Annotated in this window: 45 protein-coding genes and 1 other RNA gene (2 of these 46 cut by a window edge); 34 read left to right on the plus strand and 12 right to left on the minus strand. The window is 38.8% G+C overall.

The features are described from left to right. The 11 genes from frr to PUND_RS06900 all read left to right on the plus strand — a co-directional run. On the plus strand, nt 1-374 hold the 3' portion of the coding sequence (frr, locus tag PUND_RS06850; protein ID WP_218651693.1) for a ribosome recycling factor. The gene continues 148 nt to the left of window position 1, outside the view; only the last 374 of its 522 coding nucleotides appear in the window; the start codon falls outside the window, past its left edge; it ends in the stop codon at nt 372-374. Nucleotides 375-630: 256 nt separating this feature from the next. Further along, nucleotides 631-1410, plus strand: a complete 780-nt coding sequence (locus PUND_RS06855) for an isoprenyl transferase (protein ID WP_010388117.1) — start codon at nt 631-633, stop codon at nt 1408-1410. Nucleotides 1411-1431: 21 nt separating this feature from the next. Further along, nucleotides 1432-2298, plus strand: coding sequence for a phosphatidate cytidylyltransferase (locus PUND_RS06860; RefSeq protein ID WP_010388121.1), 867 nt, complete (start codon nt 1432-1434; stop codon nt 2296-2298). Further along, nucleotides 2295-3497: a 1-deoxy-D-xylulose-5-phosphate reductoisomerase gene (ispC, locus tag PUND_RS06865; protein ID WP_041709713.1), complete on the plus strand. Its 1203-nt coding sequence runs from the start codon at nt 2295-2297 to the stop codon at nt 3495-3497. The genes PUND_RS06860 and ispC overlap by 4 nt, the downstream gene beginning before the upstream one ends. Nucleotide 3498: 1 nt before the next feature. Further along, the gene (gene rseP / locus PUND_RS06870; protein WP_010388125.1) at nt 3499-4851 is read left to right on the plus strand and encodes a sigma E protease regulator RseP; all 1353 of its coding nucleotides are present in this window, start codon (nt 3499-3501) and stop codon (nt 4849-4851) included. A gap of 105 nt (nt 4852-4956) precedes the next feature. Then, entirely contained in the window at nt 4957-7428 is a 2472-nt protein-coding gene (bamA, locus tag PUND_RS06875; protein WP_010388127.1) for an outer membrane protein assembly factor BamA, read from the plus strand. A gap of 11 nt (nt 7429-7439) precedes the next feature. Beyond that, on the plus strand, nt 7440-7958 hold the full coding sequence (locus PUND_RS06880; RefSeq protein WP_010388129.1) for an OmpH/Skp family outer membrane protein: 519 nt from the start codon (nt 7440-7442) through the stop codon (nt 7956-7958). A gap of 7 nt (nt 7959-7965) precedes the next feature. Continuing rightward, complete coding sequence (gene lpxD / locus PUND_RS06885; protein ID WP_010388130.1) at nt 7966-8988, plus strand: UDP-3-O-(3-hydroxymyristoyl)glucosamine N-acyltransferase; 1023 nt, start codon at nt 7966-7968, stop codon at nt 8986-8988. A 27-nt stretch (nt 8989-9015) separates the two neighbouring features. Further along, on the plus strand, nt 9016-9468 hold the full coding sequence (gene fabZ, locus PUND_RS06890; RefSeq protein WP_008110974.1) for a 3-hydroxyacyl-ACP dehydratase FabZ: 453 nt from the start codon (nt 9016-9018) through the stop codon (nt 9466-9468). A 2-nt stretch (nt 9469-9470) separates the two neighbouring features. After that, on the plus strand, nt 9471-10241 hold the full coding sequence (gene lpxA / locus PUND_RS06895) for an acyl-ACP--UDP-N-acetylglucosamine O-acyltransferase (protein ID WP_008110972.1): 771 nt from the start codon (nt 9471-9473) through the stop codon (nt 10239-10241). A gap of 136 nt (nt 10242-10377) precedes the next feature. Continuing rightward, nucleotides 10378-10770: a septal ring lytic transglycosylase RlpA family protein gene (locus PUND_RS06900; RefSeq protein ID WP_010388134.1), complete on the plus strand. Its 393-nt coding sequence runs from the start codon at nt 10378-10380 to the stop codon at nt 10768-10770. Between the two features lie 12 nt (nt 10771-10782). Here the strand turns inward: PUND_RS06900 and cydC are convergent, their stop codons facing one another. Genes cydC through PUND_RS06925 form a run of 5 tightly spaced genes read right to left on the minus strand, consistent with a single transcriptional unit; the run spans nt 10783 to nt 17173 of the window. After that, nucleotides 10783-12519: a thiol reductant ABC exporter subunit CydC gene (cydC, locus tag PUND_RS06905; RefSeq protein WP_010388135.1), complete on the minus strand. Its 1737-nt coding sequence runs from the start codon at nt 12517-12519 to the stop codon at nt 10783-10785. After that, on the minus strand, nt 12512-14287 hold the full coding sequence (gene cydD / locus PUND_RS06910; RefSeq protein WP_010388137.1) for a thiol reductant ABC exporter subunit CydD: 1776 nt from the start codon (nt 14285-14287) through the stop codon (nt 12512-12514). The genes cydC and cydD overlap by 8 nt, the downstream gene beginning before the upstream one ends. Beyond that, entirely contained in the window at nt 14277-14441 is a 165-nt protein-coding gene (gene cydX / locus PUND_RS06915) for a cytochrome bd-I oxidase subunit CydX (protein WP_008110965.1), read from the minus strand. The genes cydD and cydX overlap by 11 nt, the downstream gene beginning before the upstream one ends. A 12-nt stretch (nt 14442-14453) precedes the next feature. After that, complete coding sequence (cydB, locus tag PUND_RS06920; RefSeq protein WP_010388140.1) at nt 14454-15593, minus strand: cytochrome d ubiquinol oxidase subunit II; 1140 nt, start codon at nt 15591-15593, stop codon at nt 14454-14456. After that, nucleotides 15590-17173 (minus strand): cytochrome ubiquinol oxidase subunit I, encoded by a 1584-nt coding sequence (locus PUND_RS06925; RefSeq protein ID WP_010388142.1) that lies wholly within the window; start codon nt 17171-17173, stop codon nt 15590-15592. The genes cydB and PUND_RS06925 overlap by 4 nt, the downstream gene beginning before the upstream one ends. 293 nt (nt 17174-17466) lie before the next feature. Between PUND_RS06925 and lpxB the strand changes: the two genes are divergently transcribed. From lpxB to PUND_RS06955, 6 genes are all read left to right on the plus strand, one after another. Beyond that, the gene (gene lpxB, locus PUND_RS06930) at nt 17467-18624 is read left to right on the plus strand and encodes a lipid-A-disaccharide synthase (RefSeq protein WP_010388145.1); all 1158 of its coding nucleotides are present in this window, start codon (nt 17467-17469) and stop codon (nt 18622-18624) included. Beyond that, a complete protein-coding gene (rnhB, locus tag PUND_RS06935; RefSeq protein WP_010388148.1) occupies nt 18614-19213 on the plus strand; it encodes a ribonuclease HII in 600 nt (199 codons plus the stop codon). Before lpxB ends, rnhB begins: the two co-directional genes overlap by 11 nt. 2 nt (nt 19214-19215) lie before the next feature. Then, the gene (gene dnaE, locus PUND_RS06940; protein WP_010388150.1) at nt 19216-22707 is read left to right on the plus strand and encodes a DNA polymerase III subunit alpha; all 3492 of its coding nucleotides are present in this window, start codon (nt 19216-19218) and stop codon (nt 22705-22707) included. A 16-nt stretch (nt 22708-22723) separates the two neighbouring features. After that, a complete protein-coding gene (accA, locus tag PUND_RS06945) occupies nt 22724-23680 on the plus strand; it encodes an acetyl-CoA carboxylase carboxyl transferase subunit alpha (RefSeq protein ID WP_008110950.1) in 957 nt (318 codons plus the stop codon). 311 nt (nt 23681-23991) lie between these two features. Next, complete coding sequence (gene tilS / locus PUND_RS06950; RefSeq protein ID WP_010388153.1) at nt 23992-25302, plus strand: tRNA lysidine(34) synthetase TilS; 1311 nt, start codon at nt 23992-23994, stop codon at nt 25300-25302. Next, the gene (locus tag PUND_RS06955) at nt 25299-25640 is read left to right on the plus strand and encodes a hypothetical protein (RefSeq protein WP_010388155.1); all 342 of its coding nucleotides are present in this window, start codon (nt 25299-25301) and stop codon (nt 25638-25640) included. The genes tilS and PUND_RS06955 overlap by 4 nt, the downstream gene beginning before the upstream one ends. 57 nt (nt 25641-25697) lie before the next feature. Here PUND_RS06955 and PUND_RS06960 read toward each other — a convergent pair whose 3' ends face one another. After that, nucleotides 25698-26594, minus strand: a complete 897-nt coding sequence (locus tag PUND_RS06960; RefSeq protein ID WP_010388157.1) for a GGDEF domain-containing protein — start codon at nt 26592-26594, stop codon at nt 25698-25700. A gap of 126 nt (nt 26595-26720) precedes the next feature. On the opposite strand from PUND_RS06960, the gene PUND_RS06965 reads away from it, so the two are divergent. Then, entirely contained in the window at nt 26721-28694 is a 1974-nt protein-coding gene (locus tag PUND_RS06965) for a monovalent cation:proton antiporter family protein (protein ID WP_010388159.1), read from the plus strand. 10 nt (nt 28695-28704) lie between these two features. Here the strand turns inward: PUND_RS06965 and PUND_RS06970 are convergent, their stop codons facing one another. Then, nucleotides 28705-29850 carry a patatin-like phospholipase family protein gene (locus PUND_RS06970; protein ID WP_010388160.1) on the minus strand — a complete coding sequence of 382 codons (1146 nt, stop codon included), beginning with the start codon at nt 29848-29850 and terminating at the stop codon, nt 28705-28707. Between the two features lie 172 nt (nt 29851-30022). Between PUND_RS06970 and PUND_RS06975 the strand changes: the two genes are divergently transcribed. The 5 genes from PUND_RS06975 (at nt 30023) to PUND_RS06995 (ending at nt 34717) form a co-directional block, all read left to right on the plus strand. Continuing rightward, nucleotides 30023-30901: a DUF3014 domain-containing protein gene (locus PUND_RS06975; protein WP_010388163.1), complete on the plus strand. Its 879-nt coding sequence runs from the start codon at nt 30023-30025 to the stop codon at nt 30899-30901. Nucleotides 30902-31040: 139 nt separating this feature from the next. Next, nucleotides 31041-31137, plus strand: an RNA gene (ffs, locus tag PUND_RS06980) — signal recognition particle sRNA small type. Between the two features lie 133 nt (nt 31138-31270). Then, nucleotides 31271-31900 carry a TnsA endonuclease N-terminal domain-containing protein gene (locus PUND_RS06985; protein ID WP_010388166.1) on the plus strand — a complete coding sequence of 210 codons (630 nt, stop codon included), beginning with the start codon at nt 31271-31273 and terminating at the stop codon, nt 31898-31900. Beyond that, nucleotides 31893-33713: a Mu transposase C-terminal domain-containing protein gene (locus tag PUND_RS06990; RefSeq protein ID WP_010388169.1), complete on the plus strand. Its 1821-nt coding sequence runs from the start codon at nt 31893-31895 to the stop codon at nt 33711-33713. Before PUND_RS06985 ends, PUND_RS06990 begins: the two co-directional genes overlap by 8 nt. A 2-nt stretch (nt 33714-33715) precedes the next feature. After that, nucleotides 33716-34717: a TniB family NTP-binding protein gene (locus PUND_RS06995; RefSeq protein WP_010388173.1), complete on the plus strand. Its 1002-nt coding sequence runs from the start codon at nt 33716-33718 to the stop codon at nt 34715-34717. A gap of 35 nt (nt 34718-34752) precedes the next feature. Here PUND_RS06995 and PUND_RS07000 read toward each other — a convergent pair whose 3' ends face one another. From PUND_RS07000 to PUND_RS07010, 3 genes are all read right to left on the minus strand, one after another. Beyond that, nucleotides 34753-35784, minus strand: a complete 1032-nt coding sequence (locus PUND_RS07000; protein WP_010388176.1) for a DEAD/DEAH box helicase family protein — start codon at nt 35782-35784, stop codon at nt 34753-34755. Next, the gene (locus PUND_RS07005; protein WP_010388178.1) at nt 35769-37334 is read right to left on the minus strand and encodes an ATP-dependent nuclease; all 1566 of its coding nucleotides are present in this window, start codon (nt 37332-37334) and stop codon (nt 35769-35771) included. Before PUND_RS07005 ends, PUND_RS07000 begins: the two co-directional genes overlap by 16 nt. A 123-nt stretch (nt 37335-37457) precedes the next feature. Then, nucleotides 37458-39047, minus strand: coding sequence for a hypothetical protein (locus tag PUND_RS07010; protein WP_010388180.1), 1590 nt, complete (start codon nt 39045-39047; stop codon nt 37458-37460). Between the two features lie 141 nt (nt 39048-39188). Between PUND_RS07010 and PUND_RS07015 the strand changes: the two genes are divergently transcribed. The 6 genes from PUND_RS07015 (at nt 39189) to cas6f (ending at nt 48521) form a co-directional block, all read left to right on the plus strand. Continuing rightward, nucleotides 39189-39515, plus strand: a complete 327-nt coding sequence (locus PUND_RS07015) for a helix-turn-helix domain-containing protein (RefSeq protein ID WP_010388182.1) — start codon at nt 39189-39191, stop codon at nt 39513-39515. Between the two features lie 36 nt (nt 39516-39551). Next, on the plus strand, nt 39552-43586 hold the full coding sequence (locus PUND_RS07020) for an NACHT domain-containing protein (protein WP_010388184.1): 4035 nt from the start codon (nt 39552-39554) through the stop codon (nt 43584-43586). A 74-nt stretch (nt 43587-43660) separates the two neighbouring features. Further along, entirely contained in the window at nt 43661-44836 is a 1176-nt protein-coding gene (locus tag PUND_RS07025; RefSeq protein WP_010388187.1) for a TniQ family protein, read from the plus strand. A 3-nt stretch (nt 44837-44839) separates the two neighbouring features. Then, on the plus strand, nt 44840-46891 hold the full coding sequence (locus PUND_RS07030; protein WP_010388189.1) for a type I-F CRISPR-associated protein Csy2: 2052 nt from the start codon (nt 44840-44842) through the stop codon (nt 46889-46891). Next, nucleotides 46891-47919 carry a type I-F CRISPR-associated protein Csy3 gene (csy3, locus tag PUND_RS07035; protein WP_010388192.1) on the plus strand — a complete coding sequence of 343 codons (1029 nt, stop codon included), beginning with the start codon at nt 46891-46893 and terminating at the stop codon, nt 47917-47919. The genes PUND_RS07030 and csy3 overlap by 1 nt, the downstream gene beginning before the upstream one ends. After that, entirely contained in the window at nt 47916-48521 is a 606-nt protein-coding gene (gene cas6f / locus PUND_RS07040) for a type I-F CRISPR-associated endoribonuclease Cas6/Csy4 (protein ID WP_010388196.1), read from the plus strand. Before csy3 ends, cas6f begins: the two co-directional genes overlap by 4 nt. Nucleotides 48522-48842: 321 nt before the next feature. Here the strand turns inward: cas6f and PUND_RS18430 are convergent, their stop codons facing one another. Then, nucleotides 48843-48974, minus strand: coding sequence for a hypothetical protein (locus PUND_RS18430; protein WP_010388197.1), 132 nt, complete (start codon nt 48972-48974; stop codon nt 48843-48845). Between the two features lie 382 nt (nt 48975-49356). Here PUND_RS18430 and PUND_RS07045 point away from each other — a divergent pair, with 382 nt between their 5' ends. The 5 genes from PUND_RS07045 (at nt 49357) to PUND_RS07065 (ending at nt 56538) form a co-directional block, all read left to right on the plus strand. Further along, complete coding sequence (locus PUND_RS07045) at nt 49357-50517, plus strand: CBASS cGAMP synthase (RefSeq protein WP_010388199.1); 1161 nt, start codon at nt 49357-49359, stop codon at nt 50515-50517. Continuing rightward, nucleotides 50514-52229, plus strand: a complete 1716-nt coding sequence (locus PUND_RS07050) for a ThiF family adenylyltransferase (protein ID WP_010388202.1) — start codon at nt 50514-50516, stop codon at nt 52227-52229. Before PUND_RS07045 ends, PUND_RS07050 begins: the two co-directional genes overlap by 4 nt. Beyond that, nucleotides 52222-52659 (plus strand): Mov34/MPN/PAD-1 family protein, encoded by a 438-nt coding sequence (locus tag PUND_RS07055; RefSeq protein WP_010388203.1) that lies wholly within the window; start codon nt 52222-52224, stop codon nt 52657-52659. The genes PUND_RS07050 and PUND_RS07055 overlap by 8 nt, the downstream gene beginning before the upstream one ends. Then, nucleotides 52637-53248, plus strand: a complete 612-nt coding sequence (locus PUND_RS07060; RefSeq protein WP_133120265.1) for a hypothetical protein — start codon at nt 52637-52639, stop codon at nt 53246-53248. The genes PUND_RS07055 and PUND_RS07060 overlap by 23 nt, the downstream gene beginning before the upstream one ends. A 533-nt stretch (nt 53249-53781) precedes the next feature. After that, the gene (locus tag PUND_RS07065; protein WP_010388208.1) at nt 53782-56538 is read left to right on the plus strand and encodes a response regulator; all 2757 of its coding nucleotides are present in this window, start codon (nt 53782-53784) and stop codon (nt 56536-56538) included. Nucleotides 56539-56698: 160 nt separating this feature from the next. Here PUND_RS07065 and PUND_RS07070 read toward each other — a convergent pair whose 3' ends face one another. Then, nucleotides 56699-57671 carry the 3' portion of a sugar porter family MFS transporter gene (locus tag PUND_RS07070; RefSeq protein ID WP_010388211.1) on the minus strand. 452 nt of this gene lie beyond the right edge of the window, so only the last 973 of its 1425 coding nucleotides appear in the window; its start codon lies off the right edge, out of view; its stop codon occupies nt 56699-56701.

The raw sequence follows: 57671 nt of genomic DNA on the forward strand, positions 1-57671 counted from the left end.
CACGCACACTAGCTATTGGTGTATTTGATAAGTCTTTAGCGCAAGCTGTTGAAAAAGCTATTATGGCTTCTGACCTTGGTTTAAACCCAATGTCTGCAGGCACAGTTATTCGTGTACCTCTTCCTCCATTGACTGAAGAACGTCGTAAAGATTTAATTAAAATCGTACGTGGCGAAGTAGAAGGCGGACGTGTTGCTATTCGTAATATTCGTCGTGATGCAAATGGCGATATTAAAAACTTATTAAAAGATAAAGACATCTCTGAAGACGAAGCACGTCAAGGTGAAGATGCAATTCAAAAAATCACTGATAAGTTTATTAAAGAAATGGATACACAATTAACAGCGAAAGAAGCTGAGTTGATGGAGATCTAATAACTGTTCTAGACCTAGGCAAACAGCTTTAGCTAAATAATTAAGCCGCTTTTCACAAGTATTCGCACTTTACTTTAATTGTGTGATTTTAAAGAGTAACAGAATGTATTTTCTCTTTACTAGTGGCTCGATTATCAGTAAATACAAGGTTGTTAGCTGTATAATTATTTGCTTAAAGTAGATTTATTATCACGGGTACAGGTTAAATTTATTAGTTTTGAAACGCCGTCTGGGGTATACTAGGCGGCGTTTTTTTATGGAATACACAAAATTTATGGTTCTAGACGCTGATACAATTTCACAGCAATGTTTGCCTAAACATGTTGCCATCATCATGGATGGGAACGGGCGTTGGGCACAAGCCAGAAATAGGCCTCGTGTATATGGGCATAAAAAAGGCGTGGATGCAGTTCGTCAATCTGTGCAGTTTTGTACTAAATTAGGGATACAATCGTTAACCTTATTTGCTTTTAGTAGTGAAAACTGGCGCCGCCCTGAAGACGAAGTAAATACATTAATGGAGCTTTTTTTATTTGTACTAAGTAAAGAAGTTAAAAAGCTGCATAAAAATAACGTAAAACTAACCATCATTGGAGATTTATCTCGATTCTCTGAAAGCTTGCGTGCGAAAGTACATACTGCGCAAGAACTAACAGCGAATAACACCGGTCTGCACTTAAATGTAGCGGCAAATTACGGTGGTCGCTGGGATATGACTCATGCTGCTAAGCAAGTTGCTTTACAAGTAGCAAATGGGGAACTTGATCCCGCAGACATTACAGAAGAACATATTGCACAGCATATGAGTATGGCAGATCAGGCACAGCCAGATTTATTGATCCGTACTGGTGGCGATGTCAGAATTAGTAATTTTTTACTTTGGCAGGCAGCCTACGCTGAACTTTATTTTACCAATACACTTTGGCCTGACTTTAACGAAGCTGCTTTTGCAGAGGCCATCGCATGTTACGTTGCCAGAGAGCGACGTTTTGGTTGCACGGGCGAACAAATAAAACAATTACTCGCTCAAACCTAAAATAGATTAAGGGTCATCATTTTGTTAAAACAACGTATTTTAACCTCACTAGTGCTAGCACCATTAGCACTGGCTTTGGTTTTTTACACCCCACTAACGTTATTTAGTTATTTTGCGGGTGCTATTGTATTAATGGGCGCATGGGAATGGTCTGCTTTTATGGGGCTATGCGATAAACTAAAACGCGGTGCGTTTGTATTGTTAGTTGCAGTATTACTTGGTTTACTTAATTTACATTGGCCGATAGAAACTCTATGGCAGAACGGCAAGCTTGTAGGTGATGCCAATTACTTATTTACCTTATCGTTTTCATGGTGGTTAGTTGCAAGTTATTTAGTGTGGCGTTATCCCGCTATGGCTAAAGGCTGGAATGAAGGGCTCATGATGCGCGGTATTGCAGGTTTACTGACATTGGTACCACTGTGGCTTGCGCTTAACACCCTTCGAAGTGCGCAATATACAGAATCAACACACTATGGTTCTATGCTGATTTTAGTGGTTCTAGGTATTGTATGGAGTGCCGATATTGGCGCTTACTTTACCGGTAAAAGTTTCGGTAAACATAAGTTAATGCCTAAAGTTAGTCCAAATAAAACCATAGAAGGCCTCGCCGGTGGCGTGGTTGCTGCGGTGTTATTTGTATTGGCTTTTTGTTATTACACTAACGTTGATACTTCTGTGTGGCCAATTTATGCAGTAATGACAGCATTTATTGCTTTGTTCTCTGCGGTAGGTGATTTACTCGAGAGTATGTTTAAACGTGAAGCGGGTCTTAAAGATAGCGGCAGTTGCCTACCTGGGCACGGCGGTATTTTAGACCGTATTGATAGCTTAACTGCAGCAGCGCCGATGTTTGTTATTTGCTTTGCCTGGACACTGAGTTTATGAGTGTAGTGCAACAACTGGTTATTTTGGGTGCAACGGGGTCTATAGGTCTTAGCACGTTAGATGTTGTTGCAAGAAATCAACAGCAGTTCAAGGTGTTCGCATTGGCCGCAGGGCAAAATGCAAAGAAAATGGCTGAGTTGTGTCTTGCTCATCAACCTCGGTATGCTGTTATGGCTTCAGAGCAAGCCGCTAAGCAGCTTAGTGAACTTTTAAAAGGCATGTGTAAAACACAAGTAATGCATGGCGAGAAAGCCATGAGTGAGCTTTGTGCGCATGTTGATGTTGATACTGTGATGTCAGCTATTGTTGGTGCAGCTGGGTTACTGCCTACCTTGAGCGCAGTTGAAGCAGGAAAAAAAGTACTGCTGGCAAACAAAGAGTCATTGGTGATGTCGGGTCAGTTGTTTATTGATAAAGTGAAACAACATCAAGCAACTTTATTACCCATCGACAGCGAACATAATGCTATTTTTCAGTGTTTACCTAGTACGTTGCAAAACACCCAAGGACAAGCACGGCTTGAGCAGCATGGCGTTAGCAAAATTTTATTAACTGGCTCTGGTGGCCCATTTTTAAACCGTGATATTAATACGCTTGATAGCGTTAGTGTCAGTGAAGCGGTTGCTCACCCTAATTGGTCTATGGGACAAAAAATATCAGTAGACTCAGCCACGATGATGAACAAGGGCTTAGAGTTTATTGAGGCTAAATGGTTATTTAACTGTGATGCCAGCGACATTGATGTGGTGATTCACCCACAAAGTATTATCCACTCTATGGTGCAATACCAAGATGGTTCTATTTTAGCGCAAATGGGAAACCCCGATATGCGCACCCCTATAGCACATGCGCTTGCCTTTCCACAGCGAATTGATGCGGGTGTTAAACCGTTAAATTTTTCTGATATTTGTGATTTTTCGTTCACCAAACCTGACTTTTCTCGTTATCCTAATTTAAAATTAGCAATTGCTGCGTGTGATGCGGGACAGGGTGCAACTACTACGGTGAATGCGGCTAATGAAATGGCTGTAAATGCATTTTTGCAGGGACAAATTAGTTTTACCGATATTTATAAAGTGAATGCGAAAACGTTAGAGGCTGCAAAGTTCACCAATGTGCAAACGCTTGATGAAATTTTAGAGTGTGATCGTTTAGCACGTTTGAGTGCAGCGCAGTTTATAACCAAAGTGGTGCATTAAAATGTTCGATTTTTTTTGGAATTTAGGCTCATTTATACTCGCACTCGGAATTTTAGTGACCGTTCACGAATATGGTCATTTTTGGGTGGCTCGTAAGGCGGGCGTTAAGGTACTGCGCTTTTCAATTGGTTTTGGTAAACCTTTATTAAAATGGCACGATAAATACAATACTGAATACGTGATCGCGGCAATCCCACTCGGTGGTTACGTAAAAATGTTAGACGAGCGTGTTGATGAAGTACCCGCAAATCAACGTCATTTATCGTTTAATGCTAAATCTGTTCAAGCGCGAATAGCTATTGTGGCTGCTGGGCCTATGGCGAACTTTTTATTTGCTATTTTTGCTTTGGCGGCCATGTATATGGTGGGTGTGCAAACCATAAAACCGGTTGTAGGTAATGTTGTTGAAGGCAGTAGAGCAGAACAAGCAGGCATTACGTCTACTCAGCAAATAATTAAAATTGGTGATGACGATATTACTAATTGGCAAGATGCGACTTTTTCTTTGATGTCGCACTTGGGTGATAAAAGTGTTGCCGTTACTTTACGTAATGAAAATTATCAACAAACAACGCAAATTCTCAACCTCGATGGTTGGAAGCTTGATCAGCAAGATGTACCGCCATTGAGCTCGTTGGGGATTGTGCCGTTTCGCCCTCAAGCAACACTCACTATTGCGGCGATTACTAAAGACTCTGCTGCTGAACAGGCAAATTTACAGATTGACGACATTATTTTGGCTGTAAACGGCGAAACAATGAGCAGTTGGCAGCAATTAGTTAATCTTATTACTCAATCGGCTAACAAATCCTTACAATTTAGTGTAAAAAGACAAGATAGTATAAAAACAATAATAGTGACCCCAAATAGCCGAGTTGTCAGTAATGGTGTTGAACAAGGTTTTTTAGGTGTTGCTCCGGTTGTAGAGCAGTGGCCTGATGATTTTGTTGAGACTAGACATTATGGGCCACTAGATAGTATTGTGCTGGGCACAAAAGAAACATGGCGTTTAATTACGCTGAGTTTTGACATGATAGGTAACTTAATTACTGGTCAAGTATCAGTAAAAAATTTGAGTGGGCCCGTCGGCATTGCAGTCGGTGCCGGCACAAGTGTTAGTTACGGATTAGTCGCATTTTTAAGCTTTTTAGCTTTGATCAGCGTTAATTTGGGAGTATTTAATTTACTTCCTCTGCCAGTGCTTGATGGTGGGCACTTAATGTATTACATAATTGAACTTTTTCGTAAAAAACCAGTCTCTGAAAAGACACAAGAGTTTGGTTTTAAAGTGGGAGCCTTGCTACTCATTTTTCTAACATGTTTCGCTTTGTTCAATGATGTATCGCGCTTGTAGTATTTAAGCGTGGTGACGACAAATTAGAACACGATTGTAAAGCTCGTAACTATTTAGTTTTCGATGCTAAGCGGTAATACAGTTGTAAAGGATAAAGATAATAAAATGGCTATAAAAAAACATTTGGTAGTTTCAAGTTTATTGGGTGCAAGTTTTGCAGCCCTAGGCCAAAACTCCTTTATTGTTGAAGATTTAAAAGTTGAAGGATTGCAACGTGTCGCACTTGGTGCTGCATTAACGCATATTCCTATCAACGTGGGCGACAATGTTGATGAATATACAATTTCAAAAACAATTAAGTCACTTTATCGCTCAGGTCACTTTGACAATATAAAAGCGTTGCGTGATGGCAATAACGTTATTTTTAAAGTAACTGAACGCCCAACAATTAGCTTTATTGAATTTGAAGGCAATAAAGACATTAAAGATGAGCAGTTAAACCAGTCGCTTGATCAACAAGATATTCGTCAAGGCGAGCCGCTGGATAAAACGGTTATCGATAATATTGAAAAAGGCTTAGTTGAGTTCTTCCACAGCATTGGTAAATACAATGCAAAGGTGGATATTAGCATCACTAAGCTGCCACGTAACCGGGTTAAATTGAGACTCGAGTTTGATGAGGGCGATGCAGCCTCTATTCGTCAAATCAACTTAGTTGGTAATGAACTTTTTTCAAACGAAGAGCTACTTCAGCTTGCAGAGTCGCAACAAGATTTACCTTGGTGGCAGTTTATGGGTAGCGATCGCTATCAAAAACAAACCATTGAAGGCGATTTAGAAAAAATTCGTAGCTTTTATTTAGACCGTGGTTATTTGCGTTTTAATATTGATTCGACTCAAGTATCAGTTAGTCCTGAGCGTGAATCGGTTTATGTAACGGCAAATATCACCGAAGGTGTAAAATACAAAGTGAAAGGCTTTGATTTTATCGGTGATTTACTCGGCCGAGAAGAATTAATAAAAAGTGTTATCCCGCTTCGTACCGGAGAGCTGTATAACGGCTCAGTGGTGACTTCTTCAGAAGAGTTTATAAAAAGTTACTTAGCTCGTTTTGGATATGCTAACGCTGAAGTACGCACCATTCCAGAGATTGATGACGAAAACCAAGAAGTACAACTAACTTTGTCGGTTGACCCTGGAAAACGTGTTTATGTTCGTCGAATTATTGTAGGTGGTAACCAAAATACAGCTGATGAAGTACTACGTCGTGAAATGACACAGCTTGAAGGTGCATGGCTATCTAACCAAAATCTTGAGCGTTCTAAATTACAAATTCAACGTTTACCTTATATGGAAACTGTTGACTTTAATGTGGTGCCTGTTCCCGGTGTGGATGACCAAGTAGATGTTGATTTTACTGTTAAAGAGCAATCTGCGGGTAGCTTTAATGCCGGCCTTGCTTATGGTTCGTACTTAGGTCTGCAATTTAATATTGGTGTAACTGAATCTAACTTTTTAGGCACAGGTAACCAAATTGGCTTTAACATTAATACCTCACGTGGCTCTGAGCGTGTCAGTGTGTCGTACACAGACCCTTACTTTACGCCAGATGGCGTATCGCAAGGCAGCAGCATTTTTTACAGTAATTACGATGCTAGCCAGTTTAGCTTAATTGACTATAAGTCAAAAAGTTATGGCCTTGGGACTAACATTGGTTTTCCAATTGATGCTATAAATCGTATTAACTTTGGGGCTCGTTGGATAGAAGAAGAACTATCAGATATCGCTGAATATGAGCAAACACGTGTATTACGTGAAACCTTTCTCGATCCAGAGAACCCTGATGCGGGCTTTGAGTTTACCAAGTATGAGTTAAGTGTAGGTTGGTCGCGTGTAACGGTGAACCGTGGTTTGTTCCCAACAGCTGGCTCAAGACAAACATTGAACTTAACAGCTACAACGCCAAATTCAGATTTAAAATACTTTAAATTAAATTACGATTCACGTTTTTACTGGCCGATTTCAAACGACCATCGTTGGGTGTTCTCAACGCGTGCGGCATTAGGTTACGGTAATGGTTATGGCTCTACTAATGGGTATGAGCAGACGCTTCCATTCCAAGAGTATTTCCGTATTACAGAAATGGAACTACGTGGCTTTGATAGAAATACTATCTTACCGCGTGCAGTATCACGAGTACCACAATCTATACCAGGCACGCCATCAGGTGATGGTACAACCACAGGTAATATTGGTGGAGCATCTGAGTTTGATGTATTGCAACCTCAAGGCCGTATAGGTGGTAACGCGAAAGCCGTTGCAGGTATGGAGCTTATTGTTCCTACACCGTTCTTAGATGAAGAAAATACCAGTTCGGTACGTACTAGTTTCTTTGTTGATGCTGCCAACGTTTGGGATACCGAGTTTAACGTTGATCGTTATCAAAACTTAGGTATTGATGAGCGTGCAAAATTAGATGACTACTCAGACCCAATGCGCTTTAGGGTTGCAACCGGTTTATCATTACAATGGATCTCACCTATGGGTCCTATGCTGATCAGCTTTGCGTATCCGTTGCAAAAAGAAGAAGATGACGATACCAAGACCATCAGTTTTAATATTAGTAACACTTTCTAAAGGAGTTTTTTGTGAAAAAATTATTCAAATCAACAGCAGTTGCCGTTTTAGCTACACTTATGATGGGTACATCAGTTAATGCTTTTGCTCATAAAGTGGGTATTGTAGATATGCAAGAAATCTACAAGCAGCTTCCACAAATGGCTAAAATCGAACAGTCTTTACAAACTGAATTTGCTGAGCGTCGTCAAGAGCTTGAAAAGTTACAGGGCGATATTCGCTTTGAAGCTGAAAAGTTTAAGCGTGAAAGCACCACAATGAGTCAAGACCAAAAAGACGCATTACGTGATAAAATCCAGGGTATGCAAAAAAACCTTGCTGAAAAGGGTCGTCCGTTAGAGCAAGAAATTAAAGCACGTCAAAATCAGGAATTGGCTAAAGTTCAGACTTTAATCATTGAAACTATCCAAGAGATTGCTAAAAAAGGTGACTTCGACGAAGTTAAAGTAAAAGACACAACTATTTACTTTAATCCTAAAGAAGTAACTGATCTTTCTGAAAAAGTAGTAACAGCTGTAAGTAAGAAATAATTAATCTATGCAAAATTATACGCTTTCGCAAATTGCGGAACTTCTAGGCGCCGAGCTTCAAGGTGATGGCGCTTTAGAAATTAAAAAAATAGCGACACTTGCAAATGCCCATACTGGGCATATTGCATTTTTAGCGAACAAGAAATATCGATCTCAGCTTGAGACAACAAAGGCCAGTGCGGTGATACTCAGCCCTGACGATGCGGCTTACTTTTCAGGCAATAAAATCATCGTTGCCAATCCTTATGTTTGTTATGCCAAACTCGCTCAGTTTATGGATACTACACCACGTAGTGCAAATAGTGGTATACACCCGAGTGCGGTAATACATGCCAGTGCACAAGTGAGCAAAAGTGCAGCCATTGGTGCTAATGTTGTAATTGAAGCTGATGCTGTAATTGGTGATAACGCACAAATTGGTCCGAACAGTTTTATTGGTGAACGTGCTAAAATAGGCTCAGGCACCAAACTTTGGCCAAGTGTGAGCATTTATCATGATGTTGAGATTGGCGCAGATTGTTTATTGCAAGCTAACACTGTCATTGGTAGTGATGGCTTTGGCTATGCAAATGAACGTGGTCAGTGGCTTAAAATTCCACAATTAGGCTCTGTGATCATTGGCGATAAAGTAGAAATTGGCGCAAGTACCACGATAGATCGTGGTGCGCTTGATGATACTATTATCCACAGTAACGTTATTATTGATAACCAGTGTCAAATAGCACACAACGTTGAAGTTAACTCAGGCACCGCTATTGCCGGTTGTACTGTACTTGCAGGCAGTGTCACCATAGGTAAAAATTGCCAGATTGGCGGCATGAGCGCAATTAACGGTCACATGTCTGTGTGTGATGGTGTTATAATTACCGGCATGAGTATGGTGACCAAATCAATCACCGAACCAGGTATTTACTCATCTGGTATGCCTCATACGACTAACAAAGAATGGCGAAAATCAATTGCTCATTTGCGCAACCTTTCAGACATGAAATCACGTCTAAAAGCGCTTGAAGCATTGAACAAGTCATGATCGTTGAACACTAAAAAGGATGCTATTTTGGCAAACGAATTAAATAGCCTTGATATTCAAGAAATTTTAAGTTTATTACCGCACCGTTACCCGATGCTACTAATTGATCGTGTAATCGATTTCACCCCAGGTGAATCATTGCATGCAATTAAAAATGTATCGATTAATGAACCTATTTTCACTGGCCACTTCCCAAATCAGCCGATTTTTCCTGGTGTGCTAATATTAGAGTCAATGGCGCAAGCAACGGGTCTATTAGGGTTTAAAACGGTTGAAAATCGTAGCGAAAATGAACTTTACCTATTTGCAGCTGTAGACAACGCGCGTTTTAAGCAGCCAGTTGTGCCAGGTGATACCATGCATCTTCATGTTAAGTTTTTAAAAGAGCGTCGTAACATATGGAAATTTGCGGCTGAAGCTAAAGTTGACGGCAAAACAGTGTGTAGCGCCGAAATCATGTGTGCTAGAAGAGAGTTTTAATTGTGATCCATGCTACGGCAATAATCGAACCGGGTGCAAAACTTGGTAACAATGTGTCAGTTGGACCATATAGTTACATCGGTAATGATGTTGTTATTGGTGATGACTGCATTATTGAGTCTCACGTTGTTGTTAAAGGGCCTGCTACTATTGGCTCTGGTAACCATATTTTTCAGTTTGCCTCTGTGGGCGAAGCCTGCCAAGACAAAAAATATAACAACGAACCAACCAGTTTAATTATTGGCGACAATAATGTGATTCGTGAATGTGCGACTATCCACCGCGGTACAATTCAAGATGAAGGTGTTACCAAAATAGGCAGCAATAACTTATTTATGGCTTACACCCACGTTGCACACGATGCGGTAATTGGCGATAACGTTATTTTTGCAAATAATGCCAGTGTAGCGGGTCACGTTCATGTTGGTGATTGGGTTATTTTAGCGGGTAACTCAGGTGTTCATCAATTTTGTAAAATTGGTGCGCATGCATTTGTTGGTATGTATTCGGGGGTAAACAAAGACGTACCTCCATTTGTTACCACCATTGGTATGCCAGCAGGCCCTGCAGCAATCAATACTGAAGGCATGAAACGCCGTGGTTTTGAAAGTGATGAAATCATGGCAGTACGCCGCGCTTATAAAGCGTTTTACCGCAAGAGCTTAGGTGTTGATGAAGCGATTGAATTACTTGCTGAAGATGCTGCAAAGTTTCCAGCAGTGCAATTGATGATTGATTTCGTTAAAAGCTCAGAACGCGGTATTGTGCGTTAAAAAATAGCATTTTTAACAAATTTAAAAACCACCTTTGAGTAATCAAGGTGGTTTTTTATTAGCTGATTAATAATTCAGTCTCTACTCAGTATCGTCCTATTACACTCCCTCTACATTTTTCAATAAAGTATAAATAATGAAACTGATAAAATTCGTATTTATTTCAGTATTATTAGTGATTTTGACCGCCTGTAGTACTGCGCCAGGTAATATAAATAATCAACAACGTGATGTTGCAGAGCAAGGTAAAGCATCATTTTATGCTGATAAGTACCACGGCCGACTTACTGCCAGTGGCGAGCGATTTAGTCAACAAGCGGCAACAGCTGCTCACTTAAAGCTCCCGTTTGGTACACGAGTAAACGTTACTAATATTGCTAATAATAAGTCAGTGGTGGTCAGAATTAATGACAGGGGTCCTTATATTCGGGGGCGAGTTATAGATTTATCTAAGGCGATGTTTAAAAAAATAGCCGACCCTAAAGTCGGCGTTATTGATGTATCGGTCACCGTTATTGATAATAAGTAATACTGCTAAGGACTAAAAGCGGGTCGTTAACGCCACATAGTCAGGGTGTTCATTGAGCAATTGTTGATGTGAACCTTGAGCGATGATTTGTCCGCTATCTAACCAGATGACACTATCCATTTGCGATAACAACGCTGGATCATGAGTAATTGTTAATATACTGGCGTGCTCTTTCAGTTGTAAAACACTGTTCATAACAGCTTGTTTAGAGATATTATCGAGCCCTTCAGTCGGTTCATCGAGTACTAAAATGGCGGGTTTTTGCAGCAGGGCCTGTGCCAAGGCTATACGTCTTGATTGACCTTGAGACACATTTCGCCCGCCGGTACCTAAACGGGTTTTCAGCCCTTGTTTGAGCTCAGAGAACCAACCACCAAGTTCTGCCTGTGTTAATGCTGCTATCATTTGTTGCGAGGTTGCATCGGGAGCTGCATAAGCAAGGTTTTCGCTTAATGTGCCATCAAAAATATGATGCTGCTGAGCTAAAATATTTAATGTCTTTGCTCGACTCTCATTATTTAAATCATGCAGGCTTATGATTTCTTTGTCGCTTTGTAAGTTTATTGTTCCTTGCTGCAGTGGCCATAAACTACTGAGCAAATTCACTAAGGTAGTTTTACCACTGCCGCTTCTACCAACAATAGCCACTTTTTGCTTCGCGGGGAGCTCAAAACTCACATTATTTAATGCCTGCTTTTGGCCATAGTGATAGCTGACATTATTTAACGACAAAGCCCAGTGCTTATTTAATAGCTCAATATCTGTGGTTGATACATTGTTTGTGCTAAGCGTTTTGTCTTCAAGAATAAAGAGTCGCTCAGCTGCTTTTAGTACATTAGGAAGCTCAATAAAGGCATTAGGCAGTAACAACACGCTTTCAAAACTGGCAAGCACAAACAGGCTCAACATCGCCAGCTCTACATTGACCATAGCACCGCTAAACACCAGTGGCACAATAGTTACAATACTGGCAAGCATAGCCAATTGCACTATGAGTAAGCTTAAGCCATCAGCGTTGCCAAGAGCCTTATGACGAATAAATAATTGCTGATTATATTGTTCACTTAACTGATCACACTTAGTAAGTTGTTGGTGTCGAGCTTGATAAATATTTAGTTCTCTAAGGCCCGTAAGAGTGTCTGATAGCTCTGCTCTAAGTTGTGCACTAAGTAAGGTTTCTTGGTGACTATTTTTATCTAATTGCTTACTTAATATTGCCGGTATAATCACCCCAATAATAATAATCCCAACAAAACAAATAAGGGCGACATTTACATTGTAGGCTGACATAAACAGCATAATAATAGGCACAGTCAGTAAAGCTACTAACATCGGCAGCAACACATTTAAATAAAACTTATCTAATGCGTCTACATCGTTTTGCAAGCGATTAACTAAATCGGCACTGCGGCTCATAGCTAAATCAAGGTTATTGAGCTTGCTGAGTGTGGCGAACATGTTTACTCGTATTTCACTTAACAATAAAAATGTGGCGTTGTGAGTAACTAAGCGTTCAGCGTAACGTGAGGCGGTGCGCACAATCGCTAAAAAGCGAATGGTGCCAGCTGGGGTAAAGTAGTTCATATGGACGCCGGCAATTCCTGCGGCTGCCATAGAAGCTAAAAACCAGCCTGAAATAGCGAGTAAGCCTACATTAGCTAGCACCGTGAGTGACGCTAGAAACGTCCCTAAAAGCATCGCTTTATAATGAGGGCGGCACAATTTGAGTAAACGAATAAAATTAGCCATTAGTTACCCCTTGTTCTGCTGTTTTCAGTAGCTTTGCAAATTCGCCAGATTGCTGGCTGAGCGCTTTAAAACCGCCTTGTTGAACGATGCAGCCGTTTTCCATAACGATAAGTTGCTTAGCATTTTTTACTGTATTTAAGCGATGTGCGATGGTGATCACCAAGTGGTTTTTTGCATACTCAGCAATAGCGTTTTGAATGAGTTGCTCGGTTTGACTATCTAAATGAGCGGTTGGCTCATCGAGCATTAGAATAGGGGCGTGTCTTAAAAATGCACGAGCTAATGCTATACGCTGTTTTTGCCCGCCAGATAGCCCTTCACCTTGCTCACCTATTAAGGTGTTAAAGCCATCGGGTAGCTCGTTAATAAATTCTAGCGCACCTGCTTGCTCTGCAGCATGTACAAGTGCTTCATATGAAGCGTCTGGGTTACCTAATTTTATGTTGGCGGCTAGGGTGTCGTAAAATAAGGTTGGCTTTTGTGGGATCCATGCAATGTTTTGTTGTAATTGGCTTATATCCGCTGTCGTCAATGGTTGTTGGTCAATGGATATGTGTTGTATTACTTCTGGGTGAAAACCAAGCATGCAATCAAGTAGGGTGCTCTTACCTGAGCCGCTAGCTCCGACAATGGCTACTAGTCCTGTGCTTGGCAGGGTTAAATTAATATTATTTATTCCCTCATTGCTATTAGGGTAACTAAAGTTAAGATCATGGATGCTGATAGTATTGTTAGCATCAATATTGATCTTTGCTTTGTTGTTATTATCATTTGATGGCAGTGGTGCGTTTAAAATGATCAGCATATCTGCGGCGGCACTAATTCCCTGCAGGCGCGCATGGTAATGGCTGCCTAATTGGCGAAGGGGTAAATAAAATTCAGGTGCTAGTAACAGCACTACAAAGCCAGTAGCAAAATCCAGAGTGCCAAAAAACAATCTAAAACCAATAATTACCGCTACCAGTGCCACACTAATTGTGGCTAAAAACTCCAGCGCAAAAGAGGATAAAAAAGCAATTTTTAACACGCTTAGCGTTGCGTGCCTAAAATCATCTGAAATACGCGCAATTTGTTTGAGCTCTTTGCGCGTGGCATTAAATAGTTTTAGTTGAGTAAGCCCTTGTACACGGTCAAAAAAATAGTTACCTAATACTGCCAGTTGTTGCCAACGTTTTTGATTAAGTGCCTCGGCTTTGTGGCCAACTAAAATCATAAAAAATGGAATAAGTGGTGCAGTTAATAAAAATATCAGTCCTGCTTTATAATCGGTCGGAAATATAACCACTAATATTGCAATAGGAATAAGGGCACTGTAGGCGACCCCAGGTAAGTACTTTGCATAGTAGTCATGGAGTGCCTCAACACCATTATGCAGCGTGTTAAGTGTTGCACCTTGGCCATGTTGCTCTATATAACTTGGGCCGAGTTGTGTGAGTCTATCGAGTAAGGTTTGGCGAATAGCCGATTTAATTTTAAGCGTAGCAAATGCGCTTAATCGCTCGCTGAGTGCTAAGAAAATGGCGCGCAGTAAAATAATACCCGCTAAAGGCCATAAATAGTGGGTTACTTGGGCTAAACTATGCCCTTCAAACATCACCTCATGAATGGTTTGCGCGAGTAAGTAAGCTCCTGCAATCATTAAAATTGCATTAACTGTTCCAAGTGCAATGCTTAGCTTTAACCACATTGCCGCCGGTTTACTCTGCTGCTTTAAAAAAGCGCGCAGGGGTTGTTGCTGCGCGCGATTTGGTCGGGGATTAGTCGTCATTGTGATTTGTATTATGCTCGTTTAATAAATCATGGGTGGCTTGTTCATCATCAGCAATGCTGTTTTTATTTTGATGAAATTCATACCACATCACGTTTATAACGCCTAAGGTACAAGCAAGCAGTACACCTAAAATCCACGCGAAATACCACATAATTTAGTCTCCTTAATAACTGCCGTGAGGGTTATTTTCAATTTCATCAACGGTCACTCTGCGCCACATTTTCACATAACACCAGGTGGTGTAGGCTAAAATGAGTGGCACAAATATAACCACAGCAATGAACATAACATTGAGTGTTCTGTGGCTCGATACCGCATCCCAAATTGTTAAGCTAATATCAGGGTTATTGCTTGAAGGCATAATAAACGGAAATAATGAAACGCCCGCAGTCATAATCACCCCAATTAACATCACACTGGTTGCTAATAATCCCAACGCGGGCTTATTCAATTTAGAAAACAGCAGTGCACACAGTGCCATCGCAAATGCCAAAATAGGGAAGGTCATTGTCCATGGACGTTCACTGTAGTTATTAAGCCATGCGCCTTGAGCCGTGGTAACTACTTTTGCCAATGGATCTGCATGACCTTGGGTGTCGCCCATGGAGGCAATTTGATAACCTGATAGGTTGGCAACCCACACACCGGCCGCTGCAAATAATACTATAAAGGCAAGTAATGAGTAGCGACCATATTGTCCTGAGCGCTCAGCAACTTGATCAGCGGTTCGCAGTTGTAGCCACATTCCCGCGTGTGCAATTAACATGGTAATACTAACTAAGCCGGCAATGAGCGCAAACGGATTAAGTAAGGCAAAAAACGACCCTTGATAACTAACTCTCAATAAATTATCGATATGAAACGGTACACCCAAAAACAAGTTACCAAACGCTACACCAAATACCAGCGCAGGTATGGCACTGCCGGCAAACAAGCCCCAGTCCCAGTTATTACGCCAGCGTTTAGAGTCAACCTTAGAGCGATAATCAAAGCCTAAAGGTCTAAAAAATAATGCAAATAACACCAGCATCATGGCAAAGTAAAAACCAGAAAATGCTGCCGCATACACCATAGGCCATGCTGCAAATAAAGCGCCACCTGCGGTTATAAACCATACTTGGTTACCATCCCAATGGGCGCCAATAGTGTTAATAACGGTACGGCGTTCAGAATCTGTTTTGCCGACTAAGCGTAGCAACATGGCAACGCCCATATCCATACCATCGGTAATGGCGAAACCAATTAACAGCACACCAATAATTAACCACCAGAGCATTTTTAATGTTTCATAATCAAAAATCATGATAGTTCTCCTTTAGCAGCCGAGCTGTGATCAGGTAATTCAAAATGGTACTTACCGGTATGAAGGGAGCTTGGTCCTTGCTTAATAAATTTAATCATTAACCATGCTTCAACAATCGCCAATCCAGTATAGAAAACAATAAAACCAGTTAAGCTAATTAAAATATCATTTACCGTCAGTGATGACGTTGCTAAAAAGGTCGGTAACACTTCAGAAATTGCCCATGGCTGGCGGCCATATTCAGCCACAATCCAACCAAACTCAATGGCAATCCAAGGCAGAGGAATGCTCAATACCGCCGCCCACAACAACCAACGTTTTTGTTCAATAATACGATGGGCGTTGTAATAAAAAGCAAGGATAAATACGCCAAGCATGATCACGCCACAGCCAACCATAATCCTAAATGACCAAAACATAGGACCCACTTTAGGGAAGGAGTCTTTAACGGCTTGTTGTATTTGTGCCTCACTGGCATCTGCTACATTAGGGGTATAACGTTTAAGTAATAAGCCATAGCCTAAATCATCTTTCACGTTATCAAACTTTTCGATATTTTCAGGGGTATCGTCACCTGCGCGAAGTTTTTCTAGGTATTCATAAGCAATCATGCCATTGCGAATACGCTTCTCGTGTTTTTTCTCAAGATCTGAAATACCAATTACTTGTTCATCAAGTGAGCGCGTTGCAATAATACCTAATGCGTAAGGAATTTTAACCGCAGCATGAGTTACTTGCTCTTCAGAGTCAGGAATACCTAGCATGGTAAAAGCGGCGGGAGCTTCTTCGGTATGCCATTCAGCTTCAATGGTCGCGAGTTTTACTTTTTGTACTTCACCGACTTCGTAGCCAGATTCATCACCGAGTAAAATAACACATAAAATAGAGGCTAAACCAAAGCCTGATGCCACCGAGAACGACCGTTTAGCAAATGCCAAATCACGTCCTTTTAATATGTACCAGCTACTAATCCCAAGCACAAACATAGACGCCGCAACATAACCTGCAGACACTGTATGAATAAACTTAACTTGCGCTACAGGGTTAAATACTAGCTCTGCAAAACTAGTCATTTCCATACGCATGGTTTGATAGTTAAACTCTGCCCCGACTGGGTTTTGCATCCACGCATTAGCAACTAAAATCCATAGCGCAGACATATTTGTACCCAGCGCCATTAAAAATGTTACCCCTAAATGCTGGCGTTTAGAAAGCCTGTCCCAACCTAAAAAGAACATCCCTACAAAGGTTGATTCTAAAAAGAAGGCCATTAAGCCTTCAATAGCTAGTGGTGCACCAAATACATCACCCACATAATGAGAGTAATACGACCAGTTAGTACCAAACTCAAATTCCATGGTGAGGCCGGTAGCCACACCAATAGCAAAGTTAATACCAAATAACTTGCCCCAAAACTTAGTCATATCACGATAAATCTCGCGACCGGTCATAACATAAACCGATTCCATAATAACTAAAATCCAGGTCATACCGATTGTTAACGGCACAAATAAAAAATGAAATAGAGCGGTGACAGCAAACTGTAATCGCGATAGATCCACAAAGGTTTCATCTATCATTTTTGGCTCCTTTGGTTGTGATGCAGTGACAGCACAAAGCAATTGTTAATGTTTTTAATAAACTTTCAGTAATTTCTGAAAGTTTGCATCATTATTGGCGTTTGTACAAATTTTGTCAATATGTATATTAGAAAACTTTAATATACTATGACATTACATCAGTCTATAAAATACGCAATCATCAATTAAGAGTAAGCTAGAAAAAAGTGGTGCGTTTTAAGCGTTTAACCTAGCCTTAAAACACGGTAAACTAATCGGTATGAACGCCGGGTTTACTTGTGAAAAAATAGCAAATGAAAAAAGATAAAAAACAACTACGAATTGGTATTGTGGCAGGTGAACTGTCGGGCGATATTTTAGGTGAAGGGCTGATAAAAGCGCTTAAAGCGCATTTTCCTGATGCAATCTTTGAAGGTATTGCAGGTCCTAAAATGCAAGCTCAAGGCTGCAAAACGCTGTTTGATATGGATGAACTGTCGGTTATGGGGTTGGTTGAAGTCCTTGGCCGTTTACCGCGCTTGCTAAAAATTCGCAAGCAGTTAGTACAGCACTTTATTGATAATCCTCCTGATGTGTTTATAGGCATTGACGCGCCCGATTTTAATTTACGTGTAGAAAAACCGTTAAAAGATGCGGGTATTAAAACTGTGCAATACGTTAGCCCTTCAGTGTGGGCGTGGCGTGAAAAACGCATTCACACTATAAGTGCAGCCACTAACTTAGTATTGGCTTTATTGCCTTTTGAAAAAGAATTTTACGACAAGCACCAAGTACCGTGTACTTTTGTAGGCCACACATTAGCCGACGACATTGCACTTGAGCACGATGATAGCCAAGCCCGCAGCCAATTAGGCTTAAGTGCTGATGACAAGGTGTTAGCGTTATTACCCGGGAGCCGGGGCTCAGAAGTGGGCTTGTTAAGTGAAACTTACATAAAAACAGCGGCTCAGTTGCAAGCACAGAACCCAGCGCTTAAAGTCGTTGTGCCACTGGTGAACGAAAAGCGCAAAGCGCAGTTTATTGCTATTTTAAATGCCACAGCGCCCTCACTTAATGTTAACTTACTGGATGGGCAATCAAATTTAGCCATGCAAGCCGCCGATGCCATATTACTGGCATCAGGTACGGCAACGCTTGAGGGCATGTTATATAAAAAACCAATGGTGGTTGGTTATAAAATTAAACCCATGAGTTATTGGATTTTTAAAACCTTATTTACCTTTAATATTAAATATTTTTCGTTACCTAATTTATTAGCAGACGAAGAGTTAGTGCCAGAGTTTTTGCAAAGCGAATGTAATGTCGGTAATTTAACAGCAGCACTTACCCCTATGCTAAATAGTGACAATAAAGAATTAAAAGCCCGCTTTTTAGCCATACATGAAAAAATTAGATTAGATGCAAGTAAACAAGCTGCAAATGCAGTGGCGGAGTTAATAAATGCAAATTGAACGACCTAATGTAACCCTAATTGCCGGTGTAGATGAAGTGGGTCGTGGACCGCTGGTGGGCGACGTGGTTACTGCCGCTGTTATTTTAAATCCTAATAAGCCAATCGCAGGCTTGGCCGATTCTAAAAAATTAACGGATAAAAAACGTCAATTATTAGCCACTGAAATAAAAGAAAAAGCACTGTGTTACGCCATTGGCCGTTGTAGTCCAAGCGAAATAGATGAGCTAAATATATTACAAGCCACTATGCTTGCCATGAGTCGCGCAGTGGAAGCACTTAGCACAGTGCCTGAATTTGTGTTTGTAGATGGTAACCGCCTGCCTAAATTAGCTATGCCCGCCCAAGCGGTGGTTAAGGGTGATAGCTTAGTCGCTGAAATCTCAGCCGCATCTATTTTAGCAAAAGTGGCTCGTGATGATGAAATGATTGAACTTGATGCGCGCTATCCACAATATGGGTTTGCAGGGCATAAAGGGTATCCGACTAAAGCACACTTTGCAGCGCTTGAGCAATACGGCGCTATAGATGAGCATCGTAAGAGCTTTAAACCGGTGCAGCGTGTGCTTGCGCTTTCGGGTAAGGAGTAATTATGCCAGCTCCTGATTTTGTTCACTTACGAGTGCACTCAGACTTTTCGATGGTTGATGGTTTGGCAAAAACCAAACCAATAGTCGCTAAAGCACAAGAGCTTGAAATGCCAGCGCTGGCAATTACCGATCAAATGAACTTTTGTGGTTTAGTGCGTTTTTATGGCGCAGCGCATAACGCAGGTATCAAGCCACTTGTTGGTGCTGATTTTTGGGTACGTAGTCCTGAGTTTCCTGATGAGCCAAGTCGAATAACGTTATTAGCTAAAGATAACACGGGCTATAAAAATATTACTTTATTGATTTCTAAAGCTTACCAACGTGGTCATGTGTTTCATCGCCCAGTGATTGACCGTGAATGGTTAGTTGATTTAAAAGAGGGGCTCATCATACTCTCGGGTGCTAAAGATGGCGATTTAGGAAAAGCATTAATAAAAGGCAACCCCGCTATTGTTGAGTCGGTGGTAAGCTTTTATAAACAGCACTTCAGCGATCATTATTATATTGAGCTTATTCGCACCAACCGTGCTCAAGAAGAAAATTATTTGCACATGGCAGTGGAGCTTGCAACCACAGAGCAACTGCCAGTAGTGGCTACCAATGAAGTGGTATTTTTAAAGCCAGAAAACTTTGAAGCCCATGAAATTCGGGTGGCTATTTTTGATGGTTATACCCTAGATGATAAACGCCGACCAAAGCGTTTTTCACAAGAGCAATACCTAAAAACGCCAGAACAAATGGCAGAGCTATTTAGTGATATTCCAGAGGCGTTACAAAATACCGTAGAAATCGCAAAACGCTGTAATGTAACCGTTCAATTAGGTGAGTATTTCCTACCAGATTACCCTACAGGCTCATTAAAAATTGATGAGTTTTTGGTTAAAGTCTCACAAGATGGACTTGAAGAACGACTGCAATTTTTATTTCCTGATGAGCAAGAACGCAAAGAAAAACGCGGCGAATACGATGAGCGTTTAAAGATAGAGCTCGATGTAATTAACCAAATGGGATTTCCTGGTTACTTCTTGATCGTAATGGAATTTATTCAGTGGAGTAAAGATAACAATATTCCAGTAGGTCCAGGGCGTGGTTCAGGTGCGGGCTCCTTAGTAGCTTATGCGCTTAAAATTACCGACCTTGATCCACTAGAGTTCGATTTACTCTTCGAGCGCTTCTTGAATCCAGAACGTGTTTCTATGCCCGACTTTGACGTCGATTTTTGTATGGATAGACGTGATGAAGTAATTGATCACGTATCGGCCTTGTATGGCCGTGATGCGGTATCGCAAATTATTACTTTTGGTACTATGGCGGCCAAAGCGGTTATACGCGATGTAGGCCGGGTACTTGGTCATCCGTATGGATTTGTTGATCGTATTTCTAAGCTTATTCCGGGCGATCCGGGAATGACCTTAGCCAAAGCGTTTGAAGTTGAACCTCGTTTGCAAGAAGCCTACGACGGCGATGAAGAAGTTAAAGACTTAATCGACATGTGTCGTATTCTTGAGGGTTGTACCCGTAATGCCGGTAAACACGCAGGGGGCGTTGTAATATCGCCGACCACAATTACCGATTTTGCTGCGCTCTATTGTGATGATGAAGGCAAGTTTCCGGTTACTCAGTTTGATAAAAACGATGTAGAAACCGCCGGTTTGGTTAAGTTTGACTTTTTAGGCTTACGTACGCTGACCATCTTACAGTGGGCAGTGGATATGACCAACGAGCGCTTGAAGCGTGAAGGCAAGCAGCCGGTTGATATCAACACCATTCCACTGAATGATAAAAAAAGTATTGAACTACTGCTGCGCGCTGAAACCACCGCAGTATTCCAGCTAGAATCACGCGGCATGAAAGACCTAGTTCGCCGATTAAAGCCCGATTGCTTCGAAGATATGATAGCCCTAGTTGCTTTGTTCCGCCCAGGTCCACTGCAATCAGGCATGGTAGATAACTTTATCGACCGAAAGCTCGGCAGAGAAGAAATCTCATACCCCGATGCGCAATATCAACACGAAAGTTTAAAGCCTATTCTTGAGCCGACTTACGGCATTATTTTATATCAAGAACAAGTTATGCAAATAGCGCAGGTGCTGGCCGGTTATACACTAGGCGGCGCCGATATGTTACGTCGTGCCATGGGTAAGAAAAAGCCCGAAGAAATGGCAAAACAGCGCTCAACCTTTGAAGAGGGCGCGCGTAATAATGGCATTGATGGCGAGCTTGCAATAAAAATATTCGACTTGGTTGAAAAGTTCGCGGGTTATGGTTTTAACAAATCTCACTCAGCAGCTTATGCATTGGTATCGTATCAAACGCTGTGGATGAAAACCCACTACCCGGCTGAGTTTATGGCGGCGGTAATGTCGGCTGATATGGATAACACCGACAAAATAGTAACGCTGGTGGATGAATGTGAAAACATGAAACTCACTTTGTTACCGCCCGATGTAAACGCCGGTGAATACAAGTTTACTGTTAATCTTCAAGGTGAAGTTGTTTACGGTATAGGAGCAATTAAAGGCGTGGGTGAGGCTCCCGTTGATGCCATATTAGAAGCGCGAGCAAAAGGCGGTCCATTTAAGGACCTATTTGATTTTTGTGCGCGTGTTGATTTAAAACGCTTAAATAAACGTGTCACCGAAAAATTAATTTATGCAGGTGCATTAGATCAACTAGGGCCAGAAAAAAATCAACCTGGGCGAGCAACGCTGCTGGCAAGTTTAAAAGATGCAATGCGCGCAGCCGATCAACACAACAAAGCTGAGCTGTTAGGGCAAAGTGACTTGTTTGGTTTACTGGCCACAGAGCCTGACGAAGTAGAGCAAGCGTTTATTAAAGCCACACCACTTACAGATAATCAGTGGCTTGATGGCGAAAAAGATACCTTAGGCCTTTATTTAACTGGCCATCCTATAAACCAGTATCGACGAGAGCTTGGGCATTACACCTCAGGTCGACTCATTGATTTGCAGCCCACTAACCGTGATGTAGTCTCAACGGGGGCGGGCTTGGTGATTGCCGCGAGAACCTTAATTAATAAAAAAGGAAATCGCTGGGGCTTGATAACTTTAGATGACAAAAGCGCCCGAATTGATGTACGCTTGTTTCCAGAACAGTTTGAAATGTACCAAGATATGTTGCAAATCAATAATATTTTGGTGATATCCGGACAGGTCAGCTTTGATAACTTCTCTGGTGGTATTACAATGACCGCCAGAGAAATAAACACCATTGCTCAGGCGCGTGAAAAGCGTATAAAAGCGATTAAGATGACGCTGAATATGGTGCAGATCGAGGCTGGTTTCTTCGATAAATTACAAAAAGTACTCGAACCATACAAAATGGGAACGTGTCCGATCAAGGTATATTATCAACGCCCCGATGCGTTGGTGCAATTAACCCTAGGGATCGAATGGTGTGTTACGCCAAGTGACGACTTAATTCATAAGTTATCGCTGATGGCAGCGCAAAATGTAGAACTAGAATTTAACTAATTAGGTAGTTTAGAGCATGAGCCTCAATTATCTTGATTTTGAGCTTCCAATCGCAGAATTAGAAGCAAAAATTGAAGAATTACAAAATGTAAGCCGCGCTGGCGAATTAGACCTTGGATTAGAAGAGGAAGTCAGCAAACTTAAAGAAAAGAGCGCACAAATGAAGGAGAAAATTTTCTCTGAACTTGGTGCTTGGCAAGTATCACAGCTAGCACGTCATCCGCTGCGTCCTTATACTCGAGATTATATCGAGCGTATTTTTACGGAATTTGATGAGTTTGCGGGTGATCGTACGTTTGCTAACGACCCTGCAATTTTAGGCGGCGTTGCTCGTTTAGATGGTGAACCTGTTATGGTGATCGGTCAGCAAAAAGGCCGTGGTACTGCTGAAAAAATTAAACGTAATTTTGGCATGCCAAAACCAGAAGGTTACCGTAAAGCATTGCGCTTAATGGAAATGGCTGAGCGTTTTAAAATGCCAATCATGACCTTTATCGACACCCCAGGTGCATACCCAGGTGTTGGCGCAGAAGAGCGTGGTCAGTCTGAAGCAATTGCACGTAACCTAAAAGTAATGGCCGCACTAAAAGTACCTACAATTTGTACTGTTATTGGTGAAGGTGGTTCAGGTGGTGCATTAGCGATTGGTGTTGGCGACAGAGTAAACATGCTGCAATACAGCACTTACTCAGTTATTTCACCAGAAGGCTGTGCCTCTATCTTATGGAAAAGTGCTGATAAAGCGCCACTTGCAGCAGAAGCAATGGGTGTAACAGCCGAGCGTGTTAAAGAGCTAGATTTAATCAACAACCTAGTTGATGAGCCGCTAGGTGGTGCACACCGTAATTATGATGCCATGGCACGTAATTTAAAAGTTCGCCTTAAGCGCGATTTAGCAGACTTACAAGCGTTATCGCTTGAAGAGATGCTTGACCAACGTTACAAGCGTTTAATGTCGTTTGGTTATTGCTAAACATAGCTAAATAACCTGAACTCTGGATAATTAATCTATCTCAAGCAGCTATTTTCAGCGCTAACTGCGTTGAATTTACTTGCAATAGGCCAGCTATTGACGCGAAAATTCGCCTTGTTTTCACTGTAAATCTCTGGCTAGAGAGAATAAATCTAATTATTACTATGATTCAATATGTTAGTAAATCTCTTAACCAAAGTTCAGGTTAAATAGAGAAAAAAGCCGCCTATGCGGCTTTTTTTGTTTTAAAATACCGTAACGTAGAGCCTTTTTTATTCGGGTTATTAGCAATTCACTCATTGGTTATAATAATGCACACATCACATATTTATCTGCAGGTACAAAAAGCCCTCAATCATTATATAGAAAACGGGCAATTCACATTTACTGTAGCCTTATCTGGTGGCGTAGATTCGGTGGTGTTGTTGCAGATAATGCATGGGTTAAAAGAGCAGTGGCCACAATTAAATTTAAGTGCAATTTATGTAAATCATGGCTTAAGTGATAACGCCCATCACTGGCAGCAATTTTGCCAAGCACGTTGTGAGCAACTTTCAATTGATTTTAAAGCGGCACACGTCATTATTAAGCAGCAATCGCGCACCAGTATTGAAGCGCAGGCTCGCGAAGCTCGTTATCAAGCACTTGATGAATATAGCCCAAATGATAGTATCATTTTGTTAGGCCAGCATTTAAACGACCAAGTAGAGACATTTTTACTTCGTTTAAAGCGCGGCTCAGGCTTAAAAGGGCTCGGCGCTATGCAGCAAACTCGCGTGCTTGAAAGTGGCCGTGAGTGCTATAGGCCATTATTGGCGGTAAAACGCAGCGAGATAGAAGCGTTTGCCCAGCAATTTAATATTAGCCATATTACCGATGAATCCAACGCCAATGAGCGCTTTGATCGTAATTTTTTGCGCCAGCAAATAGTGCCTAAGTTGGCAGAGCGTTTTACTGGGTTTGAGCAGTGTACAGCACGAAGTATTGAATTATTGCAGCAGCAACAAGCATTGCTTGATGAATATACCCAGCAAGATCTCGCACAGTGTCTTAACCAATATCAGGCGCTTAATATACAAAATATGGCTCATTACAGCGCTATTCGCATTGCGAATCTTCTGCGCGCATGGCTGGCTCTATTTACCCATACCATGCCTTCGCAAAAACAGTTAATGCAAATAATGAGTCAGGCTATTCATGCGCAAGCTGATGCGCAAATGGTTATTGAGCTAAGCGGTGGGCAAATACGCCGCCACCAAGGTTATCTGTATTTTGTGCAACCGAGACCTTTAGCCGTTAATATTGAACGGGTAACAAGTCACGAACTAGTACTTAATGACGGAAAAATACTACAATGTTTGCAAGGGGTGGGTGTACGCGCGCCCAAATCGGATGAACAAGTTAGTGTGCGTTTTAACTGTAATAGCGCGCGTATTAAACCACTAAAAAAGCCAGGCAGTAATACGCTTAAGCATTGGTTTAAAGATGCAAAGGTAGCGCCTTGGCTACGTGCTGATATTCCATTAATTTTTTACAACGATGAGCTAGTACAAGTGGTTGGTTATTTTATTAGTGATAACCATAAAGATGATACTGGTTTTATTTGGGAGTATAAATCATGAGTCAGCAGCCTCATGTTGGGCTGTCGCTTATCAATAAGGCACCCATTGGCATATTAATTACGCTATTGATTGCGGTTTTATCGAATGTATTTTTAACCCTTAATATTACTACCCTCGGCTACGCTGTATTGGGTGGTATGGTATGTGCCGCCATTTTACTTGCCTACTGGTTGGGTAAAGGGGGCGTGTTTTTCATTTTAGGAGTGAGTACGCCTTTAATGTTGGTGCTTTTTACACCACTTGCAACAATTGCGGCATTACTTAATTTACTCAGTGGCTTCTTTTTTGGTTTTTGCACCATGCTACTAATTTACAAATACTTTATATTAAAAAAGTAGCGTAAAAAAGCCCAGCGGGGGAGGCTGGGCTTTTCAAATATTATGTTCTTTTATTGTTTAATAGGCTTTTGCGCAGTTTCGCCCAGATGCTTTTGCTTTATACAAGCCCTTGTCCGCACGAGAAAATATCTCATTTTGGCAATCATCACTGTTAGTTAGGGTAAAACCAATACTGGTTGTTACATTGTACTTAGACATAATCGGTGAGTTTCTTACTAAACGCATGATACGTTCAGCAATCACTTTATTGGTGGTAAAAGCGGGGTCCTCAATTAGTATTGAAAACTCATCGCCACCAAAACGAAATACTGAATCTGTGCCTCTAATACTACTAGATAAAACTGTGGCAAATTCTATTAAAACGTCATCGCCAATTTTATGACCATAGTTATCATTTACTTGTTTAAAATTATCTAAATCAAGCAGCATTAAACTAAATGGATGGCCGTTACGTCTATGATTTTCAAGCTTTTGTTGTAGCATGTCATTAAATTGACTACGGTTGTTTAACCCCGTCAACGAGTCTTTTGTTGCTAGCTTTAATACACGGTTGTACATTATTGCATTTCGTAGTGGATAAATTAATACACTGTGAAAATGCTGCAGCTTTTTTTCAATAGCCGCACTAAGCGGATATTTTGTGTAATAAGTGAGTGTGCCTAAATGCTCACTTTCAACTTTTAGATCAAATGAGTATGCTGGGCTTTCAACATCACTATTGGGTGTTTTAACATCAATACATGATGTTTGAAAGTGTACCCCAGAAAAATTAAGCAGCTGTTTTGCAAAATTTGCAAATGTGCCTAAAATATCTTCCAGCACTAAGCTGGTTTGTAGTTTGGCCGCCAGCTCATGCAGTGCTGTTGGTGTATTGCTATTGTATTGCTCTGCTGAAAACGGCAAAAATTCACCGCGACCAGAGATACGTTGTGTCAAAATATGAACGTTTTCCACTATTTCTTCCCCCTATAGTATTACTTTTTATAAATAAGCAGATTGCGTGCCATATTTTTATTCTGGCTGAAAGTTATGCGATTGCTATAGTTAAGTCACATCCCATAGATTATTTTAAGGTTTGCGTTGCAAAGTATTAATGCTCAGATTTTTGGACTTTTAGTCGCTGCGGTTTTATTTGTATGGCTATTTAAGCGCATAGGGCTTCCCCCTGTGTTGGCTTATTTGGCTGTGGGTTTATTAGCGGGTGGTCATGGTGTTGGCTGGATGACGCAAAGCCATGAGATGGACTTTATTGCAGAGCTAGGTATTGTATTTTTGCTGTTTAGCTTAGGTTTGGAGTTTTCTGTATCGCGCCTAATGGCGATGCGTAATATTGTATTTGGTTTAGGGTCGCTACAAGTATTTGTTAGTAGTATTTTGCTGATTGTGATTCTGCATTTATTAAATTTTAATTTATTAACCAGTTTTACCATTGGCATTATTATTACGCTCTCCTCTACTGCGGTGGTTGCCAAATTATTAAAAGAGAGCGGCGATTTAAATAAACGCCGTGGGCAATTGGCAATCGGCGTTTTATTATTTCAAGACATTGCTGTTGTACCATTACTGATTATTTTACCGTTATTTGCCAGCAGTGACTCAAATGGTATTGGCTGGGCTCTGTTATTTGCACTAACTAAAGGTGCGTTTGTCTGCGTGTTGCTATGGGCAATTGGCAAATGGGTTTTACCTAGAGTATTTAATGAAGTGGCATTAGCAAAAAGTGATGAACTATTTGTTTTAACTACTTTATTAGTTGCTTTGTTTGCGGGTTTACTTACTTATTCATTTGGCTTATCAATGGCATTAGGGGCATTTTTAGCGGGTATGATGCTTGGTGAAAGCCATTACCGCCATCAGCTAGAAGCGGATATTCGCCCGTTCCGTGATATTTTAATGGGGTTATTTTTTGTCACCGTAGGTATGCAGCTAGATATCAGCTTTGTTGTTAATCATGCGGGTATTATTGTTGCTGCCTTACTGGGCATTCTAGTCTTAAAAATCGCCGTAGTAACCGTATCGTCTTTATTTATGGGAGAGCGAAAACAGGACGCATTAGCTTGCGCTATTATGTTATGGCAAATGGGTGAGTTTGGTTTTGTGTTAATAGCACTCGCAGCACAGCATGACTTACTGAGTGCGGAGCAAGTATCATTTTTAATTGCCATGGGTGTAATTTCTATGGCTCTCACCCCGTATTTAATCGATAAAACCCCCTTTATTTTAAAGCGACTGGGTATGTTAGAACGCACTAAGTTTGCCTATGAAGATGAGCCACAAAGCAGTACGCTTTATAATAATCATGTAGTTATATGTGGATTTTCTCGGGTAGGGCAAACTATTGCTCGCTTTTTATCGCCAGAGGCTATTGATTATGTGGCCATTGAAAGCGATCCCATACTAGTGCAAGAAGGAAAAGCGGCGGGTGAACCTTTATTGTTTGGTCACGTTGAGCAAAAAGATATTTTAAAGTGCGCAGGGGTAGAGCGAGCACGCTTAGTGATTATTACTTTTACGGAATTTCAACAAACTCAAATAGTGATTGATGCCATAAAACAGGTTGCTCCTAAGGTAAAAATACTCATAAGAACCCGTGACGACAGCCAATTAGAGCGTTTAAAAGATTTAGGCGTCACTGAAGTTGTGCCTGAAGCGCTCGAGGCAAGTTTAATGCTGGTCTCACATGTGTTGTCTATGTCGGGTGTACCAATGAGCCGAATAATTCGCCGTGTTAGTAGCGAAAGACGTAACCGCTATAAGCTATTACAAAGTTTTTTTGCAGGCGAAAACATCGAAAGCGATACCAATTTGCCCGAACGGTTAGAGTACTTACATGTCATTGCCTTGCCGGATAAAGCATTTGCGGTAAACAAGGCTATTAGTGAGCTTAATTTAGCTAAAAGAAAGGTGTTAATTAAGGCGCTTCGGCGTGAAGGTGAAGAGATAGAGATGCCACAAGAGCATACCGTACTATACGCAAATGATATTATAGTGTTGCAAGGCAAACCGAGGCGAGTAGAGCATGTTGAGCATTACTTGCTCGATGGCATTGAGTAAGAGTAGCCTCTTAGTCTAGCTCTAAAAACTTTCTCATCTCGGGAAGTTGCTTCATGCCATCTTCGTATCCAATTTGAATTAAGTGCTGGGTATAGCGTTTTTCAAATAATAAGTAACTGGTTAAACTCGACTGAGAGCGTTTTTTAACCCCGATCATACGCAGTAACACTTTAATTGCCCAAGGCATATCATCATAGTATTGCGCTGCAATTGCATTAAAGTTTTGCGAGGGGTTAATGATAAAGCTGTCTATTTGTTTTAACTCTTGATGCTTTTGTCTATCGGGTAATAACCCCAGCGTACGATTTACTCGATCTAATCGTTCTAAATCAGATTGCATAGTGTCGGTAAATACACTGTCGAGTAAGTGGCCTGCTACAGCAGAAAGCCCGGGGAAATGCGCAGAGTAACCTGGAGGGTGAGGTTCCTTGGGTTGTTCAACACCAATAATAAATATTTTATTTGCCCCTAAGTGAATAGACGGGCTTAAAGGTGAAAGTTGATGTATAGAACCATCACCAAAGTAGTGGTTATAAATATTTACACTAGGAAAAACCATAGGAATAGCACTTGAGGCCATTAAATGCTCAACATTAATTCGCGTAGCGCGACCTTCGCGTTTTGCTCGCTGCCAAGAATGCTGCGTATTTGACTGAAAAAAAGCAACAGAATCACCGGTCGTATAACTAGATGCTGTAATCGACAGCGCCTCTAAGTAGTCACGATGTAAGTTACGTTCAATTCGATGTAAATCAAGAATATCGTTTAATAGCTTTCTAAGTGGCCGATTATTTAATAAGCTCGCCGGTGGATGGTTTATATGCTCAGACTGAAAACTAGTTAAAATATTACGAGTAATATGACCAAACACACTCAAAAAGTCACTTTTATATACCATAGAGGTGGAAAAGTTTTTCCATACTGTCTCTAGCTTTCTAACGGCTAAATGCATACATGAAGCGTAACACGCTAACGCCGCAGAATTAATTGCGCCAGCAGATGTACCATTTATCACTCTAAAGGGCAGCGGGGCAGTTCTGGGCATACTTTGCGCTAATGCTTTTAACACGCCCACTTGGTAAGCTGCTCGGGCACCACCACCGGTGAGTAATAAAGCCACTTTTGGTTTACTAGGATCGACTTGCTTAATTTTCATGTTACGTATTTAAACTGTTCACTGTCTTTACTTTATTTATTCACTGTAAGTCTTTAAGCTAGAAGAATCAAAGGATACATAACTTACATTAATAAATATTGGTGTAAATTATGAATTAAATCTGTTTAGAGTACTCTAAACAGTATCGCATTTTTATATTTATGGAGTTCGTATGTCAGATAAACCATCAGGATCAGACGTTCAAAAACGTCCGCCGAATAATAACCTTATCTTTGCAGGGGTTATTTTATTAATTATCATTATTGCCGCTGCGTTTGTTTTATTAAAACCAAGTGAAGCTCCAAAAACAGTTATGCAGGTTGAAGAACCAGTAAAAGAGCAACCTATTATGGAGTTAAAGCCTGAAAACGATCCTGTGGTAGGTGCGCCCTCTGTTAAGCCTGAAAAACCTGCGGAATTAGATGTTCCAGCTCAGCGTCCAGAAGTTGAGCCCGAAGCTGAAGTTGTATCTTTACCAACGTTAAACGACAGCGACCCTGTAGTCATTGCAAAATTAGATGAATATTTGGGTGATGTAGCGATGAGCTTAGTGTTAAATGATGATGTTATTCGCCGTGGCGTAGTGTTTGTCGATAATTTAGCAAAAGGCAAAGTGGCTACCAAGCATACCCCAGTTGCAAAATTAGAAGAGGGTTTTAGCGTAAACGAAGGCGATATTTTAACAATTGATCCTAATAGCTATGAACGCTATACCCCATATGTAAAAGTACTCACAAGTATGAGTGCAGCTCAAGCTGTGCGTTTATATGATGAGTATAAACCACTGATCAACAGCGCATATACTGAAATTGGTTATGGTGATGATGAGTTTACTCAAACACTTGAAGATGCCATTGACCTGTTACTTGATACTCCTGAGCCAAAAGGTAGCTTACCATTATTGCGTGATTCAGTGACTTATCAGTATGCGTTTTCTGAATGGGAGCAATTACCCGCTGCGCAAAAGCAACTTTTACGCATGGGCCCAGAGAATATGAAAAAAGTAAAAGCGGCACTACGTAACATAAAAGCAGAGTTAGAGAGCAATTAATAATCGCTTTAACACCTAAATAGACTGCGATTGTATATGAAGTATGCAATCGCACTTTCTTTTTTGATTATCCCTTGAATAACAGAGCAAAAGTAGAGATAATCTCAATCGCGCCAACCAAGGCCCTCAATGGTAGTCTTATTGGTCCTCTCGCAACACTAGCAGGCGAACCTGGTCAGGCCCGGAAGGGAGCAGCCACAGTTTGTGACGTGTGTGCCGAGATGTGGCTGGTAAGACTGCCACCCAAATTCCTCATTTGGGTGTTGTTTGAAGTATAAGTTGACATATTTGTACTAAAAGATGGCATAAATTGGAAGTATAAGGTGGCATAGTCTAGTATTTAACCAAATGGTTAGATGGTTGACTCACATGTACAGAAGAAAACTCAAACACTCCCGTGTTAAAAACCTCCATAAATTTGCTAGTCAAAAAAATAAATCTACCTGTTTAGTTGAATCCTCTTTAGAGTTTGATGCGTGTTTCCATTTTGAATTTTCACCATCAATAGCCGCATTTGAGGCACAGCCACTCGGTTACGAATATCAGTTTGATAACCTTATTTGCCGTTACACACCTGACTTTTTACTTACCCACACAGACGGCACGCAAAAATTTATAGAAGTAAAACCGCAAAGCAAAATTGCCGACGAAGACTTTCGTGCACGTTTTATTGAAAAGCAAACCATAGCTAAGCAAGATGGACGCGATTTAATACTGGTTACTGATAAACAAATCCGTGTATACCCAACACTCAATAACTTAAAGCTTTTGCATCGCTACTCTGGTTTTCAGTCTTTAACAGAGCTGCAAGCATCGGTGCTAGAACTTGTTAAGCAATACGGCTCTATTAAAGTGGGCCAGTTAGTTAGCTTTTTAAAAGTAACTGCCGGTGAGCTACTTGCTACGGTGCTACGCTTATTATCACTAGGGCAGTTATTTGCCGACTTAACTACAAATGAAATATCAATAGAAACAGCAATTTGGTCTAACAATGTTTAATGACGGGCTGTTTGAAGATGAATTTAACCAGCCATTACCAAAAGTAGAAACCAAACTACCTCAAAATTACGCCAAAGATTTACAAGCCCTTCCTGAAAAAATTAAAACAACAACATTTGCTAAGCTTAAATATATTCAATGGCTTGAGGCTAATATTCAAGGCGGTTGGACACAAAAAAATCTTGAGCCTTTATTGAAAGTAATGCCTGAAGTTGAGGGAGAAAAAAAGCCCAGTTGGAGAACCGCAGCACGATGGTATAGCGCTTATACCAATGCTGATAAAAATATCATGGCGTTAATACCAAGCCATCAAAAAAAGGGTAACAGGGAGCGCGATACAGCCACCGATAAGTTTTTTGAAAAAGCACTTGAGCGTTACTTAGTAAAAGAAAAACCATCAGTAGCTTCGGCTTACAAGTATTACGCAGACTTAGTTATCATTGAAAACGACAGCGTTGTGGGCAGTGTTTTAAAGCCTTTAACATACAAAGCGTTTAAAAACAGAATAGATAACTTACCGCAATACGAAGTAATGATTGCTCGTTATGGTAAGCGCCTTGCTGATATTGCTTTTAATAAAGTAGAAGGGCATACACGGCCTACCCGAGTACTCGAAAAAGTTGAAATTGACCATACACCGCTTGATCTTATTCTATTAGATGATGAGCTGCATATCCCACTTGGTCGGCCAACACTCACCATGTTAGTCGATGTGTATAGCCATTGTATTGTTGGCTATTACTTTAGCTTCAGTGAGCCTAGCTATGATGCAGTAAGGCGAGCAATGCTAAATGCGATGAAACCTAAAAATGAAGTGGCAAAACGATACCCAGATACGATTAATGAGTGGAAGTGTGCAGGTAAAATTGAAACACTTGTTGTTGATAACGGCGCTGAATTTTGGAGTAACAGCCTTGAGTTAGCTTGTGAAGAAATAGGCATTAATACTCAATATAACCCTGTTGCAAAGCCGTGGTTAAAACCGTTTGTAGAACGTATGTTTGGCACAATTAACACTGAGTTATTAGATCCGATTCCAGGTAAAACCTTTTCTAATATTTTGCAAAAACATGAATATAACCCCAAAAAAGATGCAATCATGCGTTTTACGACCTTTATGCAGCTATTTCATAAGTGGGTAGTAGACGTTTACCACCAAGATGCCGACAGCCGCTTTAAGTACATACCTAGCCAATTATGGGATCAAGGCTTTAATACGTTACCACCAACAGTGCTGAGTAATGATGATCTTCAACAATTAGATGTTGTGCTCAGTATTTCATATCATCGGGTACTTCGAAAAGGAGGTATACAGTTAGAAAATTCAAGCTATGACAGTACTGAATTAGCCAACTATAGGAAGCAATTTAGCCATAAAGTATCTCAAGAAGTTTTAATTAAATTAAACCCTGATGATATCTCTTATATATATGTATACCTCGATAAGCTAGAGCACTACATCAAAGTGCCATGTAAAGATCAAGAATATACTCAAGGCTTGAGTTTGAATCAGCATAAAATAAATATGCGCATTCATCGTGATTTTATTTCGGGCTCTATCGATAATGTAGGCTTAGCAAAAGCGCGGATGTTTATTCATAATAAAATTCAAAACGAGTTTGAAGAGTTAAAAAATGCGCCAAAAAACTCAAAGGTAAAAGGGGGGAAAGCGTTAGCTAAGCATCAAAATGTAAGTAGTGACTCACAAAAATCAATAGCTCAGAGCGAGCCAGTAGAACCCAAAAAGGTTACACCTAAAGAGCAAGTAACTGATAGCTGGGATGACTTTATCTCAGACCTAGATGGATTTTAATTATGCTGACCGACAAACAAAAAGAAAAACTGAATGAATTTCGCGATGTATTTATTGAATACCCAATAATAACCACTGTATTTAACGACTTCGACAGATTAAGACTTGGTAAAGGGTTAGCGGGCGAAAAGCCCTGCATGCTTTTAAATGGTGATACAGGCACAGGCAAAACAGCACTGATCAAGCAATACAAAGAACGACATTTACCGCAATTTATTAATGGAGTGATGAACCACCCCGTATTAGTAAGCCGCATACCTAGTAACCCGACACTAGAATCTACTTTAGCCGAGCTTCTTAAAGACTTAGGGCAAGTAGGTAGCACAGAGCGCAAACTGCGAGTAAATGGTACTCGGTTAACGACATCATTAATAAAATGCCTAAAAACGTGTGGTACAGAGCTTATAATTATTGATGAGTTTCAAGAACTGATTGAGCACAACCAAGGTAAAAAGCGCCGCGAGATTGCTAATCGATTAAAATACATTAACGACGAAGCGGGTGTATCAATTGTATTGGTAGGTATGCCGTGGGCAGAAAAAATAGCAGACGAACCACAGTGGTCATCGCGTTTATTAGTAAGGCGGCAGCTGCCTTATTTTAAGTTATCAGAAAATCCAAAGCATTTTGTACAACTGATAATTGGCCTAGCCAACCGTATGCCATTTACCGAAAAGCCAAGTTTAAGTGAGCAAGCAACAGTATTTGCCTTGTTCTCACTATCAAAAGGCTGCTTTAGAACATTAAAATACTTTTTAGATGATGCCGTACTTTATGCATTAATGGATAACGCAAAAACCCTCACGACCAAACACTTGGTTAAAGCATTTGATGTACTATTCCCTGATTTAGCAAATTTATTTACCTTGCCAGTTGCAAAAATTACAGCAAGTGAAGTCGAGCGCTATTCACTCTATAAACCTGAAAGCGCCCAAGATGAAGATCCGTTTATAACAACAAAGTTTACTGACCGGATGCCGATTAGTCAGCTGTTGAGAAAGTGAAGTGTTGACTTACAGAGCTCATAGTTATTCGGATACTAATTTTTCATATACTTAATAAGTTTTTCAGGAATAAAATAAATATTATGCTTAGCCCTAGTACATGCGACATAAAGCTTGTTCTTGGTCTGAGGTTTTAACTCTTCGAGCTTCCCATTTTCAAACAATTTTAGTGTTGTTGGATTCAAAATGATGCAAATATTTTCGAAACAATCTAGCCCTTTAGTAGCTCCCCAATTTTCTGTGTATCCCTTATATTTTCTACTATCTTGGTAAAAAAGTTTAGCAGTGTCTGGGCAACTCATTATTTCGATAGCTTGATTTTTACATTCAATAAACTCAATGTTGGTCTTGTCACTTCGATGAGAATCGATGTGTATAGATAGATTCTCACTAACAAAACTACACACTATAGGGCTACAACGGTGGCTCTTAGAAAGTAACTCTTCATCGACTACGTAACCAACGTTAGTAAATTTTGCTTTATATTTGTCATAGCAATCATGGAGCGACTTATTAACGTTTCCATCCCTAGACGTATCAAATGTATGCTGATAAAAGTCCCCAACAAATAATTGGTTTATATTTGCTGGAAAAATGCTTAATAAAAAGTTGAAATCGTGCCCTGCAAAATCTTGGACTTCATCAACGCAAATACTATCAAAATACTTTTCTATGCGCTTGATAACTTCATCATTGATACCAAGCTGTTCTATTAGTTTTGCAATGCGATTGGAGTACAATCTACTATGGCTATCGATATAGAACCTAGGATCATTCCGTTTCATCTTTAATGTATTAAATGGAGGGACATGCCAATTGATACCTTTAGTTTTTAGCTCGTGACCATATAGAGGCCTAAAACAAAATGAATATACGAATTGAAAATATGAATACACTTTAATTCCGGAAGGAATTTCCCCAAACTTTTGCAATATCCTATGCTTCAGGTTCGATAAATTGTTATCTGTATAAGTTAGTATCAGAGTTTTGGAGTCACTTTCTAACCCATTTATTATGTGGCTTGTTTTACCTGAGCCAGCGACAGCAAAAACTACTCGTTTATCCATTGGAAAGCTCTTTCTATATAGTCAGGTATTATAATTTGGTCTGCTTTTTTATCTAGTAATTCAAATGCACAGTCAGCTTTATTTTTCAGCATATACTCTTGTACTGACAGTGTTTTTCGATCAGCGAGCCAAAGCTCATCACAAACTTCTCGATTTAAGTCGTAAAGGCAGATCTCAAATGTAGTGCTGGTATTAACAGCATCATAAAAAATACCAATGTTATCTGCCACATAGCCGAGATAATTATCAATACAATTCGTTTGATAGTCGCCATCATTGTCACGTATCACAGCGGTTCTTATTCCCAAAACTTTTGCTATGTCTAAATACCTTTTAAAACTTGTACCACCAACTGAGATAACATGAATGTCATCGGCTTCTAATGAAGAGCCTGTTACCAATGAATAAAATGAGTCCAAAAGAATGTATTCAGCATCGCCCTCTACTAATATGACTTTCGCTGATAGTATGAATTCTAAAACATTATTATCAGGTGCTTTCATAAAAAATTTAGCTGTATCTTCTGGCAAGTCCCTCATTGTAAGAGGCTCAGGAGAAGAACTATTGAGGAGTATTGAGTTACGTAAATTTAATCTCGTACTTATTAAGCTATTGTGAGTAGCAACAAAAATTTGTTTAGCATGTGACTCTGATATTCTATGGACCAACCTTTTCATATTCGTATGACTAAGATGGTTTTCTGGCTCTTCTAACAATAATACGTCTAGTGGTTTATCTGCATCATGCTCTCTTAATGCAAACTCTGTTTTGATAAAGCACTGTCTGCCTTTTCCTTTATTTTCGATGGGAACGTCATCTTCAACAATATTTAGATCTGTCTCTAGGTTTGATTTAGTACTAGATCTAATCGAAAACTGGTATTCATCAAGTTTGTCATTAATTGACTTAAGGTTTGTTTCTTTAAAAGCTACTTTTTGTTGGCGGTACTCATTTTTCAACTTTATTCTGGCTGTTTGCTCGACAAAGTTGTCATATACTGCTTTTATATATTCTTTGGTTGCATAGTCATTGTTTATCTGTGAGCTATCTAATGCTAGAAATTTTAAGAATTTTCGATAGCCCGAATATGCTTGACCTGAAAAAGTTGCAAAATTAACAACGTAATATTCATAAGGGAAGTTACTTTCTTCTTGAGCTAAAACTTCTGATATTTCATGTGTTAACTCTTCATTTGGCTCACATGTTAAAACCAGCCCGTCGCAAGCAACACCTTCGGAATTAACTTTGCCATTTAAGTGAGGGTTATTTTGTTCATTTAAGTATAGCTCTATACGTAACGTGGGAAGGTTTGCAATGCTTTTATCTGAAACTAAAAATTCATTAATAATTTGCTTATTAAATAAGTTATCAATCCCTATTGAGTCGATTTTGGATTTACTACCACTTAAAACAAGCTCAATAGCTGTGAGTAGACTACTTTTTCCAGCTTCATTATCGCCTATTAATAAATTAATTTCTTCAGTAAATTGAACTTCAAAATTTGAGAATCTCTTAAAGTTAAATAGCTTAATTTTTTCAATGATCTTCATAGCATCCCTGTTTCTATTCATTTCATAAGAAGTACTAAATCATTGTGCAAAATAGCCAGCTAATTAGCAAGTGGTAGGTTTTAAGCCTATAAATTTAAATATCCACAAATCATTTTCATATAGTTAGTTTCCCGCAGGTAGCATTTGTATCTTTAAATCGTACTTGCGTACAAAGTAATTGGATTCTTTTACTACTGCTAGCTTTTCCTCAAAAAATGATAAGCAAGTATTTATAATGCTTTCAGGCTTTAGTAAGTGCTCTAATTTATATGAAACATTCATTTTATCTGCTTGCTCGACAAAAAAATTGTAATTATGGGAAGGTGGAAATTCGTTTTTTAACAGCTCAAATATGTATTTTGTATCTATGGGGGTATTGATTGGGTAGCTGTCAATAAACTCTGCTAACTTACTAAATATTAATATATACCAGCGATCAAACATCCAAAGCTGAGGGTGTGAATTATTTGTTTTTAATAAAGCTGGATACTTGGGATTTTTAACATTAAAATTTTCGTTGGGAGCCATATCGCTTTGTGAAGCTAGCCATATTTTCCATTTAGGGTAATCATTTGAAAAATATCTATCTTGTTCTAATGCATAAATGTCAGCATAGTTTGTTACCTGCTCTATAAACTTATATTTTTCTAGTTGCTTTTCTTTTTCAGTAATAGCTGTAAATTTTGCTCTTTCTAAAGCCGAACGTGGAGGTGTAAAGTTAAGCCATTCGAATTTAAAATGTTTTGATTTTTTTATTCGACCTACGATGATCTGGCCTGATTCTTTTTTGAGGATATCGGGAATATCATGTTGAAATAAAAGAGCAATATTTAGCACTCGTTCTTGGTTAGATTTATTGAAAGCAATGCATTTTAAAAGTAAAAAATGTTCATGCTCTACTTCAAGTGACACTTTTTCGAACTTTATACTTTTACTTTTTACTACTTGGGCTGATAAATCGTAATTTTTACCATTGATATCATGATTAAATTCAATGCTGTGACTGGGGATTTTTAGTTGCTGTCGCTTTTTTAAGTTATTAAATTTACGAAGTGCTCGCTGTCTTGATTCTTCAATTTGTTGTCGAATTTTTTTATTCATTTCTATTTGGTTGAGTTCAACTTTTTGATTTATTTCTTCTCTTAATTGATCCTCACACCAACCAAATAACCAACTAGACGTATCATCATTATGCTTAAGAGCACAATTTACATCAGCATAATCCGAATCAATATAAACTGATAAATCATACTCTAAGGAAGCGATTTTCTTTTCACGATAAAAGTTAATTTTCTCTGCTGAGCAAGGCGATGTTACCTTAATTTCAACTAATAAATCACCGACATCAGTTTCTAACTTCACATCGGCTATGTATTTGTTATGAATGCTATATTCAAGTTTGGCAGAGTTTATTAAGGCTTTTCTACTAGGTTCAGTTTTGCTGTAACCTCTATGGGAAATAGTAATCGCTGGGAGGTTTATTGTTTTAGCCGTTAAAAAATATTCTTGAGCGTACCGATGCAAGGCGGTCATTAAGCATGTTCTAGATTCTTCTTTTGTAGTATGAGCAAATGAATGAGCATTTATAGTGCCGCCATTGCGTGCCACTAAAGGGTCATTACACGCGATACAAAAACAATTACATGCTTTACCATTTTTGACATTATTTATTGAAACAACCTTACCAGAAGCATCGCTAGCAAAAACAAGCATAAAATCCCTTTTAACTCATAAATGTATAGTTTAAGACATTACTAATTAAGTGTATATTTAAAAACTAAAATATCCTTAGTACACTTATGGGTTAGATACTAAGAGAATCTTAGCAAGATATGTTTTATAGCTAAGGTTCACATGGAAACTCCAACACCTTCACGCCTAAAATTTGCAAGAAAAGCAGCTGGCCTTACTCAGCAACAGCTAGGTATGGCATTAGGAATGGAGCCAAATACGGCTAGTGCACGCATGAACCAATATGAAAAAGGCAAACATGCCCCTGATTTTTTAACCATGAAACGCATTGCTAAAGAGCTAGATGTGCCAGTAGCTTACTTTTATTGTGAAGAAGATGATTTAGCTGAACTAATTTGCGCATGGGGTAAAGCAGACCAGCATGATAAGGCGAAATTACTTAATAGTATGAAAACTTCCAAAATATCTTTAGGCTTAATTAAAGAGTAAATACCTTACTTTAATTTGTGAATATACAGAGAATCTATGACCTCAAATATTTATCTTCAGCGTACTCTTGAAAATGATGAGCAAATTTATGCTGAAGATGAACTCTTGAGTGTCTCTAAGTGCGTAATTATTTTAGCAGAACCAGGAGCAGGTAAGACTGAGTTTCTTAAAAGCTTAGCAAGTAAGGCTAATACTAACCCAGTCACTGCTAGCAAGTACTTGTATTCTAGTAAATTATTTAGGGATTTTCTTGTTATAGATGCCTTGGATGAACTATCCAAGATTGACAACTGTGGTATACACAAATTATTAGCTAAAGTCATAGAGTCAAAACCTGAAACTTTAATAATATCAAGTCGCTCAAGTGAATGGAGCAGTGACTCAACACAAGCAGTTATAGAGTATTTAGAATGTGATCCTTTGGTATTAAGGCTGAGGGAGTTTAATGAATTAGAACAAAGGAAGATTTTTGATCACCACTTGCCTGATGAAGATTTTGATAATTTTTATACAGAAGTATCACGCTTTAATTTAGATGTTTTGCTTCCGAACCCCCAGTTTTTGAAAATGTTTGCAGATGCCTACATTGAAAGTAATCGAAAATTTAAAAGTAAAAGCTCTATCTTTGAAAAAGCAGTTGAGCACTTAGCTAAAGAGCTTAACCCTTCGGCAAAAAGAAGAACTGGAATAGATTTCCCGTATAAGAAAAAAATAGAGCTCGCTTCAGAAGTATTTTCTAAAACTCTTTTATCAGGTGCTGAAGGAGTAAGTGTTAGTGATTTATCAGAGGAATACTTATACCCCAATATCAATGCACTAATAAGAGAGGGCTTAGATCTATCGAGCATTATAGATTCTCGCTTATTTAAACTTGCAGATGATGTTGATCAGCATCGAGCTGTTCACAAGATTATTGCTGAATATTGTGCCGCCCAGTATTTAGTAAAGCGAATACAGAGTAATCAAGATCCACTAACTTTAAGAGTTTGTAAAACAGTAATAGCTTCAAATAATATTGTTCGTGATGAATTGAGAGGAATGCTTGGTTGGATGGCTACTCTCGGCGGGTTAGCGCTACAACATGAAATTATAAAGCTTGATCCTTATGCTGTGCTAGCTAATGGAGACCCCTCACAACTTGATCGCTCATCTAAAAGGTTGCTTTTATCACAGTTAACACAAATTGAAAAAAATGACCCGTATTTTAGAAGAGGTGATTTTTGGCGGCGATACAGTACAGTTAGTTTTTTTGATAAAAATATGGCTGAAGATATTAAGCCAATTTTAGAAAATAAAAGTGATGGGCATTTACGAGACTTAGTATTAACTATAATCAAAGAATCTCAGGTTATTGAGCACTTAACCCCCAATCTCATAAACATACTATTCGAACCTAATGAGAGATTAGATACTCGAAGGCTTGCTATGGAATGTTTGTTTTCGCTTGTTGATGATATTAAAATACTCGAAACATTAATATCTGAGTCTAGTAATACCTCTCTAAACATCGCAGCTAAAGGGATTGAATTCTTAGGTGCTAATTCTATTGATTTAGGCATACTAAAACGCTTCTTTCGAGCATGTTCAAATCTCTACCCTACTGAAAAAACCTCACTAGATGATAGACGGTTACAAGGCAATCGATATTTCATCAATAAATTGGTATGGACTTTAAGTGCTGAAAATACAGAACGATTATTAAATTTTTTAACCGATGAGTTAACTTGCAGTTGTGGTAAAGAGTACTATGAATGTTTTTGTAGAGACGGGATAAGCAAGCTTGTAGGTAAATTGCTCGATCATTACTTTGATATTACTAGCCTCCCTTATAACCCAGAACAGATATGGGGGTGGCTAAAAAACTTAAATTATCACAGGGACGAAAGTGAAAACTTCTGTAAGTCTGTAAAAGCAATTAGAGAAAATAAAGACTTAAGACAAGGACTTTTTAAAACCGCTTTTTCTGGTATAACTGAACGTAAAAAAATCTACAATCTTAAACAAAGTAGGTTTGAACCACATTGCGGTGCGCATTCTGGATTATGTTTTTCCGTTGAAGATATTGAATACCTAATCAATTTAGCATTTGAAGAAAACAATTTAGAACTGTGGTCAACTTTTATTACGAGGCATTATTACTTCCAGCATAATAAGCTCAAGTTGAATAATCAGATACGCAGTATCATGCGTAAACAAGCTAATCAAAAGCTAGAATTTATGCGAGAGTGGGCAAAAGCAAATAATACAGATTACTCTATTGGATTACAGATACGAAAACGAAATTCGAAGTTTAATAGACTAGATAGAAAGAACAAAAAATGTGAGAGCCAAAATCGTGCAGACAACATTAGCTTTATCCAGAGAAACCGCGCTTTAATCGAATCTGGAGGGCATTTCGGGTGGTTAGTTAATTTTTCAGAGTGTTTGTTATTTGAACCTGAAAATATACAAAAAGAGTTTGGTGATGAAGAACTAATGAGAACTTCATTAAAAAACTGCACTAGCCTGATTGCTCCCGATGTACCTAACTTACAGAAACTTGCGGAGTTGAGGAGTCAATCGCAGAGGTTACATGTTGAAACAGTTTTGTATGCTTTGTGCTTAGAAACAATACGTATGGAGGGAACTCTAGACAATATTAGTAAGCAAATACTTTCTGCTGTGAAAACTAGATGTAATACTTATTATGACGCAGTAACTGAAGATGAACGTGATCTTCTTAAGTGTGAAATTGATCGTTTGTTATTTCCTGATGTAACTTCCAAAGAGAGTTACTTAAAAGAGTATGTTGAGCCTCAATTAGACAGGTTTAAATGCGAACACCCCGAAGTAGAAGTACTAAGAGACGATGAAATATTTAGTGATTTTAAAGCCAATTTACCCTTAGAGTGGTTAAACAAGTATTCTGGCCTGAGCTATTATGTGTTGGATATTTTATTTGATTTAGCCGTTCATTATGGTGATGAAGAACAGCTTAAAGATTTGATCTTAATTCGTTGCGATGAATGGCTGGGTCGAATTGAATCACCTCATATAGATAAGCCTGAAGAGAAAATCATACAATTCTGGTTTTTAAGAGCTTTTTATTTTTTGAATTTATGCGATTCCCAAAAGCTTTTTTATTTCCTTACTCAGAAGAAAAGCTCAATATTTTTATTCGAGGGAATATCAAGTAGTTTAAACTCAGGAAGTCGCGATACTTTTCCAAGTTTATCTAGCGATAAAATATATCTATTATTAGATCGCTTTATTGAAGATTGGCCACAAGTTAACTTGCCTTCCTTTTATGGCACCTCTAGTCCTGACGGAGAAAGAGCATATCGATTTCTGGTTGATATATCTAGGCAAATTGAATTGGACGCTTCTGAGAGAACAATTCATATTATTGAACAGTTAATTGAGGACTCTCGTTTTCAAGTTATGCGCCAAAATCTTAAAAGTATGAGAGCAAATCAAATTCGTGCTTTAGCTTTGAGAAACTTTATTCCTCCGAATATCTCAAAGGTTATAGACCTTTTGGATAATTGTGATGTTGTTACTGTTGAAGGACTTAGAGATAGAATTTTGTATGAGCTAGATAAATATCAAAAAGATATTAAGGGTGGGGAGTTTAACCCAGGAAATCGTTTTTATTCACAAGGAGGAGTTCGCCTTGATGAAGTTAGCTCAGTAGAAATTATTGCAGAGTATTTGAAGCCTCGCTTAGAAGCAGACAGCATAGTTATCAATGCAGAGCATCAAACAAAAGATAAAAATAGAATTGATATTACTGCTTCCAAAGTAATGGATGGTATTCGAAGATTACTTGTGATTGAAGCTAAAGGGCAGTGGCATACAGAACTGTTTTCAGCAGCAGGAAACCAACTGGCAGAAAGATATTCAATTCATCCTGACGCTGAAGGACAAGGTATTTATCTTGTTATTTGGTTTGGGGCTGAAGAAAAGGTAGCGAATAGAAAGCAGCATGGCTTGAAAAGCGCAGATGAACTTAAAGTAAAATTAGAAAATGACTTACCTAAAAATCTTGTAGGGCTGATTGATATATTTGTTTTAGATGTTTCAAAAGATTAATTTCTCTTTAAGCTTGACCTAAGTATTACTTTTAATCTAAACCTAAACTAAGATTTTCTTAGTTTAGGTTGGCGATGCATTTTTTAGTTCAAACAAAACCTTACCCAGATGAGGCGCTTGAAAGCTATTTGCTAAGGCTTGCTAGGGATAACTCATACGATGGCTATCGTGAGCTTGCTGATATTTTATGGCAATGGCTTGCAGAGCAAGATCATGAGCTCGAAGGTGCATTGCCGTTAGAGCTAAACAAGGTTGATGTTTATCATGCTAGGCAAGCAAGTAGCTTTAGAATAAGAGCGCTCAAGTTAGTAGCCCAATTAGCAGATGTTAATGCTGGTGACATTCTTGAGCTTGCATGTCGGCGCAGCAACTTTAAATTTGGCAACCTAGCAGCAGTAAGCCGTAATGAACTGACTATTCCCCTTGAACTACTTCGCACTGATTACATACCTGTTTGTATTGAATGCTTGTCTGAGTCTTCATATATTCCTTTTTATTGGCATTTAAAGCCCTATAAAGCGTGCCATAAACATAAAACACAATTGACTACACATTGTGGTGAATGCCATAACTTAATTGATTACAGAGCTTCTGAGGCGTTTTTAGAGTGCAGCTGTGGTTGTAAACTAACTAGTAGTGAACAGTTAAACGATGCTGATTTTAAAATTGCATTTGCGCTTGCAAGTAGTAACAGCCAAAAAATAGTGGGGTTGATATCGTGGTTTGCGAAGGTTAAGCAACTTGATGTAAGAGATGCTGACTTTAATCGAGCTTTTGTTGATTACTTTAGTACTTGGCCTGATAGTTTTACCGCTGAATTAGATTTACTCACAAATAATGCGCGGCTTAAGCAACTTAACCCTTTTAATAAAACTAAGTTCAACTCTGTGTATGGCAATGTGATCCGTGATGCTCAGATAGCTGCAACAAGTAACCGTAAAAACAAAGTTCTTGATGAGATTATTAATTACTTTGTCGAATTAGTTGATAGTAACCCTAAAGCTAAACATCCAAACATTGCAGATTTACTGCTTTGTACTTTTGATGCCGCAGTATTATTAAATACCACTACAGAGCAAGTTTACAGGCTTCATCAAGAAGGTTTTTTAAACTGCGCTTACCCACAAAAAAAGCACGAACAGCTCAGAGCTGATAGCCATGTTTTTTATTTACGCCAAGTGATTGAGCTACAACAAGCATTCGCAGCTGAAAAGCCTCAAACAAAAAAACAATTTATAGCGCCGTGGTAACTTATGAACTTACAAGATGCACTTGCAATTGAATCACTAAAAGAAAAAACCACAGCACTTAGAAAGTTGTTTGCTCCATACACGCCTCATGTTGCGGTAGATGGCTTTGAAGAACAAGTTCTTGTTGTGCTCATTAATCTAGTTTATAAGCGAAGTGAGATTGATGATTTAACAAGTGTAAGAACAGCTAAAAGTGTATTACTCGATGAAGTGTTACTGAGTAAATGTATTAACGAAGTTAAATGGTTTCATACTCATAATTTAAAATATCCTGATATACGCGTAAGCCATCAACGTTTAATTAGTAAGGTAGTAAGTGAAGATATTGCGGGTATTTGTAGCCGGTCATTACCTTTAAGTTTTGGCTGGTCGCACAACAGTGCTGAAATTAATCATGCAAAGTTATTTTTAACCTCGTTTAATTGGCAAGGCGAAGTAACTTGTTTAGCAAAGTTACTAATAGCTGAAGAACCTGTTTGGATTAATTTAATAAGAGGGTACGGGTTTACTAAAAAGGCGGTTTTAGACATCTCGGGCAAAATAAAACAGCTTTTGCCAGTGGCAGAACTCCCATTAGAAGTAAGCTCTTTTTCACCACAATTACAAATGCCATTCCAGCAAAGCTACCTTGCGGTTACGCCTGTAGTAAGTCACGCAATGCTAGCTAAAATTCAGCAATTAACAACAGATCGTAAGTTAAACTTTGGTTTTGTTGAGCACTCAAGACCAGCCAATGTCGGCGATTTAGCAAGCTCAGTAGGTGGTAATATAAGAGTGCTTCGTTACTTTCCTAAAACATATTCTAAGGCTGTTAACCGTTCTAAAGTAGCCAATAATTATATTGAGAAAGCATTTAAAGTTCGTGCGCTATTAAGCAGTCAATTTCAACAGGCACTTTTGGTGCTGGTAGGTATTAAGCAGTTTAATACGTTAAGGCAAAAGCGATTAGCGCGAGTCGCTGCTATTAGGCAAGTACGTGTTAGCTTGCAGTTGTGGCTGGATAACATTCTGGAAGCTAAAAATAACGCTCAAGGGCAAGCTTACCCTGAGTGGGCAAAGCATTACTTAGATCAGAGTATTACTAACTGCATTAGCCAATTTAGTAACGTACTAAATGAGAGCCTAGGTACTTTAAGTAAGCTCAAACGCTTTGCATATCACCCTAATTTAATGGGGTTGTTTAAAATGCAGTTAAACTATGTGTTTACTCATTGTGTAGCAGAAGAAGAAACATTAAATGATGAGCAGGTAGTATATGTACATTGCCAAGATATGCGAGTGTTCGATGCTGAAGCAATGGCTAATCCCTATATTCAAGGTATGCCGTCACTTACTGCTTTAAATGGGCTTGCTCATAACTTTGAGCGTAAGCTAAAAAACTTTATAGACCCTTCCATTAAGTGTATTGGCAGTGCTATTTACATTGAAAACTATCAATTACATACAGGTAAACCATTACCTGAGCCAAGCAAGTTAAAACAAGTTGCTGGCCGTAGTCATGTAATAAGAACTGGTATTATCGATAAACCCAAATGCGACATAACACTCGATTTAGTATTTAGACTTTTTGTACCAAATACTGAGCTGTTAGATAAGTTAAATAGTCAGCTTATAAAGCCCGCACTACCATCTTCATTTGCAGGCGGGACTATGCATCCACCTTCGTTATATCAAAATATAAACTGGTGTCATGTGTATAGTAAACCGAGTGAGCTGTTTAAAAGCCTTAAGGTAAAATCGTCAAATGGTAGTTGGTTATATCCTTCAAAAAAAGTAGTTAAAAGTTTTGAACAATTAATTGATGCCCTTAACAGTAACTTTAATTTAAGACCCGCTGCAATTGGCTTTGCTGCGCTTGAAGAACCCGTAAAGCGAGATGCAGCATTGCATGAATACCATTGTTATGCAGAGCCCGTAATTGGGCTGTTAGAGTGTGTTAGCAATACATCAGTAAAGTACGCAGGGGCTAAGCAGTTCTTTCATGACGCATTTTGGGTTATGGATGTTCAAAAAGAGTCTATGCTTATGAAAAAGTCTAAGTTTGAGTATGAATAATGCAATTACCTCGGCACTTAAGTTACACGCGTTCGCTCTCACCCAGTAAAGCGGTGTTTTTTTATAAAACACCTGAGTCTGATTTTGAACCGCTACAAATAGAGCAAAATAAATTAGTTGGGCAGAAGTCAGGGTTTGGCGATGCGTATCAAAAGCAAAATGTGGCTAAAAATTTAGCGCCACAAGATCTCGCGTTTGGAAACCCTCAAACAATTGATGTGTGTTACGTACCTCCAACGGTAAATGAGCTATTTTGTCGTTTTTCACTCAGGGTTGAGGCTAATTGTATTGAGCCACATGTATGTGATGACCCTAAAGTTATTTATTGGTTAAAACGGTTTTTCGAAACCTATAAAAAACACAATGGCCTTAATGAAGTTGCAACGCGCTATGCTAAAAATATACTGATGGGCAACTGGCTTTGGCGTAACCGCCAATCACCGAATGTAGATATTGAAATCCTCACTGAGCACGCAGCCCCGATTGTTGTTGAAGGTGCACAAAAACTAAAATGGCAAGGCAACTGGCAAAATAATCAAACGGCATTATTAACGTTGTCAGAATCTATTCAAGAAGGGCTCAGCAACCCTCAAAATTATTGTTATTTAGATATAACAGCAAAAATTAAAAATGCATTTAGCCAAGAAGTTCACCCTAGTCAAAAGTTTGTAGATAATGTTGAACAAGGCATGTCATCTAAACAACTTGCATACACTCAAGTGGGCGATAAAAAAGCAGCAAGTTTAAACTCGCAAAAAGTAGGGGCTTCGATTCAAACTATTGATGATTGGTACGAGGGAGGTTACAAACCTTTGCGCACTCACGAGTATGGCGCAGATAAGCAAATATTAGTTGCACACAGAACACCTAAGAGCCATTCAGACTTTTATTCATTACTCCCGCGCATTGCTTTGCACATTAAACACATGGAAAAGCATGGTTTAGAGCAAGGTGAAGAATCAGACGCAGTTCACTTTATTGCGGCAGTGCTGATCAAAGGTGGCTTGTTCCAAAGGAGTAAAGGTTGAAGCGCTATTATTTTACCATTACTTATTTACCTAAAAATTGTGATGTAAGCCTTCTTGCTGGGCGTTGTATTGGTATTTTGCATGGGTTTATGAGTTCACGAAAAGTAAGTAATATTGGTGTGTGTTTTCCTAAATGGAACAAGAAAACCATAGGTAATGAATTAGCGTTTGTATCAACAGATAAAAAGCAATTGACCAACCTATCACAGCAAAGCTATTTTGAGATGATGGCTCATGATAAGTTATTAGGCTTATCAAAAATACTCGAAGTACCACCAAACCAAAGTGAAGTCATGTTTGTCCGCAACCAATCAGTAGCCAAAGCTTTTGTTGGCGAAAAGCAAAGGCGGTTAAAACGTGCTAAAAAACGAGCTGAAGCCAGAGGTGAGATTTATAATCCTGAATATAAATTTGAGGGAAAAGACATAGGCCACTTTCATTCAATACCCTTAACAAGCAAAGGCAACGGGGAAAATTTTATACTTCATATACAAAAAATTGAAAAAGCTGAATCCATAAGAAATCAATTCAACAATTATGGATTTGCGACTAACCAAACATTTCAAGGCACGGTTCCCTCTTTAAATTCACTTTTCGAATAGCTATAAAACATTTAATTTTCAATTGGTTATAAGGCTTTTTGAAAATAAGGGTAAATAATTTAAATTCATTTACCAGTTTGGTATTTATAGAAATTTAAACTACTTTTAATAGTGAACTGCCGAGTAGGCAGCTGGAAATAAGCTCGCAATATGCAGTATGAAGTGACTCGCGTGAACTGCCGAGTAGGCAGCTGAAATTAGGCCAGGAAGTTAACAACCACATCTTGTGACTTTTAACTGCCGAAAAGGCAGAGGCTAAATAAAAAGACCCCAGGCAAACGCTGGGGTCTTTTGTTCTAAAGCCGAATAATAATTTTAATCTCATTCACCTTTTTTGTGATCATGCTTTTTAAGACTTGGATGTTTACTTTTATTCTCTGGAGTAACACGTCTTCTCTTATCAGTTTTACCTGTAGAGTCAGCATTAGGTTTTGGACCTGGTTTAATACTCATATTATCTTCCGTTGTAATTATTCATTTTAGTTTAGTACAAAACTGGGGCTGCTCAAGGGTTCCAAAATTCCGCACTGACTATTTTTGCGAAAGTAGACCTAACTAAACTTATATTATTTGAAGCTTTAAGTTTTAGCTGCATGTCGCGATTTTAGAATATTTTATAATTTATATAGCTAAACAAGTTACAAAAAGTTAGCTGTCTAGATTAATAAGGTAATTTATTTCGACTATTAACTATAAAAAATACTTTTTTGAATAAAGTATGAACTGACGGTTGAGTTTTAAAATACAACCCCAATTAATTACAAAAGCATGTAACACTGTATGTGGTATTTCAGTATTACATTAAATACTAGATATAGATTTTGAGGTTATGAATATGCTTAAATTTTCAATTAACAAACTTTTGAGTTCTTCAGGTTTAAGGGATAGGGAATATTATCTCGATAACTTAAGAATATCTGATGAAATACGCTCAAAGCTCGTATCTCTTAGAGATGATGCTCGGAGCGGGATATTGGAAGCTTGGTCATACGCTAAAGAACAAGTAAAACAAGACAAAGACCTTTATGAAAGAGTACCTTTAAGAAAATTGGAACAGCTTATAAAGTTGAAGCCTCGCTTCAAAATGCAAGGTAGTTATGTATACGGCACTATAGTACAGCCAGCCCACAATTCTCAAGATATTGATTTAGATGATGGTATGTATATACCTATGAGCGTTGTACAGCATGATGATAAAACCATGAGTACCGCGATGTTTGAAGTTGTAGATAGGGTACTTAAGAAAATGGCTAGCGCTAATGGCTGGAAGCAAATACCAAAGAAAACTTGCAGTCGCTTACAGACCAATGAAGCTATTCATCTTGACATTCCTTGTTATGCTATTCCTGATGAAGACTTCAACCGTTTATGGTTGTTCGAATCTGCATCAATGGAATCAAATTCAGCTCAAGACACAGAGTTAAAAACCCACACTGTCAATCTAGCTCTTAGAAATGGCGAATGGCTAGAATCGAACCCAGAGCATATAAAAGACTGGGTAAGTAGAGCAAAAAAACTTCACCCTAACTTTAAAGATATTGTAATGGTTGTTAAAGGTCTTAGAGATCATAATTATCCAACAGGTGGACCAAGTTCAATATCTTTAATGGTAGCTATTGAAAAAATCATGTCGAACTCTCCCAAACACGGAGATTTGACTGAAGAACTATATAACGTGGTGCAGAAATTACCTGCTGTGATTTCAAATGAATTAAAGCATCCACATCCTGAGTCATCACATTTGACAATTCACTCACCTACAGAATTAGAGAAGCAAGAATTACGAATGAAGTTTGATAGTTTCGCGATGTCATTTAAGCAAGCACTTGTTACATCACTTACTGAACGTGAAACTTTGGATATTCTAATTAATCTATTTGGAATTAGAATGCCAAATGATCAAACAAGAATTATTCGTTGTAGTCGAGATAGTGACCTTAAAACAAAAAAATCTGAAGTTATAACTCCTATACAAGAGCACAACACTTTCGGATGAAAAAATATTTAGAAATAGCTCATAATACCCTCATTCAAAAAGGGTTCTCACTCAATATAATGACATACACAGGTATTCATGATTACTGCTACGAGGGGAGAGTTAGTATACCTCAAGTTCAGCAAGGATTCGTTGATGTCATTTTTGGTTTTAACGAAGTTCCATTTTTTGAACCGCCCACGATATATCTTGCCAACCGGCCACCCCCTTTAGATAAGTTTTGGCCTAATATTGAAAAGCCAGAAAATGGCCTACATAAGCTATGTGTATTCGATACTACAACTCATAAACTAGAGCCATATGCAATTGAAGAGGTTATTGAAATATATTTAAAGAGGGTAAAAGACATTGTTGCACGTAGTCCCGAAGACCGCTTTGATGCATTTAAAGGAGAGGTAACAGCATATTTTCCAAGAGACTTCTTTAGCTACTTTGTAAAAAGTCCAACAGAGTCTACTTTATCCATTCGATTATACGAATCTTTAGATGCAAGCAATAAACTTGCATATGTCGCAAAGTCTAGTCAAGGTTGTATAAGTCATATTACCCAAGGTAATTACTCACCCATTCCAACAATAATTACCAACCTAGAAGAGATTAAAACATCACCTGAGGGGCAAGCAGGTCTTGCTCAGGTTACAGGCTTTATTGATATAGTTAGAGGCACAAATAAAGAGACTTTAACTACTCTAAAAGAAAAGCTAAAAAACTTAATCCACAGAGAAAAAGACGATATAAAACAGTTCGGAGGTTTCGCTTTATGTTTTTATTATAATGGCAATATATATGCTTATATTATTAAATTAGCTCAGGCACAGATTAAGCAACTACAAAATAGAAGTAAAAACTTCATTGAGCGCTTATTGCGTGGTCAACTGCGTATTATGTCGAATAACTTTGGTGGGGAGTTAAAAAAAATAACTAATGTTCATTTTTCAGATGGTTCCCAAAGCACTCTGATCAAAAGAAACTATTCCCAAAACTTAGTAGATAAGCAAATTTGTATTATTGGGGCTGGAACTTTAGGTAGCTACTTAGCACATATTTTGATGAAACATGGTGCAGGTTCGTCCAAGTCACTCCACATCTATGATGATGATGTGTTACTACCTCAAAATATTTCAAGACATTTACTCGGGTCTGAATCGTTATTTATTAATAAGGCACAAGCTTTAGTCAATTCACAAAAAAAATTAGCACCGAATAACAATTTATTTTCTCATAAGGAAAAATTTACTAATTTGAACCAAATCCCTCAAGGAACAGATATTGTAATAGATGCTACAGGTGAATTTTCAACGGCAATGACATTGAATCATCAATATATAAGTAATGAGTTCCCTTTTAAACTTTACCATTCGTATTTGTGTGCCGGTGGTCACTCTGCTAGGTTATTTAAACAAGGTGATGGCGGATGCTATAGGTGTTTATTTGATAACCAACATAAACACATAGATAAAGAGTTCAAAAAAGCAGAACATAAAGCATTGATTACAAGAAATTGTGGTGAAAGCAATGTGCAATTTCCTGTTGATAGTTCAATTGGTGCTGCATCATTCATTGCTGCAAATATTTTAGACAGCGAGTATTCAGATAAAAAAAATGCTTACATATATTTTAAAACTCTAGGAAAAAAAGCAGCAGAACATAAAAATAAGCCGTTGCAACGTTCACCTTATTGCCCAGCTTGTAGGGTGAAAAAAAATGAGTGAGGTGATTAAAGTCCATTTTGATCCAAAAGTAGTATCTTTAATAATGGATTATTCTAGGCAAAGAAATGAGGCTGGAGGCTTGCTACTTGGACATAGGTACATCAAAGAAGGATCAGTTGAGTACGAAATAATTAAAATCACAACCCCTTCTTTTATGGATATTAGGGCGCGTGCTTTATTTCAAAGAAGAGATAAGAGTCATTTAGAACAAGCTGTACAATTCCACAGGGATACCAATGGTTATGGAGATTACCTTGGGGAGTGGCATACCCACCCTGGTGGAGCATCAATAAAACCATCTATAAAGGATTTGTTAGCCTTTAGAAGCTCACAAAAGCTAACAAAAACTCCACTAATCTATGTCATAGCTAATTCATACAAGCTAAACACTTATACGTCAGGGGGTAATGATGTGGTCTCTTATTATTAGTAAATATGGCAGTACTGTACAAAAGTTTATAATTTTATCCTTAATATCACTTGGCTTTTTAGTCGCCACGTTAGGATTACAATATACATCTGTAAGGTATGTAGTGGTGCCTATTGTAATTTTAATTTTTTTATTCAACCTGAAACTTTGGGAATATGTTTGGAAAATATCTTTGATACAAAAGCATTTTTGTCCAAATCTAAGTGGTAAGTGGAAAGGCACTTTAAAAGCTAGATATAAATTACCTGACGATGATGAAGTTCAAGAAAAGCATGTTCGTGTTGACTTCGATATCAAAATGTCTTTTTTAACTTTTAAAATGACAGGAGTAAGTGAGAATAACTATATGAAAAGTGAGGTGCTCTCTTCTTGGCTAAAAACTGAAGAGGGTAATCTTTACCTTTACTATAATTATAAGGTTTGTGTTAAAGATCCACTTCCAACAGATGAACAGTTTTTTCATGGTTCGGCCAGGCTAGAGTTGCTTTGGAATGACTATGAATATCATTTTGAAGGTAACTATTGGACTAACAGGAAATGGAATATTGGTGGGCAAACAGCAGGGCACATTAAGTTAGATCGACTTTAAAGCGTAAAGAGGGTTAATCGAGGGCGTTCAGAATTCTGAACGTGCTCTTTCTCTAAGCTGTTTATACAGAGCTGGGAAGTCCAAGCTTAAGGATTTCTGAGTTTAAGCCAAATGGGCAGTATATTGCACTGTTATTACCTTCCTAACTATTTTTATCTTTTTCTACTTTTGGTGCTGAGTAATCTTTTATGTACTCTTTTATTAAAGGAGTCTCATTACACAAAACTTTATTTGGTAACTTTATGCCATTATAAGCTTCAATATTATGTCAACTTACACTTCACTTGTGCCGTAGTAGCTCAATGAAATCGAATGTGGTTATGCCAACTTATACTTCAAACAACATTGGGTGTATTAAAATTCCATTTATCTATTTTCTAATATTTTATTTTGTTATTCGTACGCCAATTCTAGCTTTTACGCACTTAGCTAATTTTTTGTCATTATAGACAATAGCTAACGGGTAAGTAATAATTAAAACTCGTGATTATACTATACACCGCAGGTGTTCAATAAAGCTATAAAGGGTCAATATGGCATCTCAGAGGAATAAATGGGCGCTGGCAATATTACTCGGGCTTATTGGAGGTTGCGCTAACCTTCTACCTCTGTATTTTTTTGATAGCTCTGAATTTTTATTTGGTCAGACGTTTGTAATACTTAGCCTAGTGTTTGCAGGGCTTCGTTATTCTCTTCTTAGTTTAGCGATTGTAACTGGTTTTTTATTTTATCGCTGGGGGCATAGCTGGACCAGTGTTGTTTATGTACTTGAGCTATTTTGGCTTTATGTCTTTTGTTTAAAGCGTTCTAAGCCAATACTTCCTTTAGGCGCCGTATTTTGGTTTTTAGTGGGCTTACCACTGGTGTGGGTTTTGGGTCACTTTGTTATAGGCCTGCCTTGGCTCACACTTGTTGTGGCTGCCTCAAAATACTTAATCAATGCTATGATAGCGTTGGCTTTGGTCGACTTGGTGAGTATATTTGTCCCCCATGCAAGCCGAGCTTATCAAGGGCAGCCTTTGGCCCGAATATTAAGCTATGTTGTAAGTATAATTATTGTTTTGGTGGTTTTGATCACCAGCGTTTTTTTGGTTAATCAGCATTATTCGCGCTTAGAATACGAAGTAAACACTCAACTTAAAGAAAAATCTCGTTCGATCAGTGCCCAGCTGAGTGATTATTTATTGTTTCATAAAAGTGCCATGGTAATAACCAGTGATGCAATAAGTGCTGGGGCATCTATACAACAGCAGTTAGAGCGACTAATGGAGTTATATCCTGGCTTTGTAACTAGCCTATATGCCAGCTCTGAAGGTTATGTCGAGAAAAGTATACCGAGTGAATTGCTCAGTGGTTTGAGTCAGAGTCAGCGTTATGTTGATGATCGTCCTTATTTTGCTCAAGCTCAGCAGTTCCCGTTGGGCTACATCAGTGGTGTTTTTCAAGGCAGAGGATTAGGCGATCAACCCATTGTAGCGCTTTCCGCCCCGATTTATAAAAATGATGAGTTTTATGGGGTCGTTGAGGGATCACTTAAGCTAGATCAATTAGAGCGGTTTATACCAAATTTATTTGAATATAATGGGGATTTACTTGTTCTAGATGCAGATAAAAAAGTGGTATTTAGTTCGTTAAGCCAGTTTGCTGCGCTCAGTGATTTTAAGCAGCAGGAACTTAGTCTTCAAAGCCTCAGTGGCAATCAACTTTTTCGCTCAAATGATAACGAGATGTACCATACAAATCAGTATGTTGACGACAACACAGGTTGGCAGGTTATATCGTTATATAATCGTAAACATTTAACTATGGTGGTAGTGGCTGCATGGTTGCCTACTATGTTATTAGGATTATGCTCTATTGCACTAGTGGTTTTATTTATTCATAAATTTACCCATTTGTTGGTTAAACCCATCATAGAGCTCACTCATTTAATTAATAGCTTTAGTAAAACTAAAAAACACGTATTTAATACAGATTCTAGTTGGTATGAAGTGCTGCAACTACAGCAACAATTTGAAATGTTGGGCAATGCACTACAACACTCAATTAAAAGTTTGCAAGCTTCTAATGTAAAAAATGAAGATCTCAATAAACAGCTTAGTCATTTTAATCAGCAATTAGAAGAGAAAGTCGCAGAGCAAACAACTGAATTAACACAAGCAGTTAAACTCGCCAATGAAGCAAATATTGCTAAGTCACAATTTTTAGCAAACATGAGTCACGAACTTCGAACACCTATGAATGGCATATTAGGTATGGGAGAGGTTTTGCTTCGAGATCAGTCCTTAAGTACCGAACAAAAAGAGTTGTTAATCACACAACAAAAAAGTGCAAAAAACTTGCTTAATATTCTTAACGATATTTTAGATTTTTCTAAAATTGAAGCAAATGCCATGGAGCTAAATATTAAGCCTACACAGCTAACTCCATTTATCGAAAATATACGTTCTTTATTTTCCTCTATTGTTGCTGCCAAAGAGGTAGAATTTACGGTTATTCAATCTAAGAATTTGCCACAGTGTATTAGTGTTGATGAATTACGCTTAAATCAGGTGATCATTAATTTACTCTCTAATGCGTATAAATTTACGCAGCAAGGCTTTGTGAATTTGTCGTTTGATTATCACGATAATAAGCTTCAAGTTAGCGTTGAAGATAGTGGCATTGGTATTGCGAAGGCACAGCAATCACTGTTATTTAGCGAATTTACTCAAGCTGATGTGGGCGTTGCTCGTAAATATGGGGGAACAGGGCTCGGGTTGGCTATTTCTCAAAAGCTGATAAAAATGATGGGCGGTGAAATTCAGTTAAACAGCGAAGAGGGTAAAGGTAGTACGTTTGCGTTTAGTATTAGTGCACCAGAGTCAGCAGACGCTCCCTCAACCTTACCTAAAAAAGCAGCTTTGCAACCAAATCTGCTGGGTAAGCACATACTGTTGGTAGAAGATAATGCGATAAATCGGCAGGTTATTTCAAAAATGTTGGAGCCGACTAAAGCTGTGGTTGTTATGGCCGAGGATGGTATTAAGGCTCTTGATGTATTAAAAGAGCAATCGTTTGATTTGATTTTAATGGATTGCCAAATGCCTAACATGGATGGTTATGAATGCACACGTACAATTAGAGTTATGGAACTTAAAACAGGTTGGCGAGTGCCTATAGTAGCGATTACGGCTAATGCCTATGAAGAAGATAAACAGCGATGCTTAATAGCCGGTATGGATGACTTTATTGCCAAACCAATTAATAGTGATGATTTATACACTGTGATTGGTAATATACTCAGTTGATAATGGTTCAACAGGCAAAAGCTTACACCGTGCCTGAGAGTATCCGCTTGCCAAATGGTTAAATGTATCTAATTAGTTTTATGAGCAGAAAAATAAGATAATAGAATGGGGATTAGCCTGAGTAAACTAATGGAAAGTCGATGCTACTCAGGCTAAATAATTACATTGACTCTAATTTCATACCGCGTGTTTCTTTGATGTATTTGACCACAAAAAATACACTAATAAATGCCGATAAGGCATAAAAGCCATAAGCGCCAGCTAAACCAATACTGCCGAGCATAATCGGGAAGGTCATAGTAATAGCAAAGTTAGCTATCCATTGCGCGCTAGCTGCAACAGCAAGGGCCGCACCGCGAATACGGTTATTAAACATTTCGCCAAGTAGCACCCACACTATAGGGCCCCAACTTAAGCCAAAAAATACCACAAACAAATTAGCCATTATTAATGCAAAGGTACCCATATTTTCGCTAAGTGCTAACTTGCCTGCTTCATCAAGTCCAGCGCTACCAAAGGTGTAAGTAAGTGCACTTAAACTAATAAACATACCTAAGCTACCTACCAATAATAGTGGCTTGCGGCCTACTTTATCGACTAAGGCAATAGCAATAAAGGTAGATAAAATATTGGTGGTGCCGGCAAGTACATTAATAAACAGTGATTGTGATTCATCAAAGCCGGCGGCTTGCCATAGCTCTGAACCGTAATAAAATACCACGTTAATACCAACAAATTGTTGGAAAACAGATAAAGCTACACCCACCCAAACAATAGGGTGTACTTTTTTACTGCCATCAATAAATAAGTCGCGAATACTTGGCTTTTTATCACTTTGCAGAGACTGCTTCACGTCACTGATTTGTGTATCTGCATTATCATTTGAGATTTTGTTAAATACAGTTTTAGCGTGTTTAAGTTTACCTTGTGCAACTAGGTAACGCGGTGATTCAGGAATAAACAGTACACCAATTAAAAATAAGCCTGCAGGAACAAGTTCAGCCCAAAACATCCAGCGCCACGCGGCTAAATCTAACATTAAAATACCCTCGGCACCGCCAGCAGCGTTAGCAATTAGGTAGTTACTTAAAAAAGCTGCAAATAAACCAAGAACTATAGCGAGTTGTTGCAGT

The sequence above is a fragment of the Pseudoalteromonas undina genome (genome assembly GCF_000238275.3).
Lineage (GTDB): Bacteria > Pseudomonadota > Gammaproteobacteria > Enterobacterales > Alteromonadaceae > Pseudoalteromonas > Pseudoalteromonas undina.

Bases quoted from the DNA above. Each gene is read 5' to 3' on its own strand.
- PUND_RS07050 (WP_010388202.1), top strand. From the start codon at position 50,514: ATGAAAAAATATTTAGAAATAGCTCATAATACCCTCATTCAAAAAGGG.
- tilS (WP_010388153.1), top strand. From the start codon at position 23,992: ATGCACACATCACATATTTATCTGCAGGTACAAAAAGCCCTCAATCAT.
- PUND_RS06985 (WP_010388166.1), top strand. From the start codon at position 31,271: ATGTACAGAAGAAAACTCAAACACTCCCGTGTTAAAAACCTCCATAAA.
- PUND_RS06970 (WP_010388160.1), bottom strand. From the start codon at position 29,850: ATGAAAATTAAGCAAGTCGATCCTAGTAAACCAAAAGTGGCTTTATTA.
- PUND_RS07010 (WP_010388180.1), bottom strand. From the start codon at position 39,047: ATGCTTGTTTTTGCTAGCGATGCTTCTGGTAAGGTTGTTTCAATAAAT.
- lpxB (WP_010388145.1), top strand. From the start codon at position 17,467: ATGAAAAAAGATAAAAAACAACTACGAATTGGTATTGTGGCAGGTGAA.
- rseP (WP_010388125.1), top strand. From the start codon at position 3,499: ATGTTCGATTTTTTTTGGAATTTAGGCTCATTTATACTCGCACTCGGA.
- PUND_RS07065 (WP_010388208.1), top strand. From the start codon at position 53,782: ATGGCATCTCAGAGGAATAAATGGGCGCTGGCAATATTACTCGGGCTT.
- PUND_RS06995 (WP_010388173.1), top strand. From the start codon at position 33,716: ATGCTGACCGACAAACAAAAAGAAAAACTGAATGAATTTCGCGATGTA.
- PUND_RS07000 (WP_010388176.1), bottom strand. From the start codon at position 35,784: ATGGATAAACGAGTAGTTTTTGCTGTCGCTGGCTCAGGTAAAACAAGC.
- PUND_RS06855 (WP_010388117.1), top strand. From the start codon at position 631: ATGGAATACACAAAATTTATGGTTCTAGACGCTGATACAATTTCACAG.
- rnhB (WP_010388148.1), top strand. From the start codon at position 18,614: ATGCAAATTGAACGACCTAATGTAACCCTAATTGCCGGTGTAGATGAA.
- PUND_RS07055 (WP_010388203.1), top strand. From the start codon at position 52,222: ATGAGTGAGGTGATTAAAGTCCATTTTGATCCAAAAGTAGTATCTTTA.
- PUND_RS07030 (WP_010388189.1), top strand. From the start codon at position 44,840: ATGAACTTACAAGATGCACTTGCAATTGAATCACTAAAAGAAAAAACC.
- lpxD (WP_010388130.1), top strand. From the start codon at position 7,966: ATGCAAAATTATACGCTTTCGCAAATTGCGGAACTTCTAGGCGCCGAG.
- ispC (WP_041709713.1), top strand. From the start codon at position 2,295: ATGAGTGTAGTGCAACAACTGGTTATTTTGGGTGCAACGGGGTCTATA.
- PUND_RS06990 (WP_010388169.1), top strand. From the start codon at position 31,893: ATGTTTAATGACGGGCTGTTTGAAGATGAATTTAACCAGCCATTACCA.
- PUND_RS07020 (WP_010388184.1), top strand. From the start codon at position 39,552: ATGACCTCAAATATTTATCTTCAGCGTACTCTTGAAAATGATGAGCAA.
- PUND_RS07005 (WP_010388178.1), bottom strand. From the start codon at position 37,334: ATGAAGATCATTGAAAAAATTAAGCTATTTAACTTTAAGAGATTCTCA.
- PUND_RS06955 (WP_010388155.1), top strand. From the start codon at position 25,299: ATGAGTCAGCAGCCTCATGTTGGGCTGTCGCTTATCAATAAGGCACCC.
- cydC (WP_010388135.1), bottom strand. From the start codon at position 12,519: ATGGCTAATTTTATTCGTTTACTCAAATTGTGCCGCCCTCATTATAAA.
- PUND_RS07060 (WP_133120265.1), top strand. From the start codon at position 52,637: ATGATGTGGTCTCTTATTATTAGTAAATATGGCAGTACTGTACAAAAG.
- cydD (WP_010388137.1), bottom strand. From the start codon at position 14,287: ATGACGACTAATCCCCGACCAAATCGCGCGCAGCAACAACCCCTGCGC.
- PUND_RS06900 (WP_010388134.1), top strand. From the start codon at position 10,378: ATGAAACTGATAAAATTCGTATTTATTTCAGTATTATTAGTGATTTTG.
- PUND_RS06925 (WP_010388142.1), bottom strand. From the start codon at position 17,173: ATGATAGATGAAACCTTTGTGGATCTATCGCGATTACAGTTTGCTGTC.
- accA (WP_008110950.1), top strand. From the start codon at position 22,724: ATGAGCCTCAATTATCTTGATTTTGAGCTTCCAATCGCAGAATTAGAA.
- PUND_RS07045 (WP_010388199.1), top strand. From the start codon at position 49,357: ATGCTTAAATTTTCAATTAACAAACTTTTGAGTTCTTCAGGTTTAAGG.
- dnaE (WP_010388150.1), top strand. From the start codon at position 19,216: ATGCCAGCTCCTGATTTTGTTCACTTACGAGTGCACTCAGACTTTTCG.
- PUND_RS18430 (WP_010388197.1), bottom strand. From the start codon at position 48,974: ATGAGTATTAAACCAGGTCCAAAACCTAATGCTGACTCTACAGGTAAA.
- PUND_RS07015 (WP_010388182.1), top strand. From the start codon at position 39,189: ATGGAAACTCCAACACCTTCACGCCTAAAATTTGCAAGAAAAGCAGCT.
- PUND_RS07025 (WP_010388187.1), top strand. From the start codon at position 43,661: ATGCATTTTTTAGTTCAAACAAAACCTTACCCAGATGAGGCGCTTGAA.
- cydX (WP_008110965.1), bottom strand. From the start codon at position 14,441: ATGTGGTATTTCGCGTGGATTTTAGGTGTACTGCTTGCTTGTACCTTA.
- csy3 (WP_010388192.1), top strand. From the start codon at position 46,891: ATGCAATTACCTCGGCACTTAAGTTACACGCGTTCGCTCTCACCCAGT.
- bamA (WP_010388127.1), top strand. From the start codon at position 4,957: ATGGCTATAAAAAAACATTTGGTAGTTTCAAGTTTATTGGGTGCAAGT.
- cydB (WP_010388140.1), bottom strand. From the start codon at position 15,593: ATGATTTTTGATTATGAAACATTAAAAATGCTCTGGTGGTTAATTATT.
- PUND_RS06975 (WP_010388163.1), top strand. From the start codon at position 30,023: ATGTCAGATAAACCATCAGGATCAGACGTTCAAAAACGTCCGCCGAAT.